This is a genomic window from Arcicella rosea (assembly GCF_040543805.1).
In the GTDB taxonomy this organism is placed as follows: Bacteria; Bacteroidota; Bacteroidia; order Cytophagales; family Spirosomataceae; genus Arcicella; species Arcicella rosea.
Map to the genome: position 1 here is coordinate 1 of NZ_JBEUMS010000018.1, position 57,671 is coordinate 57,671.

The following is a 57,671-nucleotide window of genomic DNA, read 5'->3' on the forward strand; positions in this document are numbered from 1 at the left end:
AGTCGGGAAGCAAAATCCCTCAGTCGGGAAGCAAAATCCCTCAGTCGGGAAGCAAAATCCCTCAGTCGGGAAGCAAAATCCCTCAGTCGGGAAGCAAAATCCCTCAGTCGGGAAGCGAAATCCCTCAGTCGGGAAGCAAAATCTCTCAGTCGGGAAGCAAAATCTCCCAGTCGGGAAGCAAAATCCCTCAGTCGGGAAGCAAAATCTCTCAGTCGGGAAGCAAAATCCCTCAGGCGAGTTGCTTAATCTCTCGAATTACTCCCAACATCCTAAGGATTAGAAGCTACCTATTTTTTCTTGACACCTGTAATACTTACTCCAGTTACTTGTTTATATTCAGGACTACTTGCTCCGAAGACTGCTTTTACATATTTCTTAATATCCAAACTGATATTATATAAACCCGTTTCTTCCCCATACAAAACCCTATCTCTCTTCAGTCTTGCATTGCTAAGTGCCGTGTAAACAATCGCAACCTGTTCATTGGCACTATCTTGTTGGCTAATTAAATTTTTGAGGGTACTTACCTTTAAATCCACTTCATTAGGCACATAACTTGGCTCACTTTCTAAGACAGTAACTAAGGCTTTTAAATGCTCAACTTGTTGGTTAAAAGATGTTTGTGAAGATGAAATGGTTTTAGGTGCTTCGGCATTCAAACCCTCAACCGTACTGTTTGTTTCTTTAACAGCACTGGCTCTTTTCCCTTGCAATTTTCGATTAAAGCCTTTTACATCCTTCTTAGTAGCATCGGGGGCATCGGTCATTTCAAAAGCATTAATCAGTCGAGTCGATAAGGTTCTGTTATCCTTAAACAACAAAGCTCTTTCATTGATAACGATATTGTAGGCGGTGGTTTGCCTAATAATTTCGTCGATTACCTCCTTCGCTTGCTGGTAGGTGTTTTCTAAAGCAGGAATTTGGATAGAAACTTTGCTAGGCTGGTATTGGGTGCCGAAACCTTTGCAGAAATTAACGAGGTTAAAGAAGTTTTTCACGTTTACAGCGTGACCTGTTTCTGATGTTGTAGCCATTTTTTTGAATTTTGGAAAAGTGAGAAATCAATAATAAGGTAGCTTAGAGCAATCAGCTTAGAGTTCTATAAAAGCATTCATCTGCCTATCTCTCAGCTAATTAAAATTAATAATTTTTTAAAATAGAACCGACAACAACAAGCGTATTTTTATTATACGGTAAATTTTTTCAAAAGAAACAGGAGAAAATAAGCGATTAATTAGGCTTTAAAAGCTATTTGATAAAAAATTGAGAAGGGTTTGTGGAGAAAAAATAAAGTGGTACTTTAGAAAAGTAGAAATTAGGTGCGAGCAATTTAAGAAGTACGACAAAACTTTCGCATACTTGTGAGCTGTGTTCTACCATATTGACGACCCTACAATCCGACAACTTTTACTTACATAATAAATGGACAAAATATTTGACAGTCTATCTAACAGAGAAACAGCTTTGGCAATTTGGATATTAATTGCACTTACAGCTTGTATGTTCAGCAAAAGCATACGACAATCATTTGTTGGAATTATTAAAGCATTATTTGCTTGGAAAATATTGGTATCCATACTAACATTTTTTGCATACACAGTTTTATGGATTTTTCTTTTACACAAATTTGGATTTTGGGACATTTCATTCCTTAAAGATACCGTTATTTGGGCTTTGAGTTTTGGATTCATTTCCTTAATGAATGTGAACAAAGTATATGATAGCAAGTATTTTAAAATTGTATTGCTTGACACGATAAAATGGACAATTATAATAGAGTTCATCGTAAATTTTTTTACATTTAGTTTGACAACGGAATTGATATTTGTTCCCATTTTAGTTTTTTCAGCAATGATGCAAGCAGCAGCATCTTTTAAATCTGAACATAAACAAGTTGAAAAACTCTTTAAATATGTTTTGACAGCTTTTGGAATTGCAATATTTACTTTTTCACTGTACAAGACTTTTGAAAAGCATAGCCAACTTTTCACAATTGACAACCTAAAAAGTTTTTTATTACCAGTGTTTCTTTCAATTACCTTTCTTCCATTTATGTATTTGTATAACTTGCTTGTTAAGTATGAAGAACTATGGATAAGACTTAATCTTAGCATAAGAAATAAGAAGGACAGACAAAGAGTAAAAAAACAAATTCTATTGGTAGCCAATTTTAATATTGACAAACTTGTAAGCATCTCAAAAAATATTGCGAAACCTATTAATGTATATAATGATTTCAGTGATGAAATGGTAAAGACGATTAGCAAAGGGAAGTATGTAGGTTCTGACGAATAGACTTTTCGCCGTTGTTGGTGTTTGTTCACCAACAACATGTGAGTAGGCAACACACTAATTATCATAACCATATTCTAAAGCTAGTTTGAGAATAATACAAAAAGTCCTACAAACCTTTGGCTTATTTGAGAGTTACAAGTAAGCTAATTGAAAACTCTAATGATTCAAGCAGACGAAATATTAGCCCAACTTGACATGTGTAATTCTGAATACACATTTCCAATGTTAGATAATGGATATGTGTATCCAGCGGGTACAAAATTAACCGTTTACAGAGATGATAGGCGTTGGGCAATTGTCATTGAGGTAATAGGGTTTAATTATCGAGGTGGCGGACATAACGGAATGTCGAACTGTTTACACATTTACGGAAATTGCCTTCCTTATGAACCTGGCATCCGTAATGAGAACTTCATTTACCTTACTGATGATGCAAATAATTGCAACACTTTTGACAATGAGGATGATTTTTACTTAAATCAAGACTGTACAACTTTCACTCTTCGAGAGCAAATTCTTCCACTCTATCATAACAGACAATTATATAAAGATGCTGGAATTGAAATTCAAGATGCTCAACGGATTAATGCATTTGAATTTCTTCGGTTACTAAATGCATTACATCACGATAAACTTGTTGCGACGGAAATTGAAATACGGGAGAGAATTCCAAATAATCTCCCCAAAATTATGGAGCTACACAATTGGTTTCATCCAGATGTAGTGAATGATGAATTACCAAGCAATAATGAAACGTTTAAACAAATTGCCAAGGTATTAGAAACTGGTAACATCTACCATTACAAGCCGACACATGAACCCAATACAAACTGGAAAAACTGGCCCGACGGCGGAACGCTCTAAATAACGGCTTTTCGTAAGCAACGCACTAATTATCAAAACCATATTCTAAGAATAATTCCGAAGTATTACAAAAAGTACTATAAAACTTGCGCTTATTAGCGAGATAGTGGCAATTTTACCGAACGACGTGAAATAGACAACAGAAATGGAAAAATCAAGATTTCAAACATTATTATTCGGACTGACAGCAGGAGTTATATATGCGTTTTTGGTAATGCTTCTTGTGACACATTATCACGAAAATGTTTCTATTACTTATATTTTTGTTTTGCCTTTAATTCTTGGTGTGATTCCAGTTTTATTTTCAACTAAAGAACAACTACAATCCTACAAGACCTATTTAATTTTACCTTGGGGCATTACGCTGACATTTTTCTTTTTGGCATGGGCATTTGGCTTTGAAGGTATGATTTGCCTTACAGTAATTGTAGCTCCATTTTTAGCACTTGGGACACTTGGTGCATTTATATACAGACTCGTCAGGCTAAAAAATGAAGGCAAAGGGACAAAGCTTTATATTTCATTAGCAATCCCGCTTCTTTTTCTTCTAATTGAAACAAATATTCAACCGACAAACCAAATTCATACTGTGACTACGAGTATTGAAATTAATGCTGACAGACCAAAGGTGTGGGAGAACTTGAAAAATGTCAAGAATATTCAATCTAATGAAATTAAAACACATTTTGTTCATCTAATTGGAATACCTAAACCACTAAACGGACAGCTTGACAAAGAACAAATTGGTGGAGTACGAAACATAACGTGGGAAAAAGGTATCAAATTTGAAGAGAAAATTAAATCTTGGGACAGTGGAGTTGGATTTAGTTACAATATAAATGTTGACCCTAATTCAGTACCACCGACAACTCTTGACGAACACGTTATGATTGGGGGAAGGTATTTTGATGTATTGGAGGGTAGTTACAAGATTGAACAAATTGGACAGTCAAAAAGTTTGGTAACATTATCTTGCACCTATAGAGTAACGACAAACTTGAATTTTTATAGTAAACTTTGGGTGGACTTCATTCTTGATGACTTTAACGAAATGATTTTAGAAGTAATTAAAAAACGAAGTGAAACTAATGGGCAATAAAATCAAATAGTAATAGTTTTTTGCCTTTTTTGCCGTGTTGGTGTTTGTTCACCAACAACACGAGCGTAAGCAACGCACCAATTATCAAAACCATATTCTTAGGCTAGTTTGGAATAATACAAAAAGGACTACAAAACTTTCGCTTGTTAGCGAGTTAGTGACAACTATAAAAGACAGAAAGTGAAACTATTCAACTTCATAAAACAACAATCAAAAACCGACTTCTCTCCTGAGCAGACCATAAGACTTTTGTTTGACTATATACCTGAATTTTATAAGAAACATAGACAATTCACTGACTGTGTAGAATTTTTAGAGCATAGAGAATGGGAACTTTCACTTGACAGCTTAATCGAACTTGCAGACGAAACAGGACATTATTTTGCAGAAGACTTTTGGCTTGGTCTTGCAGACGTTGCCGACAAAATGAACTTAAATGACAAAGCAAATTATTGTAGAAATCAAATCGACCGAAATATAGAGGATATAAAATCTAAGACATAAAACTGCTCGTAGGCTGTTTTCTACGACTTAAAATGTTAAAGAGCGTCAGGCTCGCAATTATCAATAAGCCCTTTCGAGCGTGACGCTCTTTCTTGTTTTAGTTTTTTGGAAATTATAAGATTAGTTTGGGATAACGCTGTGGGAACAAAATATTTCACCGCCTTAACGGTCCAAAAATCAGCATCATAGCCCTCGATTAAACATATATCTTGATATTTTCCACTCCTCGTTTTCTTTATTCAGGATAAAAAATTCCCGCATTTTACTTTTTACATCCAGTTTCTCATTTATCAGAAAAAGGTTTACATCTGAGGTGGTACGAACTATTGCCATATCCTCATAAACGGATATTTCATCGTAATCCGTAGTTGCACTTACAAATTTAATTGCGCCGAATGTTTGTTGATATGCAGGTAGTAGCTCGCCCTTTCCTGTGGCAGTGGGCAGGTCAGCAGGCATTAATACAGCATTTTCGCTGTATAGATTCATAATAGCATCTGTATTCGTTTCATACAGATACTTAAAGTAATTGCTTACTGTTTCTTTTACTATATCCTTGTCGTTCATTTTGTTTTAATTTGATTATTGATTCGTTTATAATGAGATTCTACTTTTATAAATTGTATCAAGGAAGATGGGAATGTGGATATTTCTTTAACTTACAAGTCCACCATCAATATTGATACTTGTACCAGTAATGAATTTAGCAGAAGGACTTGCCAGAAATGCAACAAGTTCAGCAATATCACTTGTACTTCCATAACGTCCAAGAGCCACATAGCCTCTAATAATATCTGCAAAAGGAGAATCCGCAGGATTCATATCCGTTTCAATAGGACCGGGTTGCACATTATTTACAGTTATCCCTCTTGGTGCTAAATCACGAGCGATACCCCTTGTTAAACCAGCAACGGCAGCTTTTGTCATGGCATATACAGAACCAGTAGGAAATACTGACCTTTCAGCAGCTACACTTCCAATATTGATAATTCTACCATTGTCGTTCATTAAAGCTACGACTGCTTGCGTTGCCACAAAGACACCTTTGATATTAACCGCCACCATTCTGTCGAAATCGGCAATTGCTACGTCAGGCAACATTGCGTTGGCAGCTATGCCGGCATTATTAACTAAAATATCAAAATTTCCTAAAATATCATTTGCTACTTTTATTGCAGAGATAATAGAATCTGTGTTGCCGCTATCAGCTTTGATTGCTATCACCTTAGTTTCTTTTGTTGATAGTTCAGTTGCTAATTGATTGGCTGTTTCTTCCGAATTAGTGTAGGTAAAGGCAACATTTACACCTTCTGACACTAACTTACGAACTATTGCTTGTCCAATTCCACGACTTCCGCCCGTTACAAAAGCTACTTTATTTTTAATTGTTTCCATTTTGTTTTCTTTAATTTTTATTAAACTCTCGTTTGAGTTTGCAATATTAGAATGATACTTTAACTTTGGCAAGTAGCTACTTATTTGTAGTTTACCTACTAAAAAGTAAGTATTATTCATTATCAGTATTTTAAAAACCAATAAAAATGAAAAAAAAGACAGAAATCAACCAACAATGTTCACGATGTGGTGTTGAATATGCTTTTAAGCGCATTGGCGGAAAGTATAAAGCTAGAATTATATGGAATTTAGGAAACACCGAATTACGCTTTGGAGAATTGGGGAGGATTTTACCTGACGTTAGCACAAAGATGCTTACTCAAGCTTTACGGGAACTTGAAAGTGACCAGTTGATAATCCGTAAAATGTATTACGAAGTACCCCCAAAAGTAGAATATTCTTTAACTGTTACAGCAAGACAGTTAATTCCATTTTTAGAACATTTAAACGATTGGGGACATACGCAGATAAAAAATGAAAGTATAGGCAAGACAAATGAAGGCAGTAGCTCAAACTAGTCGTATGTTGTTTCCTATGCCCCAAAATGTAAGAGCATCACGCTAGAAGGGGCTTATTGAAACATTTTAATATTATCAATAAGCCCTTTCTAGCGTGACGCTCTTCTTTGTTTTAGTTTTTTTTGCCGTTGTTGGTGTTTGTTCACCAACAACACATGCGTAAGCAACACACTAATTATCAAAACCATATCCTAAGATTAATTCAGGAATAATACAAAAAGTACTACAAAATTTAGCGAAACCCTTCAATTCCTATGGAAGACTTTACAATCAAAACACGTTTGACAACAAAAGAGTATACAAGAGTAATGTATCTCGGACTTTACAAAAAGCCAGTATTTATCTTTGCAACTTTGCTTGGACTTTATTTGCTAACAACGGTATTGCTTGACTATCTTAAAGTCATAAATTATTACACTGATACGCCGATATATGATATTGTTATTGGAACATTTCTTTTGTTAGCTCCATCAGTAATTGTTTTAATTTCCATTAGACAGTTTACATCAAATCCAACTTTCCAAGATGACATCACATACACTTTTAGCGACCGAGGAGTTGCTGTTAAAGGGCTGACATTTAATAGCGATTTTTTGTGGTCACATATTATTAAGCAAAAAGAGTTAGGTAAGTTTTTGATTTTATATCACAGCAAAAAGTTTGGCAATTTCATTGATAAGACAAAATTGACAGAAGAGCAGGTAGAATTTATAAAATCAAGAGTAGGGAGTAAATAATGTTGCATACCATTTAAGCAACGCACTAATAATCAAAGCCATACTTCAACCTTGTTGTAGGTTTTAAGAAAATCCTAAGACTGATTTGGGGAATTATGGGCGACTTTATACAGATAGAACAAATGAAAAACTGCATACTAATGTCAATTCTGACCCTTTTACATTTTTCTTGTAATTCAAGGACAGACAAAAAAACTATAGAAGCTAAGAGAGTAGATAGTTCAACTGTTTCTTTGGCATATATCAAATCAGGGCGATTATTTCCAGAGACTAAAGCAACTGAAAAATTCGACACATTAATAGCTGACAAACAATTACAAATTACAATCATACGTGCATACCTTGACAGCTACGTCTTACATGAATATGAAGAAAATGGGAAAAAGCAAATTGATAAGTATCGAGACGCAAAAATATCATTGACAATAAAACAAAATTCAAAAACACTTTTAGACACAGTTTTCAGAAAGGAACAATTTTCGAAGTATGGAGACAAAGGATTTATGAGGATAGCAATTTTTCATAGTTATTGGTTTAGAAAATTGGAAAAAGACAAAATAGAATTTTTTGGAGTAATTAGTGAGCCAGAAACAGATTGGACATTTGACTTTCACCATTATTTTGACTTGAGAACAAGAAAGTTTTTTCTAAAAAAAGAAATTGGCGACGAGGAGTAAAAAAAGCATTAAACTAGCCGTAGGGTTATTCCCGCCGTTGTTGGTGTTTGTTCACCAACAACACGTGCGTAAGCAATGAACCAATTATCAAAATCATTTCTCAAACTAGTCGTAGAAAATTCTAAGACCAGTTTGTACCCAAACATCAACTGCAAGAAAAAAATGAACGGTAATGATACTAAACGACTTTCACGCCTCACTGCAATAATAACACAGTTGCAAACAAAACGTCTTTTGACGGCAACAACACTTGCAGAAAAATTTAATGTAAGTATCAGAACCATTTATCGGGACATTAGAGCTTTAGAACAAGCAGGCGTTCCAATCGTTACGGAAGACGGAAAAGGTTATTCGCTAATGGAAGGTTACAGAGTTCCGCCTGTAATGTTCACAGAGGCTCAGGCAAATGCGTTAATTACTGCTGAACAATTGGTTCTCAAAAACAAAGACACTTCATTCATTAAAAATTACACAGAAGCCATTGAAAAAGTAAAATCAGTCTTGAAATATAACTTACAAGACAAAACGAACTTACTTTCAGAAAGAACACGATTTGACCAAAATAACAATCAAGAAAGAAACAGTAGTCATTTATCTGACCTACAATTTGCTTTGACAAATTTTCGGCTTACAAAAATTGAATACACCAACGAACAAAATAAAACCACAACCCGGTACATTGAAGCATTTGCGTTGTTAAGCACCGAAAATTGGTTGTTGGTTGCCTATTGTAGATTGAGAAGAGAATTTCGTTTTTTTCGTTTGGACAGAATAAATAAATTAGAAATTCTTACAGATAAATTTGAACCACACAAAATGACCTTGCAAGAATATTTTGATAACTATTCTTGACCCCTGACATAAGGCTGTCAATTGACAGGTATAAGTTTGCTTCATTATTAATCTTTAAAAGAATAAAAATGACAAACGAAATTAATTCAATGCTTAATTCTACCAATTTTCCCAAACCCACTCTTATTTCAGTTAACGGTGTGGAGCTAGAAGTCTTTGTAGCAGGCAAACAAAATGCAGGCAAACCTATTGTACTCTGTCACGGTTTTCCAGAACATGCTTTTTCTTGGCGTTATCAGGTGCCCGCTCTTGTTGCAGCTGGCTATCATGTCATCATTCCAAACCAGAGAGGTTATGGTAACTCATCCAGTCCGACCGAAGTAACCGAATACGACATTGCACATTTGACAGGTGACCTAGTCGCACTACTCGATTACTTTGGATATGAAGATGCCACTTTTGTTGGTCACGATTGGGGAGCCAATGTTGTTTGGAGTCTGGCACTATTGCATCCTAAGCGGGTAAATAAAATAATAAACTTAGCTTTACCTTATCAAGAGCGTGGCGAAAGGCCATGGATTGAGTTTATGGAAGCAATTTTTGGAGGAGACTTCTACTTTGTTCACTTCAATCGGCAATCAGGAGTAGCAGATGCTATAATGAATGAAAACGCATCCCAATTCCTCCGTAACATATTCCGCAAGAACATACCTCCCACACCACCAGAGCCAGGAATGCTAATGATTAATTTTGCAAGAGCAGAAAAACCACTAGGAGAGCCTTTAATGGAAGATAACGAACTTTCAGTATTTGTTTCTGCCTTCGAATCATCAGGATTTACAGGAAGCATAAATTGGTATAGAAACCTTGATAGAAACTGGCATTTAATGGCAAATGTAACCCCAATCATTCATCAACCGACTCTTATGATATATGGTGAACGGGATACGATTCCAAAGTCTGAAAACCTAAAAAACATTGTTCCAAATTTGGATATTGTTAGTTTAGATTGTGGTCATTGGATTCAACAAGAAAAGCCAGAAGAAACGACCCAATCAATATTAAAATGGTTAGAACAAGAAAATGCTTAATAAGGACGTAGAAACATATTGTCCTGAAAGTCGAATAGATTGGAGACAATGGTTGGAAGAGAATCATCACTCCAAACAATCTGTTTGGCTTGTTTATTATACGAAAAAGTCAAATCTTCCTTCAATAAGTTGGAGTGAAGCCGTTGATGAAGCACTTTGCTTTGGTTGGATTGACAGCACAAAAAAAACGATTGACGAATTTTCATATATGCAGTTTTTTAGCAAGCGTAAACCTAAAAGCAATTGGTCAAAAGTCAATAAAGAAAAAGTTCAACAACTCATTGAAAACGAACTAATGACAAAAGCGGGTTATGAAAGCATTGAAATCGCAAAACGAAACGATTCTTGGACAATTTTAGATGAGGTAGAAGAGCTGATAATACCGAATGATTTAGACAATGCGTTCAATAATCACAAGGGTTCAAAGGCTTTCTTTCTGAGTTTGAGTAAATCGACAAGAAAAATAATATTAAGCTGGATAGCCCTTGCCAAAAGACAAGAAACTCGACAAAAGCGCATAAACGAAGTTGTAGAAAGTGCAGCGCAAAATCTTAGACCAAAGCACTTGCGATGATAGAAAAGTCACATACGGCTAAACAGGGGTTTGGCAAAAGTGGAGCTGACGTATTTCAAATGCTCCACCTTCGTCAAGCCCTAACCATTATGCCATTGTTGGTGTTTTTTTACCAACAATACGAAATTTTGTAGTTTACTTACTTTGTTGAGCTTTACCTGCTGAACCTTCCATTTTAATTCTTTCACGATGTTGCATTCCCCATCTGGTCATTGCTCCAACTACCTCTTCAAGGGTTTGACTGTAAGGTAATAGCTCATACTCAATAGTAACGGGATACCCAGCAGTTACTTTTCTGATGATAAATCCATTCAATTCAAGGTCTTTTAATTCGCTTGATAATACTCTGGCAGAAATACCTTTTACTTGTCGTTGAAGTTCGGTAAATCTATGGTTTCCTCTCGCTATCGAGATGATTATCATCAATTTCCATTTTCCGCCAATAGAATATAAGGCATCACTAACTGCTGCTAATACTCTGTTACATTCTTCTGAAAACTCCTTGCTATTTTCTGTTTTTTCAACCTGTTCTTTCATTGTAATCTTCTTTGGTTATTAAAATAATAGCAGCTAACCTTTAGGTAATCGCTAATAAATTGTAAGCAAATGTACTCTACTTTTGGTGCATAATTATTAAAACAACAAAATCATGACACTAGAAACTTTAAAAATCAAAGAGGAATTACGTGACTTAATAGACGCTTATGCCTACTTAGGTGACGAAAAGAAAATTTCAGAACAAATGGGTTTATTTACTCCCGATGTTATTTACAAAGCTTACATGGGCGACTTTTTAGCAGCAAATGTTTCTGGAACAGAAAGCTTGGAAAAAGAATTTAATGGACACGCTTCTCTGGTAAAAACCTATTTTACCATGAATGGACAGCACACCGTGAAAATTGATGGAGAGACAGCAACAGGTGTTTCTTTTTCACAATTAAAAATGGTAAGAGAAGTTGAAGGGAAAGATGTTTTGACAGATTACAGTGTTAAATATGATGACAAATATGTGCGTCAAAATGGAAAATGGTTCATCAAAGAACGTACAGGCTACTTTCTAATCATAGAAGCTAGACCTATTGCTTGATAGCGTATTCGCACAAAATCACTCATGGCATGACTCTAAGTCATGCCATGAGTAACGATTGTCAAGAGTAAAGTCCCTTAATGCTAAATACAAGTACCATAACGCCTAAGTGAAATGGCATAAAACACTCTGTTACCGAAGATTATCTTATTAGATATACACAGGGTATTGCTTTTTTTCTTTGGGAAGATTATACATTGGGTGAATATAGAGACTACATAATACAGAGTAAAGAATATTTTCTACATCAACAAATATCAAAAAATATAGAACAGAATGCTTTTGTGCAGTGGAAGCATAACCAAATGTATATTGCCTTAGGGTTTGCGTTAAATGTAATAAATAGTTCAGGTAGCCACTACAAAGAAGTGGAAATGCAAGATATTACCAAATTTGGACAAGTATTGAAAATCCATAATGCAGTACTTCGAGAGATTATTTTATGTTGAAGATAATGTAGAAGCGTGCTAAGCTCGCATTTGGGTATAATATAAGTATATGATTTTATTCTATTTGAAGTCAATAAGAATACTCTTTTTACAAAAATCAAACTTTCATAGGTTTGGTAAATGAACAATATAAGCAATGAATCCTTACTTATATTGTTCATTTGCCAAACCTAATCTCTTCTGAATTTTTTCTCTTAAGAGTCTAGGCTCCAATACTTCCATTCCATCTCCAAAGCCTAGAATTTCCCTTTCAAGTTCAAAGTTGAGCTGTACTTTTATTTCGATAATTATTCCTTTATGATTCCTTTCAATTACTTGCTGTGAATGATGAAGTGGTTTTGTTTCTACATAAGGAGCATGAAGATTCGATACCTGAATACGTACTCTACTGTTTCTAATATTATTACTAACCGTTGCACCAATTACATGATAATAATACAACTCAGGGCTATATCTTAAGTTTTCGATATAAGGAAGTTGTGCGTCAACTTGTAAATCCAAGATTCTATCAAGGGCCAAATTGCTAATAGTGTCTTTAGAGTGTTTAACACCTACTGCAAACCATCTATTTTTATATTCCTTCAGCCACCATACATGAAAATGAAATTGGTTAGCATCTCTCGCTTTAAATGATTTGTAATTGATACATACTGCTTTTTTCTGAAGGATAGCTTGATAAATGGTATCTAAGTAACTAAGCCCTCGCAAATTTTCATTCTTCTCAAAGTCAATTACCGATGCTCTTTTTTCTTTATTACTATAAATATGTTCTTCAAGCTTATTGACTACTTCACTGAGTTGGTTGAAGTGTGAAAAACCTTTGAATTGCTTCAACATGTCAAGTGCTTCGTTCATTCTGGAAACATCTGCACCGGTCAAAGGCGTTTTTGTGATACTAAAATTGGGGTCTTCGTAAGTATAAAATTTTTTGTCGATAACAATAATCGGTGCTTCATAACCCAATTTTTCACTTCTCATCATTTGTATATCAGCCTGAATACTTCTTTTGCTGATTCCTTTACGGATTCCTTCATACTCATAAAGAGCCTCCGAAACACTTTCTATCAAGTCTTCCAAAGTCCATTTTCTGTGACGGTTCTGCAAACAAGTATCAATGGTTTTATAGCGAATTAAGGCATTTCTATTAGCAGGCATAACTTTGAGTTGTGAATTATGAGTGATGAGTTTTTTTGAAATATTTTACTAAAAATAGAAAATAATTTTTGCTACGCAAAAAGACTGCGTTGTGGGCTTGCAACTTTGTAGTGTCATCAAAAGAGAAGTGTATATTATTCTTTTAATGATAAAACTCGTATGAAAATTTTAAAATCACTTATTGAAAAGTAAATAACACAATGAACATTTTAACAGAAGAAAAAATCGTCCAAGAAGATTTACAAGCCTTGGGCGTACAATCAGAGGAAGCTTTAGCTAAGTTTTCAAGAGTTGCTGGCGGCTTAATAAGTAATGGTGTATATCCAAAAGTACAAGTGCTATTGATGTTTGCCCAAATGATAGAATCACCCAAGAAGTTTTCGTTTTCTAAAAATAAACTGACTAATCTAGCACTTTATACCAAGCATCTAAAGGAAATAGGTCAAGAAATCATATTGAGTGATTATGGTAAATCATTAATCGAAGCAGAGAATGCTAAACCTAAGTTTGAATTGACCAAAATAGGTCGCCAAGCAAATGTTGATGTAGATTTACGGGAAGAAGCGTTAACCTATAAAATTTACGGAGCGAATCAAATCGAACAAGGAGCTTTAGACCAAATGCAAACTGCCATGAAATTACCAATTTCGGTAGCAGGAGCGTTGATGCCCGATGCTCATCAAGGTTATGGTTTGCCGATTGGTGGCGTATTGGCGACTACTGCCAACACCATTATTCCTTATGCTGTCGGCGTGGATATTGCTTGCAGAATGTGCATGAGTATCTTCGATTTGCCAGTCAATATGATTCAAAAAGAAGATAAATTGTTAAAAAAAGTACTGATAGAAAACACATTTTTCGGAATAGGAGCAGAATCAGGAAAGAAATTTGATGATTCATTATTCGATCGTTCGGAATGGGGAGCGATTAAAATTACCCGTGATTTGAAAGACAAAGCTTACAGACAATTGGGTACTTCTGGAACAGGAAATCATTTTGTGGAATGGGGCGTTTTAGAGATTTTAGCAGAAGACGATTTAATGAATTTGCCTAAAGGTTCATACTTAACTTTACTTTCACATTCTGGTTCAAGGGGTTTGGGAGGCAATATTGCGAATCATTATTCAAAAATTGCCATGAACAAAACTCGCTTACCAAAAGAAGCCAAACATTTGGCTTGGTTGGATATGAATACCGACGAAGGACAAGAATACTGGTTGGCAATGAATTTAGCAGGTGACTATGCCTCGGCGAATCACCACGAAATTCACAATAAAATTGCCAGAGCGATGAATCAAAATCCTTTGAAACGCATTGAAAATCACCATAATTTTGCTTGGAAAGAACAATTGGCAGATGGAACAGAAATTATGGTGCATAGAAAAGGAGCAACACCAGCAGGAGCAAATGACTTAGGTATTATTCCTGCTTCAATGACTCAGCCAGGTTTTGTGATTCGTGGAAAAGGGATTGATGAGGGTATTAATTCAGCTTCGCACGGAGCAGGACGGAAGATGTCGAGAACCAAAGCTTTTGGAATGATTACCAAGAATGATTTAAAAGATGCCCTTGACAAAGCAGGCGTACAGTTGATTGGTGCAGATTTGGACGAAGCACCACAAGCCTACAAGGACATCAATAAAGTAATGGCTTCGCAAGAAGAATTGGTAAAAGTATTAGCGAAATTCTCGCCAAAAATCGTAAGAATGGCAGACGGACGTGAAAAAGCCGAAGATTAACAAAACGCTTGGTAGGATTATTCTTATCAAGCGTTTTTGTTTCCCTAACTATGACATTTTGAAGCAATGATTTTATTACTAATATTACTCTAAGTCATGTCATTTATAACGATTAAAATGGCATGACGCTAAATGCAAGAGCCATGTATAAAGATTAAAATGCCATATATCAAGATTGAAATGGCATAATACTAAATGTAAGTGACAATTATAAAGATTAAAATGGCATAACACTAAATGTAAGTATCATATATCAAGATTGAAATGGCATAACGCTAAATTCAAGTGACATATATCAGATGAGAATTCGCCGTTGTTAGTCTTTGTTCACCACCAACACCTGCCTAAGCAACACACTAAAAGACTATATTTCTATCACAAAAAGAGATAATTTTCTTCATCGAAGAAAAAAATAGTTTCAATAGAATCATCGGATGTTCTTTTTAATTTGAGTCGTAGGAGAGAACCTGCGACTAATTGTAGATATTGGCACAAAGAACCCCTATTTTGTCGCTTTTAGACCTTGTTTATTTACTGTTAAAGCTTAGGTTTGTGTATAAAGAATTTAAACTAAAAAACTATGGCACTCATCAATCCTCACATTAACTTTAACGGAAATGCCGAAGAAGCATTTAATTTTTACAAATCTGTATTTGGTGGAGAATTCGCAACGATTGTGCGTTTCAAAGACCTTGCTGGTCCTGAATTTACAGTCTCAGAAAATGAAGCAAACAAAATAATGCACATTGCTTTACCGATTGGCAACAACGTTCTAATGGCTAATGATGTCCCCGAAATTATGGGAAAAACAAACGAAAATGAACACAGAAGTAAAATTTCAATCAGTGCAGAAAGCAAAGAAGAAGCCGACAAATTATTTAACGGACTTTCAGAAGGCGGACAAATTGAAATGCCTATTGCCGACAGTCCTTGGGGGTCATATTTTGGGATGTTTAGAGACAAATACGGAATTGAATGGATGGTAGATTTTGACCCAAATTATAAAGGACAGATTTAACCGTAGCGTCACTTGTACCTAAAATGAATTCTGTTTTTAACCGAATAAAGTATTACGAATTACTGCTTTTCTACTAGTTCAGAAAGACAAGTAGAAGAGTTGATAAATTGTTTGTTACTCATGGCATGACTCTGAGTCATGCCATGAGTTTAAATACATCTACAATCAATCCTCAGCACCTTCAAATCCCCCCTTTTACAGCTTTCAAACCCCAACAACAATTTACTGAGGGAAATGTGCTAATTTTGTGTTTGTATTTTTATTTATATTACACGCATGACAAAAGAGCAAAACGATATAGAAATTCTTCCTTCCAATCAATCACTTCCTACGATGGAAGCCTTTTATACGCTTCAAGGCGAGGGTTTTCACCAAGGTAGAGCCGCTTACTTTATCCGCTTGGGCGGTTGCGATGTTGGCTGTCACTGGTGCGATGTGAAAGAATCTTGGGATATAAACGCACATCCAAAATTAAGTATTAGTCAAATCGTGGCGGAGGCTTCTGCTCACGAAGGACGTTTGGCAGTAATCACAGGTGGTGAGCCTTTGATGCACAATTTAGATGAACTCACTGAAGCTTTGCATCAAGCTGGTTTTGAAACCAATATAGAAACATCAGGCGTTTGTGAACAAGTAACAGGTGCTTGGGATTGGATTTGTTTTTCACCTAAAAAATTCAAATCGCCTAATCCTGATATTTATACAAAAGCGCATGAATTGAAAGTAATCATTTTCAATCAATCAGATTTCGAATGGGCTGAAAGCTTTGCAGCGGTGGTTTCTCCAGATTGTATGTTATACCTTCAACCTGAATGGAGTAGAATGGAACAAATGCTTCCACAAATCATTGAGTACATCAAGAACAATCCGAAGTGGAGAATTTCGTTACAAGTTCATAAATTTATGGATATTCCTTAGTAATCGAATGAGTTAATAGCGCATAATTAGGTGTACAAAATGTTTCTTTTCATTAGGGTGGGACTTAAGTCCCACCCTAATGAATTTAGATTTGAGCAATCGTTTTTATCCTAAAAACTTTTATTCATTTACTTAAATTCTTTTGCTCTATTAAATTTTTCAGACATGAGATACTTTCTTTTACTCTTCGTTTTATTTGTTTGTAATTCTCATTCAAAAGCTCAAAATGCGCTGTCTTCAACCAATAAAAAAGCTCTTGAGGCTTACCAAAAAGGTTTAAAAGCATTACAAGAACGCAACATTGAAATGGCTTTCAATGAATTTGAAGAAGCCATTGAAAAAGATAATTTATTTGCAGAACCTTACTTCCATTTAGCCAAATTGTACGAACAAAGTCGCCAATTTGGCAATGCCATACTCAATTATGAAAAAGCTGTAAATACCCAAGAAAAAAGCTCTGTTACCGAAATCGCTTCGCAGCAAGTAGGACAATTATACCTCAAAAAAGGAGATTACCCAAAGGCTTTAGTTTATCTGGAAAAAGGACTTCCCGCTGTTGCAGTTTCCAATCAAAAACGATATTTTGCTCGTTTAGAAAGCTGTAAGTTTGCCCTTAAATCTTTAGAAAATCCGCTAAAAATTACACCTGTCGAATTGCCCAAAACTGTCAATCGTTTTGATTCTCAATATTTCCCCGTACTTTCTGCGGACCGTGAAACGCTAATTTTTACGGGTCAACAAGATAAAGACGAAAATCTTTATCAATCTGTTTTCAAAGACAGTACTTGGTCTGTTCCTGTTTCAATTTCAGATAAAATCAATACGCTTGAAAATGAAGGAACGGCTTCGATTTCTGCGGATGGTAGAACTTTGGTTTTTACTTCTTGCGGTGGGAGAAGAGGCTTTGGAAGTTGCGATTTATTCATTGCTTATAAAGAAGGAAATGACTGGTCGGCACCACAAAATTTAGGAACAAATATTAATTCTGGCGAATGGGAATCTCAGCCTTCACTTTCTGCTGATGGTCGGACTTTATATTTCGTTTCTGACAGAAGAGGAAGTATTGGCAAGCGAGATATTTGGGTAAGTCAATTAGATTCAACCAATACTTGGACGAAAGCTATCAATCTTGGAAATACAATCAATACCGTTGAAGACGATCTTTCGCCTTTTATTCACGCCAATGGCAAAACACTTTTTTTCTCTTCCGAAGGACATGTGGGAATGGGTGGATTGGATTTGTTTTTTGCTGAAAATCAGCAAGGAAAATGGAGTACTCCAGAAAATTTAGGTTTCCCATTGAATACACATGAAGACCAAGTTGCCTTATTTATTAGTTCAGATAGCAAAAAAGCTTATTATTCTCTGGAAAGAAATCAAGATGATAAAATTCGTAGGGCAAAAATTGTAGAAATTACTTTGCCAGAAAGTTTACATGCTAAATTCAAACCTACTTTTTTCTTGAAAGGAGTTGTTACTGATGCACAAACCAAGCAAAAAATATCAGCTAACATTGAACTAGTATCATTGAAAGAGAAAGAAAAAATAGGTTTGTTCACTGCTGATAATCAAACAGGGATTTATACTTTCGTACTTACGGCTGGCAACGAATACGCCATTTTTGTGAATAAAAAAGGCTACTTTTTCAAGAGTATCAATGTAGATTTATCACAACAAATCGGAACGGATAAAATCCTTAATATTTCACTTGAACCTATTCAAAAGAATGCCAAAGAAATATTAAACAATATCTTTTTTGATACTGGAAAATGGGAGTTACAACCAGCGTCTATGATTGAATTGGATAAATTAACGCTTTTGCTGAATGAAAATAAAGGTTTACCGATTGAAGTTTCGGGGCATACTGACGATGTAGGAAAGGATGCTGAGAACTTAATTTTATCTCAGAAAAGAGCCAAATCTGTCAGAGATTATTTAGTGCAGAAAGGAATAAATCCTGCAATGGTGAAATCAGAAGGATATGGGAAAACCAAGCCACTTTTACCAAATACTTCCGCAGAAAATAGAAAACTAAACCGAAGAATAGAGATAAAATTTTTATAAAATGAATGTCAAAGAAGCCATTCCAGAACGATTTTCAAAAGAAAAATTTGCTATAATCATTGATTGGATTGATGGAAATCCAGCAAGATTTGATGAATTAATGACTGTTTTTTTTGAAGGAGATAGCAGAAAAAATCAGCATGCAGCCAATATTATGTCGCATTGTATTGACCGTTGGAGTTTTTTGATAATGCCTTATATTGAAAAAATGTTGTTGAATCTCAAGCAAGATAATTTGCATGATGCTATTAAACGTAATACGATTCGAGTGTTACAAACGGTTGAAATTCCTGAAGAATTACATGGAATTGCGGCAGATATTTGCTTTCAATACTTGAGTAACCATGAAGAAGCGGTTGCCATCAAAGCATTTTCAATGACGGTTTTGTCCAATCTCAGCAAGCATTATCCTGAACTTAAAAGTGAGTTAAAATTTATATTAGAAGAGCAATTACCATATCAATCTCCAGCATTTAAGAATCGAGCATTAAAGATTTTGAATCAGCTTTGAGTGTGAAAGCATATTTTTAATCTCAGAATTTCAGTAGTTTAAACTTGCTTTATACTTTTGACATAAAGTATTACATATCCTAAAATAACTAAGAAAATGTCTGAAATTTCTCGTCGTGATTTCCTTTATCAAGCAGGTTTATTAGCTTCTGCTTCTCTGTTTTCTTTTGAAAGTCTGGCTAAAGTACCTAATCTTCAATTAGCATATTCTGCCATTACTTGGGGTGGCAAAGACCTTGATGCTATGAAAGATATTACTTCATTAGGCTTTAAAGGCGTTCAATTAAGAGCCAATGCCTATGATACCTATAAAACCAAAGTACAAGAATTGAAAGATATAATCTCTTCTAATGGTTTGTCTTTAGCGATGTTTTCTAGTGGAAATGTTGAGATTGACCCTGCTAAAGAAGCAAGTACTATTGATTATCACGTAGCTCATGCAAGTTTTGTAAAAGCGTTGGGTGGAAACGCTATTCAATTAACTAATTCTGTGCGTCCGAAAGATAGATTGCCAACAACCGATGAGTTAAAACGTTTGGCTTTCGTTATGAATGAGATTGGAAAACAAACGGCTGATTTAGGAGTACAAGCGGTGTATCATAATCACATGCACCAATTAGGAGAAACCCCCGAAGAAGTAGATGTAATTGTACAGGCGATGAATCCTAAATACATAAAATTATTATTGGATGTTGCTCATTATCATCAAGGAGGAGGTATTCCTGCAAAGGCAGTTTTACAATATAAGGACATCATTGGAGCATTGCATATTAAAGATGTAAAGAGTCCTTTGGCAGATAAGCCTAATGACCCCAAAGCTTATAAATTTGTAGAATTAGGACAAGGAAATGTAGATTTGAAAGCGGTCTTTGATAATCTCGAAAAGATTAAGTACAAAAAATGGGCAATCGTAGAACTAGATGGCGTACCAGAGAAAACACGTACACCTTTGCAATCAGCAGAAATCAGTAAAGCATTTTTAAAAGATACAATCGGCTTTAAGATTTAATTAATTGTATTTGAATAACTTTAGCAGCTTAGACAAATTGCTAGATTTGTCTAAGCTAAAATTGACAATATTTTACTCCTTGTTATTATTTTTCTCTGGTATTTCTTATTATCTCTCCTCAAGAAATCACTCCCCTAATTTTTACAAAGTTGAATATGCTAAATCTTTGATGGCATGCTCTCGTATATTTATCGAAGTTCAAAGAAATAATAAATCTTTCTAAAAGAAAGTTGGAACTATCTTTTCTCCATTCATCTGGGCATTTATTGGTTGTTCCGACAAATGAATCTCCACGATAGGATTAACTAATCATATTGATGCTTTTCAATGGTGCTTTAAAAACTTATAGAACAATAAACAGGGATGCTTCTTGGTTAATAGATGGATAGATAAAACGCTTGTTTTTGAGTTTATAGATATTTTACAAGTGAGGAAATACTTTGTTTTTTAACTGTAAAAACATTGGTAAACGGGGTATAATTATTTATTTTTATAATCTAATTGTAAATATTATCCTATATGAAATATGAAATTAGCTCACTTAATATTAACTTATACTGACCCAAAGCAGACTGAAAGAATGATTATGAATCTGTGGCATCCAGACTCAGATTTTTATATTCATGTCGATGAAAAAATAGATATAAAGCCTCACCTATATTTAAATGATATTAAAAATGTTTATCTAATCAAAAATCGAGTTGAAGTAAGATGGGCTGGATATAATACTGTTAAAGCTACTTTTAGTTGTATTAAAGAAATTGAAGCAACAGGAAAAAAGTATGATTATATCAACTTTATGAGTGGACAAGAGATTATCCAATTAAACCTTTAGAATATATTTTAGCGTTTTTGAAAGCTAATCAAGGAAAACAATTTATCGAAGCCATTAATATTGAACAGGATGTAAAGGAAGACATTCCAAAACTAAATCGTTTTCATTTAGTTAACTTTACATTCAGAGGAAAATATAAGCTTGAATGGCTAATTAATATTTTTCTTGCTCCAAGAAAAATACCTAAAGAACTTACTATTTATGGCAAGGCAATGTTTTGGACTTTAACGCAAGATGCTGCTAATTATGTAGTAAAAACAGTTGAAGGAAATAGAAAATTTTTAAATTTCTTTCTATATAGTTGGGGCTGTGACGAGTTTGTTTTTCAAACTATTTTAATGAATTCTTGTTATCGAGATGCCATAACAAATAATCATGTAATATATTTAGATTGGTCGGCTGGGGGATCACATCCCAAAACGCTTGGTGTTGAAGATTTTGATAGTTTAATGAAGTCGGAACATCTTTTTGCTAGAAAATTTAAAACTAGCCATGATGTTGAAATCCTTAATTTAATAGATAAACACATACACAATAATAAATGGCTGAACTCTTAACATTAAAAACTTTTCACGATAACAGAGGTTCATTAACGGTTCTAGACCGTATCATTCCATTCGAAGTAAAAAGATTGTTTTATATATATGGTGTTGATGAATCATCAAGAGGGGGGCATAGGCACCATGAAACAAGGCAAGCCGCTATTTGTATTCAAGGTTCTTGTGAAATTGTAAACCACAATGGAGAAAAACAAGAGATGTTTTTATTGGATACTCCTGATAAATGCCTCATTCTTGAACCGAGAGATTGGCATATCATGCAAAACTTTAAACCCAATACCATTTTATTAGTATTAGCTTCAACTGCATTCGACCCATCCGATTACATTTTTGAACCTTACGATGCTTAGAGTATTCCAAATTTTTCTGAATATAATTTTGAGTATCCAGAAAAAATTTGAAACAAGCTCATTAGTATTTTATAAGCCAATATTTACTCCTACATTAAGTGCATTGCTTCGCATATATGATTTTAGCTCTTGATTTTGTACCCAAGTGTTGAATGAATTTTGGGTTGAACCTTCTACATGCAAGCCTAACTTTGGTGCAAATTGCCAGCGTATCCCAAGTCCAGCACGAATGCCAAAAACAAAATCAGAGGCATTTTCAAGATGATTGCTCGTGTAGTCAATTCTTGCTTTTTCATTTACTGCTAAAGACGAAGATAGCATCATACGAGCATCGTTGGCAATATACGTATAAGAGGTTTGTCTTTGAAAAACAAAATCAGCAACAGTATAAAGTTGAAAATTGAGGTATTTTTTCTTTTTACTTTTGAAAGATATAAGATCATTCTGAGTGGAAAGTGCCAAGGAATAAGTCTTCATCGTATGATTTTCTGAAAGGAATACATCCCTTGTAGTATCTAAAGTATTAGGCACTTTTGTAATAAAACCACCAAATCTATTAACGGGAATGTTAACTGTACCTGTCGGTAAAATTGCACTATAATATTGTGTGCCATTTTTGGTCGTTAAATTTAATTTAGGCGAGGTCCAAAAACTACTCCAAATAGGTAAATAAACGTACGGGGCACCCACATCATAAGTATTGTAGCTGAAGCTTATGCCCATTCTTGATCTTTTGGTGAGCTTCCAAGAAACATTAGCCTTAAAATTATATCCTTTTCCTTTTTCAGGATATAGGTTTGTTCCTGTCATAGATTTATCAGATTTAAAAGTCCATTCATTCCAAAGAGAGCCATAATCAAAGGAAATAATGGGGTGTTTTAAACTGAATTTAGAACCTGTACTTTCAGGTTTGTTTTCGTCTTTTCCTTCATCTGACAATGACTGAATTGGGCGAATTTTTCCAATGAGGTTTTTATGGTTTTTGAATGATAAGTCTTTTAAAACTAGGTCTTTGTGACTGAGTATTTGCAGCTTGTTATTAATTAACTTATTGTCTGTAGTAAGTATTTCTCCATTATTATTGCCCATTGCTACTGATGTTTGATTTACAGAATTATTCAATCTAGTATCAACAATTGTAGGAATATTAATACTTAATAAGTTTTTTGATTTTCTATGAATCGTAGCATTGACAGATTTTTTCTCAACATGATTAACAACATTAAGTAAATTACTTCTTGAATTTTCTACGTCATCTTTTTCAGTCTTAACATCATTTTCTGAACTGTTTTTTATGGTTGTTTCTCCAGATTGATTAGCTAATACTTGTTGTTTTGAATAGATTTCTCTAGCATGCAAAGTAATCTCTTGATGATGTTTTTCAACTACTTCATTATCTGTTAAAAACCATAAAGCAATGCCAGCAGTAATGATAATTCCCAACGATAAAAGAGTATATTTAAGTAAAGGTGTTATTCCTATACTTTCCTTAGCAATGGTTTCCGCAGCGATATTACTCCATAGATTTTCGGGTGGAGGGAAAGCTTGATTTTCAAGAGACTTTCTGAAAAAGCTATCTAATTTATTTTCTTGGTTATTTTCCATTGTCTTCTTTATTTCGTTACTCCCGATAATTTTTTCTGTAAAATTCTTCTGGCATCAGCCAAATTAGATTTAGAAGTACCTTCGCCAATGCCCAATTGTTCGGCAATTTCTCGGTGTTTCAGTCCTTCAAAAACATAGAGGTTAAACACTAATCTGTATGACGGCGGTAATTCTTGAATCAATTGCAAAATTTCTTGATTGGATAAATAACCAAGAATATCGTCTTCACTTTCTATGTCAAAAACCTCTTCGCTGTCTTCAAAAGCAATGTTTTTCCATTTGGTTTTACTTCTAAAATATTCTAAAGCGGTGTTGACTACCACTCGTTTTGCCCAACCTTCAAAAGAACCTTCGTTTCTAAAGTTTTTCAGTTGATGATAAATCTTGATAAAACTTTCTTGTAAAATGTCCTTTGCTTCATCTTTATCCGCAGCATAGCGCAAGCATACACCAAACATTTTTGGCGCAAGGGCTTGGTAAATCTTCTCGAAAACAAGATGATTTCCTTCTTGAAACTGTTCTATGAATGATGAGAGTTTATCAGGCATAATTTTAAACGAATAGCTAAGAAATCGGTTTCTAAAGATAAGATGGAATTTGAGATGAAATGGTGGGTTGGGAGGGGATAATTTTTTCTGGGGACTTTAGGACTTTAAGACTTTAGGACTTAAGGATTTAAAGATTTTGGACTTAAAGATTTTAAGGTATGTTGAACAACTTACTTAATTTGTAGGTTCACTATATAGATTTTCTAGCAATGAAGGATTATACTTTGTGAATGAATAGCTTAATATAATGAAATCATATTCTCCTTCAGTTCCAATTCCTAAAGTCTTGAAATCTTCCAGTCCTAAAGTCCCCAGAAAAATGAAACCCATCAAACCAACACGCTCGTTTTCTAATGAATTAATGGACAGACTTCGCCAAACTGGTGATGAAGTAGCCGATAATATCATTCTACAAGTATTTCAGCAAACAGAGATGGCTGGACTGCGTGATTTTTTTAAATGGCTTAATACCAATGAAACGGAATATCCTTTAGCAATTGTCAACGATTTTGTGAATCAAAAACCAGAATTACCAGACTTTGCTGATTGGAAAGTAATGCAAAAAGGAATGAATTTCTTCCAAGAAAATCAAGAGCGAATCGGCATTATGTTGGCTTGTTTGGCTTTGCCTTATTGTTATGCAGGAGCAGACGGAGCGAGAGTATTGGCAAAATCACAAAGAATTCAGAATGATACTTTAAAACGATTAGAAGAAACAGGCGAGTTTATCTTTACAGTTATGCAAGAAAAAAACTGGCAGAATGGAATTGCTTTCCGTAAAATATTAAAAGTAAGATTAATGCACGCTGCCATTCGTTTTTTCTCTGAATATCACGGCTCTTGGGATAATACTTGGGGAAAACCTGTAAACCAAGAAGATATGGCAGGCACAAACGGAGCTTTTTCTTATATCGTAATTCGTGGATTGAGGAAATCGGGAAAAACACCTGCTGAAAGTGAAGAGGAAGCTTATTTACACCTTTGGAATGTAATCAGTAATATCATGGGTGTTGAAAAAGCGTTGATTCCGAATAATCTAAGAGAAGCTTTTACGCTAGATAAAGTAATTGCCAAACGCCAATTCCGACCATCAGAAGAAGGTAGATTATTGACTAAAGCCTTACTCCAAACCTTAGAAAGTTTTGTTCCTAACCCTTTATTAAAATCTTTTCCAGCTGCACAAATGCGTTTTTTATTGGGGGATGAAGTAGCAGATTTGTTGGGTATTCCAGCCGTTCCTTTTGAAAGTAAATTGATACCTTTTATCCCGAATCAACTATTGTTTAAGCCTGCTGAATAATGATTTTTATCACTAGAACTTAATTCCAGCCCAAATGATAAAAGCGAATTTAAATTTTCTTCTTTCCAACCTTATCATGAAATTTTAAGTAAATCGGAAGTGCCGCAGAACCATACCAAGGATATATCTCGGCTTCTAACAGTTTTTCTTTAATTGCTGGGTCGGTTATTAATAATTCGTTGGCTTCGGTGATGGTTTTTACATTCAGGATAAAAATTCCTCGATATGTTTTATCGTTTTTCCCTAAAGGTCCTGCAACTACCAATTTCCCTAAGGATGCCAGTCGTCCGATATTGGCTAAATGTCCTCTGAATAAACTATCTACTGTTGCTTTATTGTCAATTTTATTGGGGCCCGTTTTTAACATCACCAAAATATAGCTTTTCATTCCATAGTCATCAGCTCCCAAGGAGTCTGCTAATTTCTTATCATAATCAGGATTATCTGCCTGACAAACGGCTGTAAAGCAAAAGCTAAACACCAAGAAGAAAGTAAAAATGTATTTCATAATGAAGGATGTTTACTTGCTGTTAAGAAATATTCAAATTTAGATAAGCGCTTTACTCCAATTCCTCTACATATTTTTTAAAATTATCTATCACTGCTTGTGTAAAGGCTTTTTGTTCGGGAATTGGCGTTTCGGCTTCAGGGTCGAAGGTTTCGATGAGAATGGTTTCATCGCCATTTGGTTTGAATATATTGATTACTTTTCTATTATCGAATAAAGTAGATTCAATGTATTCGTTGATAATTATTTTATCATAAGTACCCGTAAAATCAAAAGCTACACTACCGTCTTTTGCTTTCATTTTATAGATAAACTTTCCATTATCTTTTAAATCTATGGTCACACTAGTAGTTTCCCAATCTTCCGAAGGATTATTCCATTGAATAATGTCGGCTGGAGTAGTCCAATACTTCCAAACCTTTTCTATCGGAGCTTTGATGATTGTTTGTACAGTGAGTGCTTCCATTGTTAACGATTCCGAGTTAATTGTTTTTTAAATATACATGAATAATGATTTCAATATTCTTCAATGTAAGAAAATAAAAACACTTTCTTTTTCCTTACCCCACAGGTTTGCATGGGTTTACAAAGATATTTTTTACTTTTATCCCAAATACTTTTTTCAACATTCTCAACAATGAATATCAACAAGAACCATTTTGAACAAAATACTTATGATGCTATAGTGGTAGGTTCTGGAATTAGCGGAGGTTGGGCTGCGAAGGAACTTACTCAAAAGGGATTAAAAGTTTTAGTATTGGAACGTGGACGAAATATCGAACACGTAAAAGATTATAAAACCGCCTTGACCGACCCTTGGAATTTTGAACATGGCGGAAAAGCTCCCCTCGATATTATTGCCAAACATCCCATTCAAAACCGTACTGGTTTTACCATCACCGAATCTACTCACGAACATTTTGTAAACGATTTAGAAAATCCATATCTCGAAACCAAGCGTTTTGATTGGATTCGTGGATACCATGTCGGCGGGCGTTCTTTGATGTGGGGAAGGGTTTCTTTACGTTGGAGTGATATAGATTTTGAAGCAAATTTGAAAGAGGGCATCGGAATAGATTGGCCTATTCGTTATAAAGATATTGCTCCTTGGTATAGCTATGCAGAAAAGTTTGCTGGCATTTGCGGTACTCGTGATGGACTCCCGCATTTACCCGATGGCGAGTTCCAACCGCCGATAGAATTTACTTGTGCCGAAGAACATTTCTCGAAAACAATTCGGCAGAAATTTCCTAATCGCTATTTGATTCATGGTCGTGGGGCACATATTACGCAACCTACTGCCGAACAGACCGCTCTTGGGCGAGCTTCTTGTCAGTCACGAGATATGTGTATGCGTGGTTGTCCCTTTGGTGCATACTTTAGTTCTCAAGCCGCTACTTTGCCTGCTGCCCAAAAGACCGGAAATCTTACGGTTCGTCCGCATTCTATCGTCAATTCAATTATTTATGATGAACAAAAGAAGAAAGCCAAAGGCGTAAGAGTAATTGATGAACGCACAGGTGAATGGCATGAGTTTTTCGCCAAAATCGTTTTTCTGAATGCTTCTGCTTTGGGTTCTACTTTTATTTTGTTGAATTCTACTTCAAACCGTTTCCCGAATGGGATGGACGATAGTGGTCAGCTTGGGCATAATTTGATGGATCATCATTTCAGAATTGGCGCTTATGGCGAAACCGAATTGTTTAAAGATAAGTACTATAAAGGACGAAATCCAGTAGGCGGTTATGTGCCACGTTTCCGTAATATTGGTACAGATAAACGTGATTATCTGCGTGGTTTTGGCTACGAAGGTGGTGCAAGACGATACAGACAGTGGGCAGAAGAGGAGGAATTTGGGGCTTCGCTCAAAAATAAACAAACGCAAATTGGCAACTGGAGTATGGATTTGGGCGGTTTCGGAGAATGCTTGCCTTACTACGAAAACAAAGTAGAACTCTCTAAAGAAATTACCGACAAATGGGGGCAACCTGTTTTAAGAATGGATGCCGAGTTTAAGGAGAATGAATTGAAAATGCGGGTGGATATGAAAAACGATGCCGCTGAAATGCTAGAAGCGGCGGGTTTTAAAAATGTGAACGCTTATGACGAGATGAGTTATCCGGGTTTGGGAATTCATGAAATGGGAACTGCCCGCATGGGTCACGACCCTAAAACTTCGGTACTCAACAAATGGAATCAGGTGTGGGCTTGCAAAAATGTGTTTGTGACGGATGGCGCTTTTATGACTTCGGCATCTTGTGTAAATCCATCGCTTACTTATATGGCAATGACTGCCCGTGCTGCCGATTATGCGGTGAAAGAATTAAAAAAAGGAAATTTATAAACAACCAAATTCAATCCATGAAAACTATTCGCTTGATGATTGCCCTTTTGATGTGTACTAGCTTTGCTTCGCATACTTTTGCTCAAGATACACCCAAAAAAGGAATTGAAATTCTTTCTTACAACCACGTTGGTTTAGCCGTGAAAGATTTGAAAGTAAGTGCTAAATTCTATCGTGAAATTATCGGTTTGTCGCCTGTGGATGTGCCAGATAATTTATTGGCGATTAGGAGATGGTTCAAGATTGCACCCGGACAAGAATTACATTTACTATTGGGCAGAGAACAACCAGTAGCAAACAATGATAAGAACGGAGCACATTTCTCTTTATCAATCCCGACAAATTCTGCGGATGGAATCGAAGAGTTTTTGAAGGCAAACAATGTGGCGTATCACAGACAAAAGCGTTTTGATGGCGCATTTCAAATTTATGTAACCGACCCAGACGGTTATGTGATTGAACTTAATGAGCCGAAGAAATAAAAGCGTTTGAAGTACCGTCTTTCTCATTAGCAGGCGATTTAAATCGCCCGCTAATGAGAAAGAAAGGAGATAAAGATTTCATTAGATGATTTTTCTTTGCTTTTAGGTGATACAGGTCAGCAACCGAAGTTGCTGACCTGTTTTTGTTTTAGCCTGTTTAGAAATACATGTATCTATACTATTTCTGTTAAGAAATGATTAGAAATTTCTGTATCTATAATATTTCTATTGGAAAATGATTAGAAACATCTGTATCTATATTATTTCTATTAGAAAATGAATAGAAACATTTGTATCTGTATTATTTCTATTGGAAAATGATTAGATACATGTGTATCTGTATTATTTCTATTGGAAAATGATTAGAAATATGTGTATCTATATTATTTCTATTGAAAAATGATTAGAAATGATGTTAGCTACTCTGCTTCAGTTAGTTATAGAATAAAAAAATCGTCATGAAGTAAACTATTTAAAGCCAAACTCCGTTTTCTTGGAAAATGTCAATATAAATAGTTTGAAACATGATACATACCTCAAAAATCTACCACTATTCCAACGCCTCAACCATTGGTTTTCTGGAAAATGTTATCTCCATTTGTAAAACGTTGAATCAACCAACTACAGAAGTAAGTCAAAAAATGGCGGAACTCTCTTCCGAAATAGAACAACTCTGCTTGATTTTCTCAACAGCCAGAAAGAACCCGCACACTGAAGATTTAAAGGAGCTGGATACTCGTAGAAATCAGCTAACGCAAGGCATCAGAGAAATTGCAACAAGCTATTTAAAGCACTTTGATACTGACTATCGAGAGGCCGGAAAAAGTATTTTGAGAACCTTTGCCAAGTATGGAAAGCAAATAGAGAAAAGGAAATATTACGACCAAACCGAGATAACGAATAGCCTGATAAGGGATTTTGAAAATGATGAAAGTCTGAGCCAAGCCATTACTAAACTACATTTATCAGACTGGCTTCAAGCCTTGAAAACAGATAATTTGGCATTTAATAGTTTGTACATAATGATGGTAATGTCAAAAGTAAACTTACCTGAAAAGAATTTCAAGGAAAGTAAAACGATAGCGATAGCACGATTCAAAAGCCTTTTTAATCTATTAAAAGCCCTAGAAATGGTATATCCCACAGCAGATTATGGCAATATTATCAAGGAAATTGAAGAATTGACTAAAAAATACAATGTGGCAAGACCGAAAAGAGGAGGGAAGGAGTAAAGAGAGTTTTCAACAAGAGTCATCCCGAATTTTAAAAGCATAAAAAAGCGGTCAAAATTAGTTCTTTGACCGCTTTTTGTGATTGATTAGCAACGAATTCCTACTGTTTGAGCGAAGCGAGGCGGTTCGCCGCTGCGGTTACTTTTCTTTCATCAAGGAAAGAAAAGTAAGGACTAGACAATAATAAATAGAAAACCTTTCAAATTGTCCTTAAACTCACTTTTAAAAAAAATCGGGATGACTCATGTTGAAAGGAAAATATGTATGCTGTTAGTCCTAAAAATTAGGTTTCAACAAATACTTGGCATAAAAATCATCAATTACTTTCACAGCATCCGTCGGATTATCAACCAAAGAAACTAATTCTAAATCATCAGGATTGATAGTTCCTTCGGGTACCATCGTTTCTTTAATCCATTCAAATAATCCGCTCCAATATTTTTTGCCAACCAATACCACAGGGAAACGCCCAATTTTCTGAGTTTGCATCAAAGTAAGCGATTCAAACATTTCATCAAGTGTACCAAAACCACCCGGCATGATGATGAAGCCTTGAGAATATTTTACAAACATTACCTTACGGACAAAGAAGTATTCAAAGTCGATACTTTTATCACGGTCGATATAATCATTCGGTTTTTGTTCAAAAGGTAATTCAATGTTCAAACCTACAGATTTTCCACCTTGTAATTTAGCTCCCTTGTTGCCTGCTTCCATAATACCTGGTCCACCACCAGTAATAACACCATAGCCGTGACGTACCAATTTAGAAGCAATTTCCTCCGCCATTAAATAGTAAGGATTATCGGGTTTTGTTCTTGCCGAGCCAAAAATCGAAACACAAGGACCAATCTTTGCTAATTTATCTACACCCTCTACAAATTCAGACATAATTTTGAAGGTTCTCCAAGATTCTTCTGAATGAATTTCCGCCCAAGTATGGTCAACGAAAGCTTTTTTTATTTTCTCATCATGCGTCATTAATTTCCCGCTCTCTCTGTCTGTCATAGCTTTTTGAATTTTAATCGTTAAAAAAATATTGATACTTTGTACCTTTGTTAATGAATAGGTTGAAATAACGAAAAAAAATCGTTCGATTTTACAAATACATAATTTTTATGGAATTTATTAAGAAAATCGCCATCGGTGGCGACCACGCAGGGTTTGAATACAAAGCCGAATTAGTGAAATACTTAACTGGAAAAGGTTACGAAGTAAATGATTTCGGTCCATACAGCAATGCCTCTTGCGACTATGCAGATTTTGCACATCCACTTTCTTCAGCCGTTGAAAGCAAAGAATATACTTTTGGTATTTTATTATGCGGAAGTGCTAACGGAGTAGCCATTACAGCCAATAAGCATCAAGGAATTCGTGCAGGTTTAGCTTGGAATGCAGAAGTGTCTTCATTGATTCGTCAGCATAACGATGCAAATGTATTATGTATTCCAGCTCGTTTTGTGACTTTAGAAGAAGCGATTGAAATCACAAACATTTTTCTTTCAACAGAATTTGAAGGAGGAAGACATCAGTTAAGAGTAAATAAAATTCCTTGCTAATATTTTTAGAGGTATAGAAAATAAAAGCGGTCGAAATTAGTTTTTCGACCGCTTTTATTATATCCTATTATTCAATTCATAAACGCCATTTCCAATTGAATGATACTTCCTAGCCAAAGCAGGAATTCGTTTAAATAATTTTGGAGCAAGATTTACTTTGTCGATAATAAATTCAGGATAATCGTTCTCTACATTTCTAAGAATATTGATAACGTTATCGTAGTTGTCAAGATTTTCTAATTCATATTTAGCCAAACTCCAGTTGATATATGGCGTAGCAACATAATTGTTTTTATATTCTTCCATGCCATCGCCGAGTACCAATATTTTTTTATTACTCAATTTAATATCTGGCTCTTCCTTCAATTTCAAGCTTTTTAATTGTACTAAAGTTTCCACCCCTTTGAAGTAAACAGCTTGATAGTGAATCAATAATACAGCAGCGAATAAACCTAGACAAGTCAACTCCGCCAACCAAGCTCTTTTAGTATTGTTAAAGAAACTTACTGTGAAGAAAGCAATGGCAGGTACAAAAATGATGAATTGCATCGGGGCTAAAAAAGGCATCAAACCGATAGAAACCACACCTGCAATTGCCCAAATCATCATTACTTGTTGGCAACGAATTTGGTAGTTATTAAAACCTACAGCATTGACTAATCTTAAAAAACCTAAAACTCCAAAAGTAATTGGCAATAACAAAGTAGCGAGCAAACTTCGGAAGTCATTCAAATCATACTGACGAAGTTGGAAAACCGAAGAAATAAAATTTCTTGAAAAGGCTTCGTAAGTACCACTTAAATAGAAAAACAAAGCTGTAAGCGATAAAGGGAAAATAAAGCCAAATATTGATAATGAATGCTGACGTAACGTTGTACCACTAAAGAATAAAAGGGAAGCCGTAGCCCATAAAATAAATACACCTGCTGGTGGATAAAACAAAGTAGCAATACCAATTAAAAAGCCAATCTCAAATACTTCATCGGTAGCCTCCAATCGGTTCATTTGTTTTACCAATGTTCCTAATGAAAGCAATACAAAAGTGGTTGCCATCAAAACGGGCGACAGAGTACAGCAGTCGAAAGAAATATTCATGAACAATAAATAGAATAGCCCTGGCAAGTAGTTTCTTTTGGCTAAAATATCTCTATTATTGACCATTACATTAAAGTAAACAGCCTGAAAATATGTAAGGAAAAGTGCGACGATTTGATAGACAGATTGTGAACGACCGAAAAGTCCGTCGAGTCCAGCATAAACCAAAGTAGAAAGTGGCGCAGTATTATCCCAAATTTCAGCATACATTACAAAGCCTTTATTGATTTGTTCGCCAACCAACATCCATTGCAATTCTGGAATTAGCTGAGGTAACCCAACCAAATACACGGGCATTCGGATAAGGATAAGTAAAATCAATAAACTAAAGATTTGATAGACAGCGTTTACTTTAAAGAAACTGAGCATATTGTATGAAGGTATTCAAGTTTTTCACGAATTTACGGTGAATCCAAGAATTATTCCGAAATTTGTGAGATTATTGAAAGAAGAGCATAAGATATTATGTGGTAGCGCAAATTACGATAATCAGAATTTGCAGAAATTAAAATTAAAATGGAATCGAAGAGACAACAACAATTCGCTAAATTAATTCAACAAGATTTGAGCGATATTTTTCAAAAAGATATGCGTACAACTTTCGGAAAGGCTTTTGTAACGATAACAGAAGTTAAAATGACCCCCGATTTGGCAATAGCAAGAGTGTATCTAAGCTTTATGTTAGCCAATGATAAAGCAGGGTTATTGCAAGACATCCGTGAAAAATCTAAACATATCAGAGGTATTTTAGGAAATAGAATCCGTAATCAAGCAAGGATTATTCCGAATCTTGAGTTTTTTATTGATGACACCGCAGAGTATGCGGCACAAATGGACGCACTAATTTCTGGATTAGATATCCCACCTTTGAAAGAAGGAGAAGAAATAGAGTTGGATTAATTGTGATTGAGTGAATGAGTGATTTAGTGATTTTTAAAGTATTAGTTTTTCGTTATTCTAAAGCTGATACTTTATTAAGTTATTAAAAGCTTTATCACTCTTCACAAATCGAAGCGTCGCAATCTTCACAGCAAAATCACTAAATCACTCATTCACTCAATCACAATTGGTAACTGACCTATGAATTTCCCTTTCTTTATTGCTAAACGATACTTTTTTGCTAGAAAGAAAACTTCCTTCATCTCCTTGATTTCGATGATTTCGATGTTGGGTGTGGGGGTTGGAACGATGGCTTTGGTGGTAGTATTGTCGGTTTTTAATGGATTAGAGGATTTCCAAAGAGGTTTATACAAAAGCTTTGATGCTGATTTAAAGATTAGTCCGAAGAAAGGGAAATACTTCAATTGTCCGCCAGCCTTATTACAAAAAATTGGTAAAGTACAAGGTGTAGAAAGTATCACACAAGTAATTGAAGAGAATGTTTTGTTGCGTTATCGTGATGCACAAATGGTTGTCAACCTAAAAGGCGTTGATGAAAGTTTCTTGAAACAAGAACGTTTGAAGAAAATGATGATTGACGGTCACGCAATATTGGATGATAATGGTATTGCTTATTCAATAGTCGGTTCGGGGATTGCAGTAAAATTAGGAATTGATATTGATGCTTTTTTTACACCATTAGAAGTTTGGTATCCAAGAAATAAGCAAAGTAAGACCTTAGATTTTTACGCAACCGACGCATTTAATAAACAAAATTTAGTACCTGCTGGAATCTTTGCGATTGAACAGCAGTATGATGATAATTATATTTATGCACCACTTTCGTTTGCTCAGAGCTTATTCGAGTTAAACAATCAACGCACAGCGATTGAAATAAAAGTAGCCAACGAGGAAGCTACTGCGAATATTCAAGATAAGATACAAGAAATTTTAGGGACAAATTATATCGTTCAGAATCAAGATGAGCAACATGCCAGTTTGTTGAGAGCGATTAAAATCGAAAAGCTTTTTGTGTTTTTAACACTTACTTTTATTATTGGCATTGCCAGTTTTAATATATTTTTCTCGCTTTCAATGTTAGCCATCGAGAAAAAAGAAGATGTTAAAACGCTTTACGCAATGGGTGCAGATTCTCGAATGATTCAGAAGATATTTTTATCAGAAGGTGCTATTGTTGCTTTTACAGGAGCAATTGTCGGTTTGATTTTAGGTTTTACTCTATGTTGGTTGCAACAAAGTTACGGTTTTATTTCGATGGGAATTGTTGGTGCATTGATTGATGCTTATCCAGTTAAAATGCAATTCTCAGATTTCTTTTTCACAACCATTGTAGTTGTTCTGATTACTTTATTAGCATCATATTTTCCAGCCAAGCGAGCTGCCAATGTAGAGATTGTTTAATGACAATTTATAAACATGAGTCATCCTGAATTTTTCTCTGAAATAATGAGTTTTAGAGGGTTGTATTATTGTCTAGTCCTTACTTTTCTTGTCTTGAAACAAGAAAAGTAACAAAAGAAATTCAAGAATTCCTAAACTCGCTACCGCTCAAACAGTAGGAATTCGTTGTTCATCAATCATAAACATGAGTCATCCCGAATTTTGGGCAAAGCTTATCCATAGGATATTGTGAATGGCTATTCTTACTCTGTAAATCGGTATCGAAGCATTTCGGTACCGATTTCCTGTTCTATGACACCATTGTTTTAATACTAATTGTATCCAATTTCCCCAATTGGTAATTAGGTTCATCAAAAAGTCATAGATAAGTGCTACGATTCCAAGTAACTTACAAGTATTCTCGAAAAACCATAATCTTGGAGACTCAATGGCTAATTCTGTTTTACAAAATCTAAAGGTCTGTTCTATAGACCATCTGTGCATATAAGAATGACACATTTCCCAAGCCTGTTCGACATTTTCAATTTGAATTGAAGTAAGCAGATACAAAGGAGATTGATGATTTTTCCTATCTCTAACAATTACTAAAGACAAAGGAATTTTTTCAAAATTAGGGTGTTGTACATCTGCCCATGCGATAGAAATACTCTTGGCTATTTTACGTTGGTTATCAAATACAATCTTACGGTGTCTAGCTTTGAAGGAACGAGCGAGTAAATGTGTCTTCTTTTTACCTTTATCAGCATGAACGAGTAGATGATTTTTCTTCCAACGAAATAAGAAATCTTGTTCAAAGTGCGTAAACCACAGCGGCGGCCGCCATTCAATCGTCCAAGTATTAGCGTAACCTCTATCAAGTACATGTAAAACACCTTTACCAATAGAATTATTCAACTTTTCCAGCATCCTAAAAATAATATTAGAGCCGTGTTCTTTATGCTTTCCCCTTGTAGTCCACCAAGTCATTTGACAAACACTGGGTACTTCACCCAAAGCAGAAAGTAATGTAGCAGTCCAGCGATAACCTGGCACACAGATACGACTTACTGGTGGACGATAAAAACCTTTCTTGACTTTTGTCAGACGTTTTGCTTTACTACTTTCTACACTGCATAGACCTTCGGTAAACCAGCTCTCATGTTTCTCTATTTTACTATCGTCCCACACTAACAAAGGGCGTTTTCCTATTTGGATTAGTTGTTCAATGCGTTTTTTACTGCGAGCAAATAGAAAATCATCAATCACAGTAGCTGTCCATTTCTTTGAACGTAGAAGGTTACTGATACGTTTTGTTCCTGCTGGAGCATGATTGAATCCACAAATAAATCCTCCTAACTCACTCAGAAGCAACCCAATAGGGCGATTCCTGTTCAGAAGAATAGCAACAAATAAATTGTAGAAAGTCTCAACAAGACGTTTATCAAGAAGATTGTCTAAAGTAAATGCTAAATCAGAAAGTTAAACATCTATTTTTTTAAGAAGAAAATACGAAGCAGTTGTTTTTTTTGTAAAACTATCGTTTTTTGTAGAAGTGCCTTGTGCATAATAAAACCTCCTGTTTTTTGTGTTTGTCGTAATTCACAAAATTAAACAAGGAGGTTTTTGTTTGGCAAGTCATCCACAAAATTCGGGATGACTCATGTTTATGAGTAAAATTTTAGTTTATGCTTCACTAAGCGTTTCGCCTTCCCATTTGCTTACAACTACTGTAGCAACTGCGTTTCCAACAACCGATGTTGCCGAACGACCCATATCTAAGAAAGGATCTACGCCAAGAAGTAATACCAAACCTTCCTGTGGAAGTCCAAAGAGGGTCATTGTTCCCATAATTACCACCAAACTAGCACGTGGCACACCAGCGATACCTTTGCTCGCTAATAACAGTGTTAGAAGCATTGTAATTTGTTGGTCTAAGTTTAAAGGCATTCCATAAGCTTGCGCAATAAAACCCGTTGCGAAAGTCATATACATCATCGAGCCATCTAAATTAAAACTATAACCCAAAGGCAAAACAAAACCAATGATTCTTTCGCTGATGCCTAAACTTTTCAAAGACTCAATTTGCTTTGGCATTGATGCTTCTGAACTCGCAGTACTGAATGAAAGTAAAATAGCATCTTTCATCGTTGCCATTAAACGCCAGTAAGGGATTTTCAATAAATAGCAAATCAACCAAAGTACCACGAAAATAAAGAAGAGTAAAGCAGCGAAGAAGCAAATAATTAAGTAAGCATAAGATACTAAAACGCCTAAACCATTTTGTGCAATTACGTTGGTCATGGATGCAAAAACGGCAAAAGGAGCTAACAACATAATATAGCCTACGATTTTGAAGATGGCTTCGCCAATCCAATCAATGCCTTTTGAGATTTTTTTACCATGTTCGCCCATTGTTGCTAAAGCGATTCCAAAAACGATTGAAACCATAATGATTCCCAACGTTTTATTTTCTGCAAAAACTTGAAAGATATTATCTGGAAAAATTTCAAAAAGGAAATCTCTGAAGGTTTTTAGAGGTTTTGCGGTTACTCCAGTTTCAATACCTGAAGCTGGTAATTTCCAAGTGCCAAATTCTCCGGGACGAGTAATATTTACGAAAACTAAGCCAACTAGTAAAGAAAGAATAGTAGCGAAGTAGAAATAAGCTAATGTTTTTAATCCGATTCTGCCTACCAAACGGAAATCACCTAATTTGGCAACACCTACAGATAAAGTACAAAAAATAAGTGGACCAACAATTAAGTGAATGCTTCTTAAAAAAATATCTCCTAATAGTTTAATGTTCTTACTAACATCAGCAATTTGCTCAACACTTAGTTGAGTGTGCATGATTTGTCCTACAATTATTCCGATAATAAAACCGATGATAATTTTAGTGGTAATGTTTAGCTTCATTTAAGATTAAGTTTGTTTGGGTCGAAATGATGAGATTTTACTCGTTGATTTCAATGAAATGCATTTTGTCAAAACGAATTAACACAAAAAATCCACTCTTTGCAAATTAGAGTGGATTTTGCTTTATTGAAAATATCGTTTATAAATGGGTTTTCTGTATAAAAATTGAAGATAAAGTAAGGGATACATTAGATAATCCGTCAAAATAAAAGGAGTGTTGAACGTTATCTCATCAATAATTACCGTACCCGATTCTTCACTTAGCATTGTATGTTGATGATGCCAATATTTTAGAAAAAATGGGAGCGTCGTTCCTTCGTCAATAAAGTAAATCTTGGAGTCTGTTGTTTTTTGTTCGATGATTGAAGAAATCCAATCTTGTTTAAAAAGAATAAAATTTAATTCTAAATGAACAATATCACCTTCGAGACAACCATCAAATTGTCGGACAATAACAGGAGGAAAAGGAGGGGAGAGTGCTTTGAATAAAGATAAATTAAAACCTTTCCAAACATTGTGAAGGCTTTGATTTACTTTAGTTTTAATCAGTATTTTCATGGAATTTTAGCTTAAGTAGCTATGCTATTCCAAGCTGTTTATGATGTTTTGTTATCAATGATTTACCAAGCTTTAGAAGTAAATAAACTAACGATAGCGGCAACAATAGCTTTTACAACACTTACAAAAGCACTGGTAATAAATTCTACAGTTGACTTTACTCCATTCGCAATCCATTGAATCAGGGATTTAGTAAAGTGATTATCAGCAGGTTTTTCAGGCTCTTTTTTTAGCACTTGGTTTGCTTGAATAACTTCAAAATGTTGACTATTGTTTCGTAATGTATCTTGTTTATTACGATGTTTGGTGTGCATCACTGTAGAATATTCAATCAATCCAAAACCAGAAGCTTCGGAAAAAACCATTAAAGAAAATATGAAGATAAATATGGTTTTCATTTGATTTAAGATGTTGAGGTTCAATAATACTGCAATTTACTAAAGGTTTTAAAATTGTTATATAATTTGATGAAGTTTAATGCTTTGAAGTGTCTGAAACTTTTTGAAAGATGTTTAGGCAAGTCTAGTTCCATTAGGCACTTTTCTTTCAACAGAAGCCAAAACTACTTCACCATCTGGCAAAACAATTCCTGTTACTAATACTTCTGAGAAAAAATTAGCGATTTGTCTTGGCGGAAAATTCGTTACACAAATTACTTGGCGACCAATCAAATCTTCTTTACTGTAAAGCTTTGTAAGTTGGGCTGATGAATTTTTAATACCTAGTTCATCACCAAAATCAATGGTTAATTGATATGCTGGCTTTTTGGCTTTTGGGAAATCTTTTGCTTCTAAAATTGTCCCGACTTGAAGTTTCACTTTTTCAAAATCTTCCCAAGAAATAGCCTCGTTATTGGTGTTATTTATCATAGATTAATTTGATTAGGTAAATTTCCTTTTTCGTAAAACAGGTATTTTTACGCTAAAATCTTCAATGAAAACTCCCTTATTTTGTTGAAGAAATACATCTAAACATTGAAAAATTAGATGCTACACCTACACTCTGTATGTTTTTCATCATTTAATAAGTACATTTTATACATTTTTTTTACTTCTATCAATCTTTAAAAGCTATGAATGAAAATGTATCTTTTCAGTTGAAGGACGAATCAGGAGATGTGTTCAAGCCAGATGATGTATCATTTGTATTGTATTCACAAGTGCTTAATATTCTCTACGTAAAGTTAAAAAATAATTTTAGTGAAACCGTACAAATTGGAGTACCTAAAAGAAAAAAAAGCATACTCCAAGAATGGTTAGATTACCATAATATTTACTATCCGCCTGAGGATTTTTTATGAAATTACAATACCTATTTTTAGTATTAATAACGACTAACCCTTGCAGATTTTTAGTTCAATTACACAATTACCTCTATCCCTTAAAGTGTTGTGGTGCTATTTTTCAAAAGAAAGTAGTACCACTTTTTTAAGCTTGAAATCCATTATTTCTCATAAAACTCAATGGGTAATCCATCTGGGTCACTTATAAAAAAGAATTGTTTATCAGTGAATTCATCAATTCTGATACTCTCGCAGTCGATATTGAATCCTGTTAAATAATTATGTGTTTCTTGGACATCATTTACTTCAAAAGCTAAATGTCTTAAACCACAAGATTCGGGGCGAGAAGCACGAGCAGGAGGGTTTGGAAATGAGAATAACTCTATTTGATAGATTCCATTTACAGATAAATCTAATTTATAGGAATTTCTTTCGCTTCTGAACACTTCGTTTTCTATTTTGAAACCAAGTATTTCTGTATAAAACTTTTTAGAGATTGTATAATCAGCACAAATAATAGCAATGTGATGGATTTTGTTGATGGCTAACATATTCTTATGTTTTTATTTCAACAAAGATATTGATTGAGCTAGCATTCATCAAATAATAATTATCTAATAATTACCTTACTTGCAGTGGCGGCTGCCCCAATCTCTCATGGCAACATGAGAACTTTTGGTGAAAAAAAACCTCATCTCAAAAAGAGGTGAGGTTTGAGTAGGGTCTTTAGCAATTAATATAAGCCCATTTCATCTGCACTTGGTCCATAACAGCCAGGAATTGGAATATCAAGTAAGCGGAGAAAAACACCTAATTGAGCTCTATGATGTACAATTTGACAATAAGCATGGCGAATGGTTTCGCTTTTTGGAGTAGTACTATAAATAGTGTCGCCGTTTCTTAATGTCCAATTATCATTTAGCTGTTCTTCACTGGCAGCTAATAAATGAGCTTTAGCATCTTCAATATTTTTTTCAAAAACCTCTAAAAGTTCAACGGTTGAATTAACTTTCAAGGGTTCATAAGGAGTCGCTGCAAAATCTAATTCGCTAGTAGTTAAAGCAAGTCCAACCCATGAAGGTAACTCGGCAATGTGTTTTGCAAGTGTTAGAACAGTCATACTTCTAGGGTGAGGTTGCCAGTTGAATTTTTCATCTGGTACTATTGATAACATTTTACGAGTACTAACCGCTTCTTGGTCTAACTCTTTTAAGAACATTGCAATCATCGTCATGTTGTTTGTTTTTTGGTTGATAATGCAAATAAAACAGACGCTACTGACAACCCTATGTCAGTGATTTTTCAAGAATTTTAAATATAATTTAATAGTTTACTGGAAGTAGTTTCATATAGTCAGCCAAAGGAATGTGGTCATTTTTTTGAAAAGGTATTTGAGTATTTTTAACATCTAAAATTCTGGATACTCTAAAATCACGATAAGTATTTCGCTTATAGCACCAAGCAATTAAATGCCAATTAAAGGCATAAAAAACTAAGCCGATAGGTTCTGCTCGACGATGACTAATTTCGTCTTTGTTATTTTTATAATCAAAATCAATGATTGTTTTAGCAGAGATAGATTGTTGTAAATCAGATAAGTATTCATAGTTCTGCTCAATACAAGGAGAAATTTGGTATTTGATATTATCTGAAAGTAAATCAATTTTATCTTTTTGAGCATTCGGCAATACAGATTTTACTTTATTCAAAGCATTTGAGTAATGTTTTTGAATGGATTTATCAGTAAAACGATAAACGATTGATTCCATTAAAAGTAAAGCATTTGCTTCGTCGCTCGTCAAAGAAATAGGCGGAAGAAAAAAACCTTGTACGATAAAATATCCTTTGTTCGGTTCAAAACCTAACGGAATTCCCGACTCATTTAAAGCTTTTAAATCTCTGTAAACAGTACGAACACTGATTTGAAATTTCTCCGCAATTTTTTCGGCTGAAGTATATTTTTTAGATTGTAAAAAAGTAAAAATGCCAAAGAGTCTATCAATACGATTCATGAAAAATTAGTTTAGATTAAGCAGATGAATTCAAATTTATGATAAATAATTTGTTGACTAACTATTATTTCTCATAAAGCATTGTCTTTGAGTTTGTTGATTTTATAATACTATGTTTAAGAGAAAGAATTGTTAGCTATATATAAACTGTAAAATAGCATAAAAATAAATTCTTGATTGAAAGGGCTTTTTTTTTCGATTAAATAATTGTTTAAGCGTTCATCTTTATTATCTTTGTTGTAACAACACACTAAAATATATATCATACTATTAAGGTTCATTTTTGTTAAATATGAGATTTTTGTTTACCCAACGTTGGGTATTGAGGTCTTGTAATTTAATTACTGTGAACCATATACTATGTAATTTGAATCCGAACTAAGTAATAAATGTTAATTTCTCAATTTCTCAAAAGAATTGTTCTGTTAATTGTATGCTTTTATTTTAATGGGTTAAGTGCATCAGCCAAAGGCATAGATTTATCAAAAACTACTTCTCCGTTAGATATTTCGTCTTTTGTAGAGTATTATGAAACGAATAATGTTAAGTTAACACTTCGTGATATTCAACATCGACAGTTTATTGCTCATCCCCAAAAAGCAATTCATTTTGGTTTTTCTGACGTTACTCGTTGGTTCAAAATTACTTTATATTCTTCAAAAACTACTAATTGGTCATTTGAATGTGGAAATCCATTAATTGAGTATTTTGATGTTTTCATCCCAAATGGAAACAATAATTTTAATATTATAAAAGGAGGTTGTTTTGTGGCTAAAGAAAAAAGAAATTATAGCTCAAATCACCCAATTGTTCTTTTTCCTCTATTAGCTAACCAACCCAAGACACTTTATATAAAAATTACTAGCCAAAGAGGTTTTTATACAAAATTTTTGGTGATGCCCGAAAAGGCTCAAGAAATTAAAAGCCGTTCAGACGACCGTAGAAATTGGTTTTTCGATGGGGTTCAACTTTTTGGAAATCTATTGATTGGAATCATTGCTTTTTTCTTACTAAAAACAAATGCCTATAGCGTTTTTGCCTTTTATTCCTTTTGCATTTCTATCACTGTGTTAGGATATCATGAGTCACTTGGAGATTTATTTACCAGTAATCCAATCCTTTCATCGCTTATTAATACTTTTCCTTATCGACTTTTAGTTGTCCCTGAAATCGTTTTAACATTTTATATTTTGCCAATCACTACGCAATTTCCAAGATGGATAAAATGGTATTTATATTTCATTATTCTTGCCACTTTTACCTTGTTATTTGCAATATGTGTAGATTATAATTGGAAATGGATAAAAATGAATGTTTGGAATTCTGTGCTTGCAGAAATCACAATTCTTTTACTCTTTGCTTATGCTTACTACAAAAAAATCAAACTTGAAGGATACTTTGTCTGCTCTTTTTTATTTAGCTTTTTAGGTTTTTTATTTCTACAATTAAGGTTATTGCAAGTCATTGATTTCGATTGGATTCATCATATTATTTTTCTTGCAGAAATGTCAAAAATTGTATTTTTCATATTTTTAGTCTTTCATTTTTTTAAGCGCATACAACCTGAAAAAGTAGAAGCTAAAATACCAATTTTGGTAAATACAATTGCTGATTTTTCAGATGAAGAATTGATTGAAACAAGTAATGTTGATAAAGAACAGAACAAAAATAATAAGTTAAATAAAGCCTTAAAAACAATAAAAGGGGAGCATGTTTTGAGTCCACCAGATGATGTTTTTTTACAAAGAATAGATGAAATAATTGAAAATAAACTTTCAGATAGCACTTTCAATATTGTTGATTTAGCAGATGCTTTGAACCTAAGTGCGGTTCAATTAAGGAGAAAATTAAAGACACAGACCAATCAAACAACAGTAGAATACATCAGAAATTATCGATTAAAAAAAGCTGCCGAATTATTAAAAAATCGTAATGGAAATATCTCAGATGTTGCCTTTCAAGTAGGTTTTGAAAGTCTTTCATATTTCACAAAGGTTTTTCAAGAATTTTATGGAAAATCACCCTCTGATTGGTTGAAAACGCATTAATAGTACTTTACCTAGTATCGTTTGTTTAAAATAGTATTTTTTTGGTAAAATGTACTAAATGAGCTAATTTTTGTCGATTTCGAGCTAATAACCTAAGAACTAAAAATTGCATTTTTGTAATAGTAATACTTGCCAAGATTATGAAAAAATTATACCTAACAAAAAGTAGTCAAATTGCTCTAAACGAAATTTTATATTTAAAGAGTGATGAAAACTACACGACTGTCCATACCACAAATCAAGAACGTTTGCTTGTGGCTCGTACTTTAAGAGTGATGCAAGAAAGGATAAATGATGAATTCACTTTCATACGAATAAGCAACAATCATGTAGTGAATATTGCCTTTATGAATGGATGGAGAAAGGAAGATAAAAAGTTAGTGATAATTCTGGAAGATGGTCAAGAATTAATTGTATCAAGAAGAAGAATAAGTGAGTTCAGAGAAGCTATTAGGAAAACGCCTAAGGCAATTTTATTGAAGAAGAAGTCAAGATAAAGTTAAACACATAAAGACATTCTAAAAGTAATGTCATTGTCTCTCAAAAACCTAACACACCCAAAGTAGAATCTAGTTTTCTGGATTCTTTGCCTGCTAATAAAGTTTTTACTTTAGTGGCAGGTTTTTTTATTAAAGGCACCACCCAAAACAAATGTTTCGGATGATGCCTTTTTAATACTATTGCAAAACGTTTACTCTGTAAAAGAATGGTGAGCTATAGAAGGCTCCACCAGTAATGTTTGCACCAGTGTTAGCAGCATTGTAAGTCTTACCATTAGTAAGTTTCATTGTGCCTGTAATTTCAAAGCGATCACCTGCTGCAATATCTCCTATAACAAGTTTAGATGCCGCTAAAGCTTCTGTTCCTGTTACCGTAATTGTTGCTCTAGGATATCCTGTAATAGCATCTTTAGTAAATGCTGATGCAAGAATTGTTTTAAGAGGGAGTATTGACGTAGTTTTTGTGCCATTTGAAGCAGTAGCATCCACAAACTTTACAAACAATTCATAAGATGCAAAGTCTGCTCCTTTATTTGGCGTTACAGCCTCAGCAACAATCTCCATTTTTGTACCACCCATGTCTGTAATTTTATAGTTGAAAGTAGATGAAGAAACAGGGTATGGACTTACAGTACGGACATATCCACCAGTCTCAAGAGCATCTAAATCAATTGGTTCAACTATTTCGGTTTTGCAAGCTAATATTACTAGCCCGCAAATCATTAAAATTGAATATTTTAAAATGTTTTTCATGATATTTTAATTTTAAGGAAATTCAAAAGCTAATATTATTTGAACAATGTTGCAGGATTATTATCCCAGAATACCGGAGAAGTCATATTCGCCTTTTGTTTAGCATTTGCGTTTCTACTAACAAATGAGGTAGGATAATAGAAAGAACGAATAAATGCTCCAGGATTTGGGTCTAAAGCTGGCTGTAGGTTTTTAGGCATTCCCGTTCTTCTGTATAAGTTATAAGACTCAATACCATTACCATATAAAGCAAAGTAATATTCAGTCGCTACGATGTTAAGTCTGTCTGAATCTGAAGTCGCAGATGAATAAGCACTTAATACAGCTGTAACATAATTGTTTACCTCGTTAGCCCATACTATATTATTAGCGGCTTCGAAAGTTGCTATTTTTCCTCCTTCAGCAGAAGCTAAGATAAAAGTACGAACATCAGTCATTGATTTACGAACAGCAGATTCCAAAAGCGTTTTAGCATCGCCAGTTGTACCCAATGTAATGGCAGATTCAGCCAACATAAAGTCTGTAAATGAAGACATTAAAATTGGGTGAATTCCAGCACCAGCCGCACCTGTTACTAATGCTACTGGTTTACCATTATCATTGTCGTATTGCCCACCAGCAGGGTATAATCCCCAAGCTGTTCTTCTTAATCCATCTGGTGGAATACCTTCGTTACTCAAATGGTCACGTCCCCAATACCCTACGTTAGTTGGTAAACAGTAGTAATCTGTTGCAGCGTAGTGGTTAGGTTTTTGATTCGTAATACAACGGATTTCGTTGACATCCTTAGAATTGACAATAACTTGACGATAAAAATATGAACGAATTCTTGGGTCTTTTTTATCATACATGCTACCCATGTAGGCATTAGACTGATAATCTCCACCACCTGTTGACGAATATTGACCAGCATATCTAGGATGTCTATTATCTGGGTTTACTTGGTTAATACCAAACTTGAAAGTAAAATTCTGTGAAGTAGATGAAATTAATTTTCCACCAGCTATTAAGCTATTGATTGCTGTTCTTGAACTAGCTGCATCAATCAATCTTTTGTTCAATAAAATTTTCAATTTCAAAGTATTTGCAGCACGAATCCAGTTATCAACATTTCCAGAATAATAAAGGTCTGTTGTTAAACCTGATTTAGATTTAGCTCCGAAGTTCTCAATAGCTTTATCAACATCCGCTAAAGCAGCGGTATATATAGAAGCACCACCATCAGTTTTAGGGTTGAAATTACTTGCATCCAAAGCTTCTGAGTAAGGTACATCTCCAAAAGCATCAACTAAGTTTACCATTACAGATGCTCTAAGGAAACGAGCCATACCTGAATGAACAAAAAACTCGCCTTTTTCAGCTAAAGGAATGAGCGTTTTGATGTCGTTCAAAATACCAGCATAGGCAGTAGTCCAAGTTCCATCAAGACCTCCCGGAGTAACAGCATTATCATAAATGGCAGCTCCAGCATTCAACATTCTGGTTAATCGCATTCCTGGGTCACTTAATTGGTTAAAATGACCTGAGTAACTAATCTGGATTTGACTCGCTAAATAGTTTATATCGGTATTTCCAGTTGTTACTGCGTTTGGATTGTCAAGTAAGTCGAGTTTACACGAGCTTACCAGTATGGCTGACAAAACAAACAAATATTTTATGAATTTATTTATCATCTTTTTATGAATTATAATGAAAATATCATTAATTAGAATTCCCTAAGCAATGTTTGTCGTTGTTTAGAAAGTCAATTTCAATGTTCCTCCTAGTCTTCTAGAGCTTGGTCCGGTCAAGAATTCAAAACCTAAACCATTACCTACACCTAAGCCTAAATTATCTGTATCAAGATTCAAACCTTTTGGAATGTGTAAAGCTTTGTACCATAAGTTATTACCCGACAAACCAATACTTGCACCTTTAATACCTAATTTACCCAAAAACTTTTTAGGCAAGCTATAAGATAATGATACTTCTTGTAGACGAATAGTTGAACCATCGTAGATTCTACCTTCATCACCAAAGAAATAAACGTTGTTGAAGTTAATATCAGAACCAGTAACTTGGATGTCGTTTGCTGAACCATCTGCTTTAACACCTGGGAAGATAAAAGTTTGAGCCCTGTCATAACCTGTTTCACTACCTGATTCAATCGTTAAACCACGACCTAACAAAGCACCCGCAGAAGATGAGTACATTGCTCCACCATGACGATAAGAAACCATTACGCTCAAGCTTAGTCCTTTGTAATTGAATCCATTAATCATACTAGAAACAAAGGCTGGGTTAGGGTCACCTAGAATCACTGGAGAAGTAGTTGCCTGTAAGTTTCCAGAACCATCAATCAATAATTTACCTTCAGCATTTCTACGGAAACCAGTTCCTTTAATTACGTTGAATGGCTGACCAACGATAGCGTAATTGCCCAATGATGAACCAAAACCTGTTACTTGTACTTCTTGGATAGTTCCACCTAAATCTAATACTTCTGGAGTATTGCGTGAATACGTCAAAGTTACATCCCACGAGAATGGACCTTTTGTTACAGGTGTTCCTGTTAAACTAAACTCAATCCCTTGGTTTCTGATTTTACCAACGTTAATCGTAGTACTTGTATAACCTGTAGAAGCATCCAAAGGAGCACTTGTAATCAAGTTTCTAGTATCTCTACGATACACAGTAAGGTCGAAGCCAATTTTATTATTGAATAATTTACCTTCTAAACCTAATTCAGTTTCAGTATGCAATTCAGGTTTTAGATTTGGGTTACCTAAACTATTGTCAACTGAATGTGTTTGAATTGGAGAAGATGTTAACCAACCTCTTGCATTTTGATTTAAGATATTTCTTGTTTGATACGGGTTAGGGAAACCAGCAGAAGTACCTACGCCAACTCTAAATTTCAAGAAATTAATTGCATTACTACTAAGTCCTTCAAAGGCAGTAGTAGGAACAAATGAAAGGCTGGCAGATGGATAAAAAATTCTACGATTTTCAGCCTCTACTGTAGATGTCCAGTCATTTCTTCCAGCTAAATTCAAGAACAAATAGTTGTTATAGTCAGCAGTAACTTCTCCAAAAATACCATAACGAGTTTGTTCTGAAGTAAAGTTTGATGCTACGTTATCAATAAAGTTTGAGTGGCGAAATAAATTACGTGCTAATTGGTTCTGGCTTGAGATATTATAGAGAGAGAATCTATCATTTCTCATGTTACCCCCTAATTTAGCTGATAAGCTTAATTTATCAGATACCGTTTTATTGTACGAAAGAATCATTGAGTTATCCCAAATCGTATTCTTGAAGTTTAGTGTATTGTAAAAACCATTTACAAAAGACACCCCACCTTTGTTTAGTAAAAATTCTTGCGTTTCATCATAAGTATCTAAACCGATTTTATAAATCAAAGCAAGTTCTTTAGTGATATCTAAATTGAATGATGTTGCAGAAAAGAATCTGTTTACAACACCAGTGGTTTTATAGTTGTTCAATATCCATCTTGGGTTAGGAATATCGTTACCACTTCTAAAATATACAGAGCTACCATCTACAGGGTTTTCGTAAGGCCAGCCCATTAAATCTACTTGGCGTGGCGTAAACATTACGTTTGCCAAAACTGAAGGGAAATCATTTGCATTATTACCTTGTCCAGCACTTAATGGAGGAGATGTTTGGTCTGTATTTGAGAAGTTAAACGAAGTGTTAACTGTCAATTTTTTCGATAATTGAGCGTTTAATCCTAGCCCTAAATTCAATCTTTTCAAACCATTGTTCGGAATATAACCCTGTTCATTGTTATAACCCGCCGATATGTTATAACTAACCTTTTCGCCACCTCCAGAAATGTTCATAGAAGTATTTGCAATAATACCAGTACGGAAAAAATCACTAACGTTGTTAGGGAAGAATTGCATGGTATAAGGAGTAACGGATGCTACATACGAAGCCATTGCATCTCTAGCAGCAGCGTTAGTTAAAAATGCGTAAGGGTGAGTTGTTAATGCTGTGTTGGTATTCTGTGAAGCATAATTTTTAGCTTCTTCTAATGAAGGTCCCCAGTTACTAAAGAAGTATCCTAAGTTTTGTTGAAAACCACCCACATAAGAATTTTGGTATCTAGGCAAGTGAGCCGTATTGGTAAAAACAGACTGAGTAATAGAATATTCTGTTTTTCTAGCTTTTTTAGTGCCGTTTTTAGTAGTAATTAAAATTACTCCATTTCTACCTTGGTCACCATAAGTAACTGTAGCAGCCAACCCTTTCAATACTGTTACGTTTTCGATATTGTTGGGGTCAATATCAAGAAAACGGCTTGAAGACGACTGTCCACCACCTGTAAAACCACCACGAGTGTTGGTATTTGAGTTGAAAGGTACACCATCAACAACAAATAAAGGCTGTACAGAACCCGTAATCGAAGAATAACCACGAATCGTAATGTTTGTACCTGTACCAGTAACCCCAGAAGTTGAAGTGATGTTTACACCTGGAATTTTACCTTGAAGTACACGACCGATATCTGATTGAGGCTTATCTTCAATAACCTTTTTGTCTAATGAAGTAACAGAATATCCAAGTGCTCGTTTTTCTCTGACAATCCCTTGTGCTGTTACTACTACTTCAGATAATTGTTGATTGTCACTAGTAAGCTGAACATTAATAACAGCTTGACTACCTACTGCGACTTCTTTAGGAGCGAAGCCAACAAATGTGAATCGGATTGTGCCACTCGAACTTACTGGGAGAGAGTAATTTCCATTAGCATCAGTGGTTGTTCCTTTGGTACTACCTTTCAATTGAACAGACACTCCTGGAAGACCTGAGCCATCCTCGGCTGCGGTCACTTTCCCTGTTACTTTTCTGTCTTGCGCATAAATACCTACACAACAAGTCATCATAACGAGGAAAATCGTTAGTAATTTTTTGTTCATTTAATAATTTAGTTTTGGTTTAATTTAGTTTAATGATATTGTGTTATTTCTAACAATATCTAATTTAAAAAATTGTACTTTACCAACCAAGTAATTATTAAAAATATTTATTATATCTGCAATAAATTACTTAGGTTTTTAATGAAGCCGATATAAGATAGATTTTATAAGATTTTATTTGTTGTATTTATTCGACTAACGTAAATATTGTTATGATGTATAACCTTTTTTTGTAGATGAATGAAAATGTAAAAAGTACTTAGTATAAGCAGGATAAAAATACTTAAGTAAGATGTTCTATTTGATTGTGAATACTCAATTTGTACTTTTACAACAATTGAAAAATTAGGTATTTATAGAATCACATTGAGTAGATTTAGAATATAAACAAAAAAACCACCCTGAATTTAGGGTGGTTTTGGATAAGTTGTAATGATTAACTAATACTAATAGCCAGAATTCTGTATTAATGACTTGTTTGTATCTATTTCTCTTTGTGGAACTGGGAGTACCAATGAATTGGCATTATAGTCAACAGTACCTACTTTTAGTTTATTTCTTTTGATATCAAGATAATTACTTCCTTCAAATGCTAATTCAAGCCTTCTTTCTTTGATAATATCAGACAGAGTCAAGCTAGATAGAATATTTGCTTCAGCTCTTGCTCTAATTAAATTAATATCAGATAAAGCAGTTGCACCTATTGCAGTACCTAAGCGAAAGTTACATTCTGCTCTGGTTAAATACATTTCTGATAAACGAATAATCGGTAAGTCTGCATATCTATCTGCAAACTTCAAAGTAAATACATTTCTATTAAGAACATTGAAGAATTGACCTCTAGTGTCTTCAGAAGAATATAGCGCTAGATGTTTTGATTGAACACGAATGTCTCCACGTCCTTGGTTAGAAGATGAAGCATAGAATGTATTTAAATCATTAACACCATCTTGATCCGTAACAATAATTCTGAAAATTAATTCTTCAGCATTAGCATCATCGTTGAAGGCATCTTCAAAAGTAGGAGCTAGGCTATGTTTTCCTGAAGTAATTACTCTGTTAGCAGCATCACGAGCTAAAGCGTAGTTTCCTTGAGCTAAATATACTCTTGACAATATTGCTGCTGCTGCATTTTTTGTAGCAAATCCAGTATTTGTTAATGAAGCAGGTAGTAGCTGTTCAGCTTTAGTCAAGTCTTCTAATACTTGTGTATAAATCTGAGCTACAGTAGCACGAGTACGGTTATCTTCGGCAGTAATACCACGAGTAGGCGTTAATACTAAAGGAACTGCTAAGTTGGTATTATTATCACCATCTCCCCAAAATTTACCATATAAATTTACCAGTTCAAAGTACAACATTCCTCTAATAAATCTTGCTTGTCCTTCCACAGAAGCACGTTCAGCTTGATCAACTTTATCGATTGCAGACATAACATTGTTCACTCTGTTGATAGTATTATAACTATCCATCCATAAGTTTGTCACATCGGCATTAGTCGTGCTGATTGTTTTTCTCCAAATTTCATCTAAAGTAGTGAAAGTGCCACCGAAGACAACGTCTCTGTCATCTACTAATAATTCTTTAATATACTGGTTACCACCACCAAGTACATTTCCATCACTCAAGCCATCATAAGCACCCACTAAGGTTACTTGCACATCTTTTGATGTATTAAGGGCTGCTAATTCATCGATACTAACTTTGGGGTCAATATCAAGCTCTTTGTCACAAGCTGTAAAAGTGTTTAAAGCTATGCTTGCAATCAATATATTTTTTATTATCTTATTCATATTATTTTCTTCAATTAAGATTAAAAACCAAGATTAATACCAAACGTAATAGTACGAGCCTGAGGTGCTGTGTAAAAGTCATAACCTTGAGCAATATTTGAAACTACGTCATCTGCATTTACTTCAGGATCCCAACCAGTGTATTTAGTTAATGTTGCTAAGTTCTGAGCTGAAACGTACACTCGCATATTATTGATTTTAGCTTTACTTAACACACTTTTTGGAAGATTATAAGCGAATGTAACAGTTCTCAAACGCAAGAAAGAACCATCTTGAATAAATCTGCTAGAAGGTTGGGCACCATTATTATAGAATAAGCGTGCTTCAGGAATATTGGTATTTCTATTATCAACTGTCCAAGCATTTAATTGATCTACAGTTTGATTATCTTCAAAACGACCATTTGCTGAAGAATATCTACCTACACCATAGAAGTTGATTTCATTACCTAATTGACCATTAATAAAAATACTTAAATCAAAGCCTTTGTAACTAAATGTATTTGTCATACCACCTGTCCAATCTGGTAATGCTTTTCCTACTACTACTCTTTGCGCTTGTGTGTAAACATTTGTAGTAGAACGATCAATAGAACCGTCTGCATTTTTAGTGTTTTTATACCATAACGCATTTCCGTTGGCAGGGTCAACACCAGCGTATTCAGCAGTAAAGAATGTACCAATAGGTTCACCTTCTACAGCACGGCTCATGTTGTTTAACCCACCTTCAATAATTTGTCCTTGAATGTTAGTCACCTTATTGGCATTTTTGGCAATGTTAATGCTTGTTTTCCATTTGAATTGTCCAACTAGATTATCTGAATTAATTACAAATTCTATCCCTTTGTTTTGTAACTTACCGATGTTTCTAGTTTGAGTCGCAAAGCCTGATGAACCCGGTACGTTAACATTCAATAATAGATTTGAAGTGTTTTTTTGATAAATATCAACTTCACCAGATAAACGATTATTGAAAAAACCGAAATCAACACCTAAGTCAAATTGGTCTGTAGTTTCCCAACTTAAATCTGGATTAGCTAATTGAATAGGTCTTTGTCCGGGAATAGTTCCATATCCTGCATCACCTGCATATAAACCTCTCTGTGGGAAGTTGATAGTATTTGTAGAAGCACCACTACCATCTGCACCGATTTCAGCGTTACCTGTTCTACCAAAACTTGTACGTACTTTTAAGAAACTAATGCTTTTATTGTTTTTTAAGAATTCTTCTTCAGATACTACCCAACCTAATGAAGCAGCAGGGAAGAAGCCATATCGTTGATTCGTACCAAATCTTGAAGAACCATCAATACGTGCACTTACACCTAACAAATAACGATCGTTAAATTTATAGTTTGCTCTTGCAAAATATGATAAGAAACTGAAAGCTGTTTCGGATGAATTACCATCTGTTTTACGTGCTGCCGCAAAGATTGTTTGATATGAATCTGAAGGGAAGTCCTGTCCTTCGATGAAATGACGTTTTGTTTCAGATTTTTGGAAAGAGAATCCAAGCGTTGCATCAAAGATATGCTTATCAAATGCTTTGGTATAACCAAGGAAATTGTTTGTATTGAAGTTTTCGACACGTACAGTTCTTGAACGACCTAAGCCACCTGGAACACCAGTATTTCTAGCTGTTAATGAATTATAAAATTGTTCTTCTAATTGGCTCAAGACATCAACTCCATATTCTGAACGTAAGAATAAATCTTTGGTGATTTTTAACTGTCCATAAACACTGCTAATGGTACGGTTTACGGTTGTATTATAAAAGGCATTACCGATGTTAACAAGTGGGTTGTAATAATATGGAATACTTGCATCACCAGGAAGCGATCCCGTTGGTAAGCCAGTAGCAGGGTCTGTTGAAGGAGTCATTGGCGGTAATGCCACCATTTGCATTGGGTTATCAAACTGACGGTCACCAGACAAACGTTTGTTCAGCGTTCTTGACATCGACATATTAATACCTACTTTGAATCTATCTGTCAAGGCATGTTCTAAGTTCATTCGACCAGTTGCTCTTGTTAAGGCGTTTCCAACTAGAATACCTTTTTGGTCTAAATATTGACCAGACATAAAGATAGAAGTCTTTTCAGAACCACTAGTGATATTCATATCATATTGGTTCATAGGAGCATCTTGATAAGCTAAATCACCCCAAGTAGTTGAAGTTTGTTGAGGAGTACCAAAAGTACCAAGACTTTGTGTTACATAGAAATTTTCCATGTAAGAAGTATATGAATCAGGGTCAGCTTGATCTAAGCCATCAATTCTATCAGAATTTGCTGCTGCTTGTCTATAGAATTTAACATACTGTTCTGTATTAAGGAATTGCAATTTTTTGGTTGGTGTACTTGAACCAACTTGGTATCCGAAGTTAACTCTAGTCTGTCCAACTTTACCCTTTTTTGTAGTTATTATGATAACACCATTAGCTCCACGAGCACCGTATATTGCAGAAGCAGCAGCATCTTTCAATATATCCATTGACTCAATATCTTGAGGGTTAATATCTGCTAATGGGTTTGTTGATCCAAATTGGAAAGAAAGGTTATTCGTTGTTAATGGAATACCGTCAATCACAAATAATGGCTGTGTGTTTGCAGAAATAGAAGATTGTCCACGAACGTTGATACGAATACCTTGTCCTAGCTTACCACTACCAGCGTTTACAAGTACACCTGCTGCTTTTCCTTGAAGAGCTTGGTCGAATGTTGGGACTGGCATATCTGCAATATCAGAAGATTTTATTTTAGCTACATTACCAGTCATGTCACGTTTGATTTGTGTACCATAACCAACAACTAGTACTTCTTCCAATGATTTAACATTTTCTTTCAATGAAACATTGATAATAGATTTACTACCAACTTCAACTTCTTGTGAAGTAAAACCAACAAAACTAAAAATTACTGTTTTTTGATTGCTCGAAACGCTCAATGAATAGCTACCACTAGCATCCGTTTGAGTGCCTTTAGAAATCCCTTTTATTTGAACTGTTACACCAGGTAAAGCAGAGCCATCGCTTGCTGAAGTTACCTTTCCTGAAATGCGACGATCCTGAGCAATCATGCTCAAAGAACATCCCAAAAACAGAAGTAGATTGATAAATAATAAACGTTTGTTCATGAAATATTGGGGTTAATTGATTAAAAAAATAGTTTGTGAATTGTACTTTTCTATGTATTTAGTTTTGGGTTTCTTGATTTGTTACAGATTGACGTTTTGAATGAAAAATCTGATTTTGTAAAATTCCTAAAAAAAGGATTGCAAAATGTGTTTTGTAAGTACACTTTTTGTGAAAAAATGAAAATTAAGGATGCTAATTTGCTTCATTTTTTGATAAAAATGAAATTTTATGTTTTTTGTGTTGTAATTAAGTAGCAGCGAGGAGAGTTATGCTAAGTTAAAAACACTTTTGGATATTGTCAATATAAAATCTAATAAAAAAATATTTTTTGCATTTTTTTTAGATTAAATTATCTTAAAGTATATTTTCTGGTAAAGATAATGACTTGGCATATTCATAACCAACTTTGAAAATATCATTGGCTTTACGAACGTCCTGTGGGTCAAAATTTTTAAGAAGTGGCGGTTCTATCAATAAATCGCACAGGGCTAAGCGACTTTTTGAGTTATTATTAATCGCTAAAAAAAGAGATTTTTGAACCATCGAAGCCATTGATTTTGGTAATTGGTTCATTCCATAAGGGTTACAATGGCTACCAATAATGAAATCATATTTCCCCTTTAACGGTTCTATGGGCATATTGTTTAAAATTCCTCCATCCAATAAAGTCTGATTGTTCATGATGATAGGTTCAAAAAGTCCCGGAATACAACATGAAGCCATTACTGGTTTGAGTAATTCGCCACTAGAAAAATAAATACTTTCACCCGCATACAGGTTGGTAGCGTTAATGGTAAGGGGAATTTTTAAATGCTCAAATGAATTATGAGGAATGTATTTTAGATAAGCTTCTTCTGCTTTTTTCATATTAAGCAATCCCACTCTGCTCCAAGCAGGTCTTAAAGCTCGCAGTGTATTGGTTGAAACTACTATTTCAAAGATTTTATCGGGCGAGTACCCCGCTGAAAACATTGCTCCAGCAATAGCACCAGCGCTACAACCCGAAATCGCCGAAATTGCTACGTTTTTTTCTTGTAAAGCTTTTAATACACCAAGGTGAGCAATACCTCTGGCGCCGCCACCCGAAAGAACTAGACCGATTTTCATAGTTTTAGATTGTTTTTGCTTGATACTCTTTGTAATCCGTTCGTGTAAAATACTTCTCAAAGTAAGCAACTTCTTATAAATTGCAAAGCTTATTGAAACAAAATCATATTAAGAATGAAATTACATAGCATTGATGCGGGGAATTTTAAATTAGATGGTGGAGCAATGTTTGGAGTAGTTCCTAAATCTTTTTGGCAGAAAACTAATCCTGCGGATGAAAATAACCTTTGTTCATGGGCAATGAGGTGTTTATTAATTGAGGATGGAAATCAACTGATTTTGATTGATACTGGGATGGGCGATAAACAAGATGACAAATGGCAAAGTTATTATTACCGACACGGGGAAGTCGATTTGGTGAAATCTATTCGAGCAAAAGGATATGCTGAAAATGAGGTGACGGATGTTATTTTGAGTCATTTGCATTTTGACCATTGCGGTGGTGCCGTGAAATGGAATGCTGATAGAACCCATTTTGAAATGACTTTCCCCAATGCTCGCTATTGGACTCATTCAGCGCATTTTGAGTCTGCGATTCATCCTAACCAAAGAGAAAAATCTACTTTCTTCAAAGAGAATATCTTGCCGATTCAAGAAGCAGGACAATTGTTTTTTACGGATAAAGTAATAGAAAAACCATTTAGTAATATTGAAATATTGACGGCTGACGGACATACAGAAAAAATGTTAATGCCACTGATTACTTATCAAGGGAAAAAAATACTTTTTATCGCTGATACTGTTCCTTCACAATCACATATTCCTATTCCTTATGTAATGGGCTATGATGTTCGACCGCTACAAACGATGGAGGAAAAAAGTGTTTTGTTGAACCAAGCTGTTGAAAATGACTGGATTTTGTTTTTCGATCATGACCCAACAGTTGAATGTGCCAGTATTAAAATGACAGAAAAAGGCTTTAAAGTAAAGGACAATGGAAGATTGGATGCTTTTCTTTGATTTCTATTTCCCAAAGTGAAATAATTTTGTTGCATCAATTTTCGTTATTAACTTTAAGAAATATAAAAATAAGTTTATTTATATAATTTCTAATTCAAACAAAATATCTTCTGAATTAAGGGCGAATCGTTCGGGAGTATTTTAAAATTTTAAGATTGATTCGTTCCTAAAACAGATGAAATTAAAGAATATCTTACTTTGCTCAAGCGTAGTTTTGACTCCATTTTTTGTAAATGCACAAACTAAACCAACTGCTAAAAAAGTAGCTGTAAAACCTAAAACAACTGCCGTTAAACCAGCTAACACATCAACACAATCAATTGCTTTGGCTTCTTTAAAAGATTCAGCTAGTTATGGACTAGGAATTTTAGTGGCACAGAATTTTAAGATGCAAAACATTGAAATCAATGCAGAACTTTTGCAAAAGGGTTTCAATGAAGTGATGAAAGGAGCTACCACGCCAATTACAGATATGCAGGCGAATCAGTT

Annotated in this window: 56 protein-coding genes (1 of these 56 running past the window's edge); 31 read left to right on the plus strand and 25 right to left on the minus strand. The window is 34.6% G+C overall.

The window, feature by feature from the left end; genetic code table 11:
* Positions 1 to 287: 287 nt before the first annotated feature.
* Complete coding sequence (locus ABID42_RS20085) at positions 288 to 1,034, minus strand: hypothetical protein (protein WP_367285180.1); 747 nt, start codon at positions 1,032 to 1,034, stop codon at positions 288 to 290.
* A 388-nt stretch (positions 1,035 to 1,422) separates the two neighbouring features.
* Between ABID42_RS20085 and ABID42_RS20090 the strand changes: the two genes are divergently transcribed.
* The 4 genes from ABID42_RS20090 to ABID42_RS20105 all read left to right on the plus strand — a co-directional run bounded on the left by ABID42_RS20090 (position 1,423) and on the right by ABID42_RS20105 (position 4,762).
* The gene (locus tag ABID42_RS20090) at positions 1,423 to 2,295 is read left to right on the plus strand and encodes a hypothetical protein (RefSeq protein ID WP_367285181.1); all 873 of its coding nucleotides are present in this window, start codon (positions 1,423 to 1,425) and stop codon (positions 2,293 to 2,295) included.
* Positions 2,296 to 2,454: 159 nt separating this feature from the next.
* Positions 2,455 to 3,159, plus strand: coding sequence for a DUF7003 family protein (locus ABID42_RS20095; protein ID WP_367285182.1), 705 nt, complete (start codon positions 2,455 to 2,457; stop codon positions 3,157 to 3,159).
* Between the two features lie 145 nt (positions 3,160 to 3,304).
* Entirely contained in the window at positions 3,305 to 4,258 is a 954-nt protein-coding gene (locus tag ABID42_RS20100; RefSeq protein ID WP_367285183.1) for an SRPBCC family protein, read from the plus strand.
* A 180-nt stretch (positions 4,259 to 4,438) separates the two neighbouring features.
* Positions 4,439 to 4,762 carry a hypothetical protein gene (locus tag ABID42_RS20105; protein WP_367285184.1) on the plus strand — a complete coding sequence of 108 codons (324 nt, stop codon included), beginning with the start codon at positions 4,439 to 4,441 and terminating at the stop codon, positions 4,760 to 4,762.
* Between the two features lie 183 nt (positions 4,763 to 4,945).
* On the opposite strand, the gene ABID42_RS20110 is transcribed toward ABID42_RS20105, so the two are convergent.
* Positions 4,946 to 5,329 carry a YybH family protein gene (locus ABID42_RS20110; protein ID WP_367285185.1) on the minus strand — a complete coding sequence of 128 codons (384 nt, stop codon included), beginning with the start codon at positions 5,327 to 5,329 and terminating at the stop codon, positions 4,946 to 4,948.
* A gap of 87 nt (positions 5,330 to 5,416) precedes the next feature.
* Positions 5,417 to 6,157: a 3-oxoacyl-ACP reductase family protein gene (locus ABID42_RS20115; protein ID WP_367285186.1), complete on the minus strand. Its 741-nt coding sequence runs from the start codon at positions 6,155 to 6,157 to the stop codon at positions 5,417 to 5,419.
* Between the two features lie 146 nt (positions 6,158 to 6,303).
* Here ABID42_RS20115 and ABID42_RS20120 point away from each other — a divergent pair, with 146 nt between their 5' ends.
* The 6 genes from ABID42_RS20120 to ABID42_RS20145 all read left to right on the plus strand — a co-directional run bounded on the left by ABID42_RS20120 (position 6,304) and on the right by ABID42_RS20145 (position 10,546).
* Entirely contained in the window at positions 6,304 to 6,675 is a 372-nt protein-coding gene (locus tag ABID42_RS20120) for a winged helix-turn-helix transcriptional regulator (protein ID WP_367285187.1), read from the plus strand.
* Between the two features lie 254 nt (positions 6,676 to 6,929).
* Complete coding sequence (locus tag ABID42_RS20125) at positions 6,930 to 7,412, plus strand: YcxB family protein (RefSeq protein WP_367285188.1); 483 nt, start codon at positions 6,930 to 6,932, stop codon at positions 7,410 to 7,412.
* 122 nt (positions 7,413 to 7,534) lie between these two features.
* Entirely contained in the window at positions 7,535 to 8,089 is a 555-nt protein-coding gene (locus tag ABID42_RS20130) for a DUF4738 domain-containing protein (protein ID WP_367285189.1), read from the plus strand.
* Positions 8,090 to 8,251: 162 nt separating this feature from the next.
* Positions 8,252 to 8,941 (plus strand): helix-turn-helix transcriptional regulator, encoded by a 690-nt coding sequence (locus ABID42_RS20135; RefSeq protein WP_367285190.1) that lies wholly within the window; start codon positions 8,252 to 8,254, stop codon positions 8,939 to 8,941.
* 68 nt (positions 8,942 to 9,009) lie between these two features.
* On the plus strand, positions 9,010 to 9,972 hold the full coding sequence (locus ABID42_RS20140; protein ID WP_367285191.1) for an alpha/beta fold hydrolase: 963 nt from the start codon (positions 9,010 to 9,012) through the stop codon (positions 9,970 to 9,972).
* Positions 9,965 to 10,546 (plus strand): YdeI/OmpD-associated family protein, encoded by a 582-nt coding sequence (locus ABID42_RS20145; protein WP_367285192.1) that lies wholly within the window; start codon positions 9,965 to 9,967, stop codon positions 10,544 to 10,546. Before ABID42_RS20140 ends, ABID42_RS20145 begins: the two co-directional genes overlap by 8 nt.
* Before the next feature lie 135 nt (positions 10,547 to 10,681).
* Here the strand turns inward: ABID42_RS20145 and ABID42_RS20150 are convergent, their stop codons facing one another.
* Positions 10,682 to 11,083: a winged helix-turn-helix transcriptional regulator gene (locus ABID42_RS20150; protein WP_367285193.1), complete on the minus strand. Its 402-nt coding sequence runs from the start codon at positions 11,081 to 11,083 to the stop codon at positions 10,682 to 10,684.
* 112 nt (positions 11,084 to 11,195) lie between these two features.
* Here ABID42_RS20150 and ABID42_RS20155 point away from each other — a divergent pair, with 112 nt between their 5' ends.
* Positions 11,196 to 11,633 carry a nuclear transport factor 2 family protein gene (locus ABID42_RS20155; protein ID WP_367285194.1) on the plus strand — a complete coding sequence of 146 codons (438 nt, stop codon included), beginning with the start codon at positions 11,196 to 11,198 and terminating at the stop codon, positions 11,631 to 11,633.
* Positions 11,634 to 12,226: 593 nt separating this feature from the next.
* On the opposite strand, the gene ABID42_RS20160 is transcribed toward ABID42_RS20155, so the two are convergent.
* The gene (locus tag ABID42_RS20160; RefSeq protein ID WP_367285195.1) at positions 12,227 to 13,237 is read right to left on the minus strand and encodes a helix-turn-helix transcriptional regulator; all 1,011 of its coding nucleotides are present in this window, start codon (positions 13,235 to 13,237) and stop codon (positions 12,227 to 12,229) included.
* A gap of 200 nt (positions 13,238 to 13,437) precedes the next feature.
* Between ABID42_RS20160 and ABID42_RS20165 the strand changes: the two genes are divergently transcribed.
* The 9 genes from ABID42_RS20165 to ABID42_RS20205 all read left to right on the plus strand — a co-directional run bounded on the left by ABID42_RS20165 (position 13,438) and on the right by ABID42_RS20205 (position 22,240).
* On the plus strand, positions 13,438 to 14,976 hold the full coding sequence (locus ABID42_RS20165; RefSeq protein ID WP_367285196.1) for an RtcB family protein: 1,539 nt from the start codon (positions 13,438 to 13,440) through the stop codon (positions 14,974 to 14,976).
* Positions 14,977 to 15,556: 580 nt separating this feature from the next.
* A complete protein-coding gene (locus ABID42_RS20170) occupies positions 15,557 to 15,994 on the plus strand; it encodes a VOC family protein (protein ID WP_367285197.1) in 438 nt (145 codons plus the stop codon).
* Positions 15,995 to 16,270: 276 nt separating this feature from the next.
* Positions 16,271 to 16,912: a 7-carboxy-7-deazaguanine synthase QueE gene (locus ABID42_RS20175; protein ID WP_435521488.1), complete on the plus strand. Its 642-nt coding sequence runs from the start codon at positions 16,271 to 16,273 to the stop codon at positions 16,910 to 16,912.
* A gap of 165 nt (positions 16,913 to 17,077) precedes the next feature.
* Positions 17,078 to 18,976: an OmpA family protein gene (locus ABID42_RS20180; protein ID WP_367285198.1), complete on the plus strand. Its 1,899-nt coding sequence runs from the start codon at positions 17,078 to 17,080 to the stop codon at positions 18,974 to 18,976.
* 1 nt (position 18,977) lies between these two features.
* Positions 18,978 to 19,487 carry a HEAT-like fold family protein gene (locus ABID42_RS20185; protein WP_367285199.1) on the plus strand — a complete coding sequence of 170 codons (510 nt, stop codon included), beginning with the start codon at positions 18,978 to 18,980 and terminating at the stop codon, positions 19,485 to 19,487.
* Positions 19,488 to 19,583: 96 nt separating this feature from the next.
* Complete coding sequence (locus ABID42_RS20190; RefSeq protein ID WP_367285200.1) at positions 19,584 to 20,495, plus strand: sugar phosphate isomerase/epimerase family protein; 912 nt, start codon at positions 19,584 to 19,586, stop codon at positions 20,493 to 20,495.
* A gap of 526 nt (positions 20,496 to 21,021) precedes the next feature.
* Positions 21,022 to 21,330, plus strand: a complete 309-nt coding sequence (locus tag ABID42_RS20195) for a beta-1,6-N-acetylglucosaminyltransferase (RefSeq protein WP_367285201.1) — start codon at positions 21,022 to 21,024, stop codon at positions 21,328 to 21,330.
* 17 nt (positions 21,331 to 21,347) lie between these two features.
* The gene (locus tag ABID42_RS20200) at positions 21,348 to 21,887 is read left to right on the plus strand and encodes a beta-1,6-N-acetylglucosaminyltransferase (protein ID WP_367285202.1); all 540 of its coding nucleotides are present in this window, start codon (positions 21,348 to 21,350) and stop codon (positions 21,885 to 21,887) included.
* Entirely contained in the window at positions 21,872 to 22,240 is a 369-nt protein-coding gene (locus tag ABID42_RS20205) for a sugar 3,4-ketoisomerase (protein WP_367285203.1), read from the plus strand. The genes ABID42_RS20200 and ABID42_RS20205 overlap by 16 nt, the downstream gene beginning before the upstream one ends.
* Positions 22,241 to 22,309: 69 nt before the next feature.
* On the opposite strand, the gene ABID42_RS20210 is transcribed toward ABID42_RS20205, so the two are convergent.
* Positions 22,310 to 23,845 carry a hypothetical protein gene (locus ABID42_RS20210; protein ID WP_367285204.1) on the minus strand — a complete coding sequence of 512 codons (1,536 nt, stop codon included), beginning with the start codon at positions 23,843 to 23,845 and terminating at the stop codon, positions 22,310 to 22,312.
* Positions 23,846 to 23,853: 8 nt separating this feature from the next.
* Positions 23,854 to 24,393 carry an RNA polymerase sigma factor gene (locus tag ABID42_RS20215; RefSeq protein WP_323689614.1) on the minus strand — a complete coding sequence of 180 codons (540 nt, stop codon included), beginning with the start codon at positions 24,391 to 24,393 and terminating at the stop codon, positions 23,854 to 23,856.
* Between the two features lie 319 nt (positions 24,394 to 24,712).
* Here ABID42_RS20215 and ABID42_RS20220 point away from each other — a divergent pair, with 319 nt between their 5' ends.
* A complete protein-coding gene (locus ABID42_RS20220; protein WP_367285205.1) occupies positions 24,713 to 25,693 on the plus strand; it encodes an oxygenase MpaB family protein in 981 nt (326 codons plus the stop codon).
* A 49-nt stretch (positions 25,694 to 25,742) separates the two neighbouring features.
* Here the strand turns inward: ABID42_RS20220 and ABID42_RS20225 are convergent, their stop codons facing one another.
* The gene (locus ABID42_RS20225) at positions 25,743 to 26,201 is read right to left on the minus strand and encodes a YciI family protein (protein ID WP_367285206.1); all 459 of its coding nucleotides are present in this window, start codon (positions 26,199 to 26,201) and stop codon (positions 25,743 to 25,745) included.
* Positions 26,202 to 26,253: 52 nt separating this feature from the next.
* Complete coding sequence (locus ABID42_RS20230; protein ID WP_367285207.1) at positions 26,254 to 26,667, minus strand: SRPBCC domain-containing protein; 414 nt, start codon at positions 26,665 to 26,667, stop codon at positions 26,254 to 26,256.
* A gap of 171 nt (positions 26,668 to 26,838) precedes the next feature.
* Between ABID42_RS20230 and ABID42_RS20235 the strand changes: the two genes are divergently transcribed.
* The 3 genes from ABID42_RS20235 (at position 26,839) to ABID42_RS20245 (ending at position 30,259) form a co-directional block, all read left to right on the plus strand.
* Positions 26,839 to 28,545 (plus strand): GMC oxidoreductase, encoded by a 1,707-nt coding sequence (locus ABID42_RS20235; RefSeq protein ID WP_367285208.1) that lies wholly within the window; start codon positions 26,839 to 26,841, stop codon positions 28,543 to 28,545.
* Between the two features lie 17 nt (positions 28,546 to 28,562).
* On the plus strand, positions 28,563 to 29,027 hold the full coding sequence (locus ABID42_RS20240) for a VOC family protein (protein ID WP_367285209.1): 465 nt from the start codon (positions 28,563 to 28,565) through the stop codon (positions 29,025 to 29,027).
* Between the two features lie 524 nt (positions 29,028 to 29,551).
* Positions 29,552 to 30,259: a DUF6261 family protein gene (locus ABID42_RS20245; RefSeq protein ID WP_367285210.1), complete on the plus strand. Its 708-nt coding sequence runs from the start codon at positions 29,552 to 29,554 to the stop codon at positions 30,257 to 30,259.
* A 276-nt stretch (positions 30,260 to 30,535) separates the two neighbouring features.
* Here ABID42_RS20245 and ABID42_RS20250 read toward each other — a convergent pair whose 3' ends face one another.
* Complete coding sequence (locus ABID42_RS20250; protein WP_367285211.1) at positions 30,536 to 31,267, minus strand: LOG family protein; 732 nt, start codon at positions 31,265 to 31,267, stop codon at positions 30,536 to 30,538.
* A 110-nt stretch (positions 31,268 to 31,377) separates the two neighbouring features.
* On the opposite strand from ABID42_RS20250, the gene rpiB reads away from it, so the two are divergent.
* Entirely contained in the window at positions 31,378 to 31,818 is a 441-nt protein-coding gene (gene rpiB, locus ABID42_RS20255) for a ribose 5-phosphate isomerase B (protein WP_367285212.1), read from the plus strand.
* A gap of 57 nt (positions 31,819 to 31,875) precedes the next feature.
* Here the strand turns inward: rpiB and ABID42_RS20260 are convergent, their stop codons facing one another.
* Positions 31,876 to 33,282, minus strand: a complete 1,407-nt coding sequence (locus ABID42_RS20260; RefSeq protein ID WP_367285213.1) for a hypothetical protein — start codon at positions 33,280 to 33,282, stop codon at positions 31,876 to 31,878.
* A 147-nt stretch (positions 33,283 to 33,429) separates the two neighbouring features.
* Between ABID42_RS20260 and rbfA the strand changes: the two genes are divergently transcribed.
* Complete coding sequence (gene rbfA, locus ABID42_RS20265; protein WP_323689624.1) at positions 33,430 to 33,813, plus strand: 30S ribosome-binding factor RbfA; 384 nt, start codon at positions 33,430 to 33,432, stop codon at positions 33,811 to 33,813.
* Positions 33,814 to 33,993: 180 nt separating this feature from the next.
* Positions 33,994 to 35,214: an ABC transporter permease gene (locus tag ABID42_RS20270; protein WP_367285214.1), complete on the plus strand. Its 1,221-nt coding sequence runs from the start codon at positions 33,994 to 33,996 to the stop codon at positions 35,212 to 35,214.
* A gap of 189 nt (positions 35,215 to 35,403) precedes the next feature.
* Here ABID42_RS20270 and ABID42_RS20275 read toward each other — a convergent pair whose 3' ends face one another.
* The 8 genes from ABID42_RS20275 to ABID42_RS20310 form a co-directional block, all read right to left on the minus strand.
* Positions 35,404 to 36,564, minus strand: coding sequence for a hypothetical protein (locus tag ABID42_RS20275; RefSeq protein WP_367285215.1), 1,161 nt, complete (start codon positions 36,562 to 36,564; stop codon positions 35,404 to 35,406).
* Between the two features lie 312 nt (positions 36,565 to 36,876).
* Positions 36,877 to 38,109 (minus strand): dicarboxylate/amino acid:cation symporter, encoded by a 1,233-nt coding sequence (locus ABID42_RS20280; RefSeq protein ID WP_323688923.1) that lies wholly within the window; start codon positions 38,107 to 38,109, stop codon positions 36,877 to 36,879.
* Between the two features lie 123 nt (positions 38,110 to 38,232).
* A complete protein-coding gene (locus ABID42_RS20285; protein WP_367285216.1) occupies positions 38,233 to 38,667 on the minus strand; it encodes an SRPBCC family protein in 435 nt (144 codons plus the stop codon).
* A 62-nt stretch (positions 38,668 to 38,729) separates the two neighbouring features.
* On the minus strand, positions 38,730 to 39,065 hold the full coding sequence (locus ABID42_RS20290; protein WP_323688925.1) for a hypothetical protein: 336 nt from the start codon (positions 39,063 to 39,065) through the stop codon (positions 38,730 to 38,732).
* 114 nt (positions 39,066 to 39,179) lie between these two features.
* On the minus strand, positions 39,180 to 39,536 hold the full coding sequence (locus tag ABID42_RS20295; protein WP_367285217.1) for a tRNA-binding protein: 357 nt from the start codon (positions 39,534 to 39,536) through the stop codon (positions 39,180 to 39,182).
* Positions 39,537 to 40,110: 574 nt separating this feature from the next.
* Positions 40,111 to 40,500 carry an SMU1112c/YaeR family gloxylase I-like metalloprotein gene (gene gloA2 / locus ABID42_RS20300; protein ID WP_323688927.1) on the minus strand — a complete coding sequence of 130 codons (390 nt, stop codon included), beginning with the start codon at positions 40,498 to 40,500 and terminating at the stop codon, positions 40,111 to 40,113.
* 182 nt (positions 40,501 to 40,682) lie between these two features.
* Complete coding sequence (locus ABID42_RS20305; protein WP_367285218.1) at positions 40,683 to 41,183, minus strand: DinB family protein; 501 nt, start codon at positions 41,181 to 41,183, stop codon at positions 40,683 to 40,685.
* A gap of 88 nt (positions 41,184 to 41,271) precedes the next feature.
* A complete protein-coding gene (locus ABID42_RS20310) occupies positions 41,272 to 41,961 on the minus strand; it encodes a helix-turn-helix transcriptional regulator (RefSeq protein ID WP_367285219.1) in 690 nt (229 codons plus the stop codon).
* A 389-nt stretch (positions 41,962 to 42,350) separates the two neighbouring features.
* Here ABID42_RS20310 and ABID42_RS20315 point away from each other — a divergent pair, with 389 nt between their 5' ends.
* Positions 42,351 to 44,009: a 7TM-DISM domain-containing protein gene (locus ABID42_RS20315; protein ID WP_367285220.1), complete on the plus strand. Its 1,659-nt coding sequence runs from the start codon at positions 42,351 to 42,353 to the stop codon at positions 44,007 to 44,009.
* Between the two features lie 140 nt (positions 44,010 to 44,149).
* Positions 44,150 to 44,506: a LytR/AlgR family response regulator transcription factor gene (locus ABID42_RS20320; RefSeq protein WP_323688931.1), complete on the plus strand. Its 357-nt coding sequence runs from the start codon at positions 44,150 to 44,152 to the stop codon at positions 44,504 to 44,506.
* Positions 44,507 to 44,686: 180 nt separating this feature from the next.
* Here the strand turns inward: ABID42_RS20320 and ABID42_RS20325 are convergent, their stop codons facing one another.
* The 6 genes from ABID42_RS20325 to ABID42_RS20350 form a co-directional block, all read right to left on the minus strand.
* Positions 44,687 to 45,262, minus strand: a complete 576-nt coding sequence (locus tag ABID42_RS20325) for a hypothetical protein (RefSeq protein WP_367285221.1) — start codon at positions 45,260 to 45,262, stop codon at positions 44,687 to 44,689.
* A gap of 35 nt (positions 45,263 to 45,297) precedes the next feature.
* On the minus strand, positions 45,298 to 46,902 hold the full coding sequence (locus ABID42_RS20330) for a SusD/RagB family nutrient-binding outer membrane lipoprotein (RefSeq protein ID WP_367285222.1): 1,605 nt from the start codon (positions 46,900 to 46,902) through the stop codon (positions 45,298 to 45,300).
* 96 nt (positions 46,903 to 46,998) lie between these two features.
* Positions 46,999 to 50,187, minus strand: a complete 3,189-nt coding sequence (locus ABID42_RS20335) for a SusC/RagA family TonB-linked outer membrane protein (RefSeq protein WP_367285223.1) — start codon at positions 50,185 to 50,187, stop codon at positions 46,999 to 47,001.
* 446 nt (positions 50,188 to 50,633) lie between these two features.
* Positions 50,634 to 51,980, minus strand: coding sequence for a RagB/SusD family nutrient uptake outer membrane protein (locus ABID42_RS20340; protein WP_367285224.1), 1,347 nt, complete (start codon positions 51,978 to 51,980; stop codon positions 50,634 to 50,636).
* 20 nt (positions 51,981 to 52,000) lie between these two features.
* The gene (locus tag ABID42_RS20345) at positions 52,001 to 55,114 is read right to left on the minus strand and encodes a SusC/RagA family TonB-linked outer membrane protein (protein WP_367285225.1); all 3,114 of its coding nucleotides are present in this window, start codon (positions 55,112 to 55,114) and stop codon (positions 52,001 to 52,003) included.
* Between the two features lie 355 nt (positions 55,115 to 55,469).
* Entirely contained in the window at positions 55,470 to 56,222 is a 753-nt protein-coding gene (locus ABID42_RS20350) for a patatin-like phospholipase family protein (RefSeq protein WP_367285226.1), read from the minus strand.
* A 114-nt stretch (positions 56,223 to 56,336) separates the two neighbouring features.
* Between ABID42_RS20350 and ABID42_RS20355 the strand changes: the two genes are divergently transcribed.
* Together ABID42_RS20355 and bamJ are read left to right on the plus strand one after the other, a co-directional pair.
* Positions 56,337 to 57,182: an MBL fold metallo-hydrolase gene (locus ABID42_RS20355; protein WP_367285227.1), complete on the plus strand. Its 846-nt coding sequence runs from the start codon at positions 56,337 to 56,339 to the stop codon at positions 57,180 to 57,182.
* 175 nt (positions 57,183 to 57,357) lie between these two features.
* On the plus strand, positions 57,358 to 57,671 hold the start of the coding sequence (gene bamJ / locus ABID42_RS20360; RefSeq protein WP_367285228.1) for a BamJ family beta-barrel-assembly machinery protein. 433 nt of this gene lie beyond the right edge of the window; the window shows 314 of its 747 coding nt (coding positions 1-314); its start codon is at positions 57,358 to 57,360; the stop codon falls past the right edge of the window.

Coding starts and splice junctions, on each gene's coding strand:
- ABID42_RS20085 (WP_367285180.1), bottom strand. CDS start 1,034: ATGGCTACAACATCAGAAACAGGTCACGCTGTAAACGTGAAAAACTTC.
- ABID42_RS20090 (WP_367285181.1), top strand. CDS start 1,423: ATGGACAAAATATTTGACAGTCTATCTAACAGAGAAACAGCTTTGGCA.
- ABID42_RS20095 (WP_367285182.1), top strand. CDS start 2,455: ATGATTCAAGCAGACGAAATATTAGCCCAACTTGACATGTGTAATTCT.
- ABID42_RS20100 (WP_367285183.1), top strand. CDS start 3,305: ATGGAAAAATCAAGATTTCAAACATTATTATTCGGACTGACAGCAGGA.
- ABID42_RS20110 (WP_367285185.1), bottom strand. CDS start 5,329: ATGAACGACAAGGATATAGTAAAAGAAACAGTAAGCAATTACTTTAAG.
- ABID42_RS20115 (WP_367285186.1), bottom strand. CDS start 6,157: ATGGAAACAATTAAAAATAAAGTAGCTTTTGTAACGGGCGGAAGTCGT.
- ABID42_RS20120 (WP_367285187.1), top strand. CDS start 6,304: ATGAAAAAAAAGACAGAAATCAACCAACAATGTTCACGATGTGGTGTT.
- ABID42_RS20125 (WP_367285188.1), top strand. CDS start 6,930: ATGGAAGACTTTACAATCAAAACACGTTTGACAACAAAAGAGTATACA.
- ABID42_RS20130 (WP_367285189.1), top strand. CDS start 7,535: ATGAAAAACTGCATACTAATGTCAATTCTGACCCTTTTACATTTTTCT.
- ABID42_RS20135 (WP_367285190.1), top strand. CDS start 8,252: ATGAACGGTAATGATACTAAACGACTTTCACGCCTCACTGCAATAATA.
- ABID42_RS20140 (WP_367285191.1), top strand. CDS start 9,010: ATGACAAACGAAATTAATTCAATGCTTAATTCTACCAATTTTCCCAAA.
- ABID42_RS20145 (WP_367285192.1), top strand. CDS start 9,965: ATGCTTAATAAGGACGTAGAAACATATTGTCCTGAAAGTCGAATAGAT.
- ABID42_RS20150 (WP_367285193.1), bottom strand. CDS start 11,083: ATGAAAGAACAGGTTGAAAAAACAGAAAATAGCAAGGAGTTTTCAGAA.
- ABID42_RS20155 (WP_367285194.1), top strand. CDS start 11,196: ATGACACTAGAAACTTTAAAAATCAAAGAGGAATTACGTGACTTAATA.
- ABID42_RS20160 (WP_367285195.1), bottom strand. CDS start 13,237: ATGCCTGCTAATAGAAATGCCTTAATTCGCTATAAAACCATTGATACT.
- ABID42_RS20165 (WP_367285196.1), top strand. CDS start 13,438: ATGAACATTTTAACAGAAGAAAAAATCGTCCAAGAAGATTTACAAGCC.
- ABID42_RS20170 (WP_367285197.1), top strand. CDS start 15,557: ATGGCACTCATCAATCCTCACATTAACTTTAACGGAAATGCCGAAGAA.
- ABID42_RS20175 (WP_435521488.1), top strand. CDS start 16,271: ATGACAAAAGAGCAAAACGATATAGAAATTCTTCCTTCCAATCAATCA.
- ABID42_RS20180 (WP_367285198.1), top strand. CDS start 17,078: ATGAGATACTTTCTTTTACTCTTCGTTTTATTTGTTTGTAATTCTCAT.
- ABID42_RS20185 (WP_367285199.1), top strand. CDS start 18,978: ATGAATGTCAAAGAAGCCATTCCAGAACGATTTTCAAAAGAAAAATTT.
- ABID42_RS20190 (WP_367285200.1), top strand. CDS start 19,584: ATGTCTGAAATTTCTCGTCGTGATTTCCTTTATCAAGCAGGTTTATTA.
- ABID42_RS20195 (WP_367285201.1), top strand. CDS start 21,022: ATGAAATTAGCTCACTTAATATTAACTTATACTGACCCAAAGCAGACT.
- ABID42_RS20205 (WP_367285203.1), top strand. CDS start 21,872: ATGGCTGAACTCTTAACATTAAAAACTTTTCACGATAACAGAGGTTCA.
- ABID42_RS20210 (WP_367285204.1), bottom strand. CDS start 23,845: ATGGAAAATAACCAAGAAAATAAATTAGATAGCTTTTTCAGAAAGTCT.
- ABID42_RS20215 (WP_323689614.1), bottom strand. CDS start 24,393: ATGCCTGATAAACTCTCATCATTCATAGAACAGTTTCAAGAAGGAAAT.
- ABID42_RS20220 (WP_367285205.1), top strand. CDS start 24,713: ATGAAACCCATCAAACCAACACGCTCGTTTTCTAATGAATTAATGGAC.
- ABID42_RS20225 (WP_367285206.1), bottom strand. CDS start 26,201: ATGAAATACATTTTTACTTTCTTCTTGGTGTTTAGCTTTTGCTTTACA.
- ABID42_RS20230 (WP_367285207.1), bottom strand. CDS start 26,667: ATGGAAGCACTCACTGTACAAACAATCATCAAAGCTCCGATAGAAAAG.
- ABID42_RS20235 (WP_367285208.1), top strand. CDS start 26,839: ATGAATATCAACAAGAACCATTTTGAACAAAATACTTATGATGCTATA.
- ABID42_RS20240 (WP_367285209.1), top strand. CDS start 28,563: ATGAAAACTATTCGCTTGATGATTGCCCTTTTGATGTGTACTAGCTTT.
- ABID42_RS20245 (WP_367285210.1), top strand. CDS start 29,552: ATGATACATACCTCAAAAATCTACCACTATTCCAACGCCTCAACCATT.
- ABID42_RS20250 (WP_367285211.1), bottom strand. CDS start 31,267: ATGACAGACAGAGAGAGCGGGAAATTAATGACGCATGATGAGAAAATA.
- rpiB (WP_367285212.1), top strand. CDS start 31,378: ATGGAATTTATTAAGAAAATCGCCATCGGTGGCGACCACGCAGGGTTT.
- ABID42_RS20260 (WP_367285213.1), bottom strand. CDS start 33,282: ATGCTCAGTTTCTTTAAAGTAAACGCTGTCTATCAAATCTTTAGTTTA.
- rbfA (WP_323689624.1), top strand. CDS start 33,430: ATGGAATCGAAGAGACAACAACAATTCGCTAAATTAATTCAACAAGAT.
- ABID42_RS20270 (WP_367285214.1), top strand. CDS start 33,994: ATGAATTTCCCTTTCTTTATTGCTAAACGATACTTTTTTGCTAGAAAG.
- ABID42_RS20280 (WP_323688923.1), bottom strand. CDS start 38,109: ATGAAGCTAAACATTACCACTAAAATTATCATCGGTTTTATTATCGGA.
- ABID42_RS20285 (WP_367285216.1), bottom strand. CDS start 38,667: ATGAAAATACTGATTAAAACTAAAGTAAATCAAAGCCTTCACAATGTT.
- ABID42_RS20290 (WP_323688925.1), bottom strand. CDS start 39,065: ATGAAAACCATATTTATCTTCATATTTTCTTTAATGGTTTTTTCCGAA.
- ABID42_RS20295 (WP_367285217.1), bottom strand. CDS start 39,536: ATGATAAATAACACCAATAACGAGGCTATTTCTTGGGAAGATTTTGAA.
- gloA2 (WP_323688927.1), bottom strand. CDS start 40,500: ATGTTAGCCATCAACAAAATCCATCACATTGCTATTATTTGTGCTGAT.
- ABID42_RS20305 (WP_367285218.1), bottom strand. CDS start 41,183: ATGACGATGATTGCAATGTTCTTAAAAGAGTTAGACCAAGAAGCGGTT.
- ABID42_RS20310 (WP_367285219.1), bottom strand. CDS start 41,961: ATGAATCGTATTGATAGACTCTTTGGCATTTTTACTTTTTTACAATCT.
- ABID42_RS20315 (WP_367285220.1), top strand. CDS start 42,351: ATGTTAATTTCTCAATTTCTCAAAAGAATTGTTCTGTTAATTGTATGC.
- ABID42_RS20320 (WP_323688931.1), top strand. CDS start 44,150: ATGAAAAAATTATACCTAACAAAAAGTAGTCAAATTGCTCTAAACGAA.
- ABID42_RS20325 (WP_367285221.1), bottom strand. CDS start 45,262: ATGAAAAACATTTTAAAATATTCAATTTTAATGATTTGCGGGCTAGTA.
- ABID42_RS20335 (WP_367285223.1), bottom strand. CDS start 50,187: ATGAACAAAAAATTACTAACGATTTTCCTCGTTATGATGACTTGTTGT.
- ABID42_RS20340 (WP_367285224.1), bottom strand. CDS start 51,980: ATGAATAAGATAATAAAAAATATATTGATTGCAAGCATAGCTTTAAAC.
- ABID42_RS20345 (WP_367285225.1), bottom strand. CDS start 55,114: ATGAACAAACGTTTATTATTTATCAATCTACTTCTGTTTTTGGGATGT.
- ABID42_RS20350 (WP_367285226.1), bottom strand. CDS start 56,222: ATGAAAATCGGTCTAGTTCTTTCGGGTGGCGGCGCCAGAGGTATTGCT.
- ABID42_RS20355 (WP_367285227.1), top strand. CDS start 56,337: ATGAAATTACATAGCATTGATGCGGGGAATTTTAAATTAGATGGTGGA.